At 36.2% G+C, this 51695-nt stretch carries 41 protein-coding genes and 6 tRNA genes; 43 read left to right on the forward strand and 4 right to left on the reverse strand.

The window, feature by feature from the left end:
- Nucleotides 1–119 precede the first annotated feature (119 nt).
- The 18 genes from C8C76_RS10000 to C8C76_RS10085 all read left to right on the forward strand — a co-directional run bounded on the left by C8C76_RS10000 (nt 120) and on the right by C8C76_RS10085 (nt 14762).
- Nucleotides 120–2375 (forward strand): N-acetylmuramoyl-L-alanine amidase family protein, encoded by a 2256-nt coding sequence (locus C8C76_RS10000; RefSeq protein WP_108141233.1) that lies wholly within the window; start codon nt 120–122, stop codon nt 2373–2375.
- A gap of 1 nt (nt 2376) precedes the next feature.
- Nucleotides 2377–2916 carry a GerMN domain-containing protein gene (locus C8C76_RS10005; protein WP_108141235.1) on the forward strand — a complete coding sequence of 180 codons (540 nt, stop codon included), beginning with the start codon at nt 2377–2379 and terminating at the stop codon, nt 2914–2916.
- 24 nt (nt 2917–2940) lie between these two features.
- Nucleotides 2941–3792, forward strand: a complete 852-nt coding sequence (murI, locus tag C8C76_RS10010) for a glutamate racemase (protein ID WP_108141237.1) — start codon at nt 2941–2943, stop codon at nt 3790–3792.
- On the forward strand, nt 3792–4511 hold the full coding sequence (gene rph, locus C8C76_RS10015) for a ribonuclease PH (protein WP_108141239.1): 720 nt from the start codon (nt 3792–3794) through the stop codon (nt 4509–4511). Before murI ends, rph begins: the two co-directional genes overlap by 1 nt.
- A gap of 1 nt (nt 4512) precedes the next feature.
- Nucleotides 4513–5112, forward strand: coding sequence for an XTP/dITP diphosphatase (locus C8C76_RS10020; RefSeq protein WP_108141240.1), 600 nt, complete (start codon nt 4513–4515; stop codon nt 5110–5112).
- 139 nt (nt 5113–5251) lie between these two features.
- Nucleotides 5252–5328 (forward strand) — tRNA-Pro (locus tag C8C76_RS10025).
- 24 nt (nt 5329–5352) lie between these two features.
- Nucleotides 5353–5429: transfer RNA gene (locus tag C8C76_RS10030), tRNA-Gly, on the forward strand.
- A 6-nt stretch (nt 5430–5435) separates the two neighbouring features.
- Nucleotides 5436–5513: transfer RNA gene (locus C8C76_RS10035), tRNA-Arg, on the forward strand.
- A gap of 23 nt (nt 5514–5536) precedes the next feature.
- Nucleotides 5537–5613 (forward strand) — tRNA-His (locus C8C76_RS10040).
- Between the two features lie 227 nt (nt 5614–5840).
- Complete coding sequence (locus tag C8C76_RS10045; protein ID WP_108141242.1) at nt 5841–6479, forward strand: TetR/AcrR family transcriptional regulator; 639 nt, start codon at nt 5841–5843, stop codon at nt 6477–6479.
- A 64-nt stretch (nt 6480–6543) separates the two neighbouring features.
- A complete protein-coding gene (locus C8C76_RS10050; RefSeq protein ID WP_108141244.1) occupies nt 6544–6963 on the forward strand; it encodes a YkvA family protein in 420 nt (139 codons plus the stop codon).
- Nucleotides 6964–7184: 221 nt separating this feature from the next.
- Nucleotides 7185–7270, forward strand: a tRNA-Leu gene (locus C8C76_RS10055).
- 114 nt (nt 7271–7384) lie between these two features.
- Nucleotides 7385–8665: a trigger factor gene (tig, locus tag C8C76_RS10060; RefSeq protein ID WP_108141246.1), complete on the forward strand. Its 1281-nt coding sequence runs from the start codon at nt 7385–7387 to the stop codon at nt 8663–8665.
- A gap of 126 nt (nt 8666–8791) precedes the next feature.
- Nucleotides 8792–9388: an ATP-dependent Clp endopeptidase proteolytic subunit ClpP gene (gene clpP, locus C8C76_RS10065; RefSeq protein WP_108141248.1), complete on the forward strand. Its 597-nt coding sequence runs from the start codon at nt 8792–8794 to the stop codon at nt 9386–9388.
- Between the two features lie 21 nt (nt 9389–9409).
- Nucleotides 9410–10681 carry an ATP-dependent Clp protease ATP-binding subunit ClpX gene (gene clpX, locus C8C76_RS10070; protein ID WP_108141250.1) on the forward strand — a complete coding sequence of 424 codons (1272 nt, stop codon included), beginning with the start codon at nt 9410–9412 and terminating at the stop codon, nt 10679–10681.
- A 211-nt stretch (nt 10682–10892) separates the two neighbouring features.
- Nucleotides 10893–13244 carry an endopeptidase La gene (lon, locus tag C8C76_RS10075; RefSeq protein ID WP_108141252.1) on the forward strand — a complete coding sequence of 784 codons (2352 nt, stop codon included), beginning with the start codon at nt 10893–10895 and terminating at the stop codon, nt 13242–13244.
- A complete protein-coding gene (gene yihA / locus C8C76_RS10080) occupies nt 13231–13833 on the forward strand; it encodes a ribosome biogenesis GTP-binding protein YihA/YsxC (RefSeq protein WP_108141254.1) in 603 nt (200 codons plus the stop codon). Before lon ends, yihA begins: the two co-directional genes overlap by 14 nt.
- A 2-nt stretch (nt 13834–13835) precedes the next feature.
- Nucleotides 13836–14762 (forward strand): class I SAM-dependent DNA methyltransferase, encoded by a 927-nt coding sequence (locus C8C76_RS10085; RefSeq protein ID WP_108141263.1) that lies wholly within the window; start codon nt 13836–13838, stop codon nt 14760–14762.
- Nucleotides 14763–14885: 123 nt separating this feature from the next.
- Here the strand turns inward: C8C76_RS10085 and C8C76_RS10090 are convergent, their stop codons facing one another.
- Nucleotides 14886–16664 (reverse strand): FAD-dependent oxidoreductase, encoded by a 1779-nt coding sequence (locus tag C8C76_RS10090; RefSeq protein WP_108141265.1) that lies wholly within the window; start codon nt 16662–16664, stop codon nt 14886–14888.
- Nucleotides 16665–16976: 312 nt separating this feature from the next.
- Between C8C76_RS10090 and C8C76_RS10095 the strand changes: the two genes are divergently transcribed.
- The 3 genes from C8C76_RS10095 to C8C76_RS10105 all read left to right on the forward strand — a co-directional run bounded on the left by C8C76_RS10095 (nt 16977) and on the right by C8C76_RS10105 (nt 19116).
- Nucleotides 16977–18026 (forward strand): FAD:protein FMN transferase, encoded by a 1050-nt coding sequence (locus C8C76_RS10095; protein ID WP_258222474.1) that lies wholly within the window; start codon nt 16977–16979, stop codon nt 18024–18026.
- Entirely contained in the window at nt 18007–18975 is a 969-nt protein-coding gene (locus C8C76_RS10100) for a polyprenyl synthetase family protein (RefSeq protein ID WP_258222475.1), read from the forward strand. The genes C8C76_RS10095 and C8C76_RS10100 overlap by 20 nt, the downstream gene beginning before the upstream one ends.
- A gap of 64 nt (nt 18976–19039) precedes the next feature.
- Nucleotides 19040–19116 (forward strand) — tRNA-Arg (locus C8C76_RS10105).
- Between the two features lie 189 nt (nt 19117–19305).
- Here C8C76_RS10105 and C8C76_RS10110 read toward each other — a convergent pair.
- Nucleotides 19306–20385: a type I restriction endonuclease gene (locus tag C8C76_RS10110; RefSeq protein ID WP_108141271.1), complete on the reverse strand. Its 1080-nt coding sequence runs from the start codon at nt 20383–20385 to the stop codon at nt 19306–19308.
- Between the two features lie 279 nt (nt 20386–20664).
- On the opposite strand from C8C76_RS10110, the gene C8C76_RS10115 reads away from it, so the two are divergent.
- The 9 genes from C8C76_RS10115 (at nt 20665) to C8C76_RS10155 (ending at nt 33705) form a co-directional block, all read left to right on the forward strand.
- The gene (locus C8C76_RS10115) at nt 20665–21672 is read left to right on the forward strand and encodes a LacI family DNA-binding transcriptional regulator (protein ID WP_108141273.1); all 1008 of its coding nucleotides are present in this window, start codon (nt 20665–20667) and stop codon (nt 21670–21672) included.
- A gap of 133 nt (nt 21673–21805) precedes the next feature.
- Nucleotides 21806–23734, forward strand: a complete 1929-nt coding sequence (locus C8C76_RS10120) for a sucrose-specific PTS transporter subunit IIBC (RefSeq protein WP_108141275.1) — start codon at nt 21806–21808, stop codon at nt 23732–23734.
- A 10-nt stretch (nt 23735–23744) separates the two neighbouring features.
- Nucleotides 23745–25217 carry a glycoside hydrolase family 32 protein gene (locus C8C76_RS10125; RefSeq protein ID WP_108141277.1) on the forward strand — a complete coding sequence of 491 codons (1473 nt, stop codon included), beginning with the start codon at nt 23745–23747 and terminating at the stop codon, nt 25215–25217.
- Between the two features lie 192 nt (nt 25218–25409).
- Nucleotides 25410–26930 (forward strand): sensor histidine kinase, encoded by a 1521-nt coding sequence (locus C8C76_RS10130; RefSeq protein ID WP_108141279.1) that lies wholly within the window; start codon nt 25410–25412, stop codon nt 26928–26930.
- Nucleotides 26931–26966: 36 nt separating this feature from the next.
- Nucleotides 26967–28463, forward strand: a complete 1497-nt coding sequence (locus tag C8C76_RS10135) for a response regulator transcription factor (RefSeq protein WP_108141281.1) — start codon at nt 26967–26969, stop codon at nt 28461–28463.
- A gap of 129 nt (nt 28464–28592) precedes the next feature.
- Nucleotides 28593–29576, forward strand: coding sequence for a TRAP transporter substrate-binding protein (locus tag C8C76_RS10140; RefSeq protein ID WP_108141283.1), 984 nt, complete (start codon nt 28593–28595; stop codon nt 29574–29576).
- 106 nt (nt 29577–29682) lie between these two features.
- Nucleotides 29683–30231, forward strand: coding sequence for a TRAP transporter small permease (locus tag C8C76_RS10145; protein ID WP_108141285.1), 549 nt, complete (start codon nt 29683–29685; stop codon nt 30229–30231).
- Complete coding sequence (locus tag C8C76_RS10150) at nt 30232–31521, forward strand: TRAP transporter large permease (protein WP_108141287.1); 1290 nt, start codon at nt 30232–30234, stop codon at nt 31519–31521. It begins immediately after the preceding gene.
- Nucleotides 31522–31755: 234 nt separating this feature from the next.
- Nucleotides 31756–33705: a glycoside hydrolase family 127 protein gene (locus C8C76_RS10155; protein WP_108141289.1), complete on the forward strand. Its 1950-nt coding sequence runs from the start codon at nt 31756–31758 to the stop codon at nt 33703–33705.
- 163 nt (nt 33706–33868) lie between these two features.
- Here C8C76_RS10155 and C8C76_RS10160 read toward each other — a convergent pair whose 3' ends face one another.
- Nucleotides 33869–34864, reverse strand: a complete 996-nt coding sequence (locus C8C76_RS10160) for an SDR family oxidoreductase (protein WP_108141291.1) — start codon at nt 34862–34864, stop codon at nt 33869–33871.
- A gap of 240 nt (nt 34865–35104) precedes the next feature.
- Between C8C76_RS10160 and C8C76_RS10165 the strand changes: the two genes are divergently transcribed.
- From C8C76_RS10165 to C8C76_RS10225, 13 genes are all read left to right on the forward strand, one after another.
- Nucleotides 35105–35440 carry a cupin domain-containing protein gene (locus tag C8C76_RS10165; RefSeq protein WP_219909381.1) on the forward strand — a complete coding sequence of 112 codons (336 nt, stop codon included), beginning with the start codon at nt 35105–35107 and terminating at the stop codon, nt 35438–35440.
- 151 nt (nt 35441–35591) lie between these two features.
- The gene (locus C8C76_RS10170; RefSeq protein ID WP_146161860.1) at nt 35592–36758 is read left to right on the forward strand and encodes an ROK family transcriptional regulator; all 1167 of its coding nucleotides are present in this window, start codon (nt 35592–35594) and stop codon (nt 36756–36758) included.
- Between the two features lie 55 nt (nt 36759–36813).
- Nucleotides 36814–38307, forward strand: coding sequence for a xylulokinase (xylB, locus tag C8C76_RS10175; protein ID WP_108141295.1), 1494 nt, complete (start codon nt 36814–36816; stop codon nt 38305–38307).
- A 175-nt stretch (nt 38308–38482) separates the two neighbouring features.
- Nucleotides 38483–38752, forward strand: a complete 270-nt coding sequence (locus C8C76_RS10180) for an ACT domain-containing protein (protein WP_108141297.1) — start codon at nt 38483–38485, stop codon at nt 38750–38752.
- Nucleotides 38753–38810: 58 nt separating this feature from the next.
- The gene (locus tag C8C76_RS10185) at nt 38811–40169 is read left to right on the forward strand and encodes a PFL family protein (RefSeq protein ID WP_108141299.1); all 1359 of its coding nucleotides are present in this window, start codon (nt 38811–38813) and stop codon (nt 40167–40169) included.
- 202 nt (nt 40170–40371) lie between these two features.
- Nucleotides 40372–41448 carry a GntR family transcriptional regulator gene (locus C8C76_RS10190; protein ID WP_108141301.1) on the forward strand — a complete coding sequence of 359 codons (1077 nt, stop codon included), beginning with the start codon at nt 40372–40374 and terminating at the stop codon, nt 41446–41448.
- 10 nt (nt 41449–41458) lie between these two features.
- On the forward strand, nt 41459–42961 hold the full coding sequence (locus C8C76_RS10195) for a sugar ABC transporter ATP-binding protein (protein ID WP_108141303.1): 1503 nt from the start codon (nt 41459–41461) through the stop codon (nt 42959–42961).
- Between the two features lie 22 nt (nt 42962–42983).
- On the forward strand, nt 42984–43952 hold the full coding sequence (locus C8C76_RS10200; RefSeq protein ID WP_108141305.1) for an ABC transporter permease: 969 nt from the start codon (nt 42984–42986) through the stop codon (nt 43950–43952).
- Nucleotides 43953–44017: 65 nt separating this feature from the next.
- Complete coding sequence (locus C8C76_RS10205) at nt 44018–45010, forward strand: substrate-binding domain-containing protein (protein WP_219909382.1); 993 nt, start codon at nt 44018–44020, stop codon at nt 45008–45010.
- Between the two features lie 168 nt (nt 45011–45178).
- A complete protein-coding gene (gene araA, locus C8C76_RS10210) occupies nt 45179–46675 on the forward strand; it encodes an L-arabinose isomerase (protein WP_108141309.1) in 1497 nt (498 codons plus the stop codon).
- 216 nt (nt 46676–46891) lie between these two features.
- Complete coding sequence (gene araD, locus C8C76_RS10215; protein ID WP_108141311.1) at nt 46892–47581, forward strand: L-ribulose-5-phosphate 4-epimerase; 690 nt, start codon at nt 46892–46894, stop codon at nt 47579–47581.
- Nucleotides 47582–47607: 26 nt separating this feature from the next.
- Nucleotides 47608–49209 (forward strand): xylulokinase, encoded by a 1602-nt coding sequence (locus C8C76_RS10220; RefSeq protein ID WP_108141313.1) that lies wholly within the window; start codon nt 47608–47610, stop codon nt 49207–49209.
- A gap of 161 nt (nt 49210–49370) precedes the next feature.
- Complete coding sequence (locus C8C76_RS10225; protein WP_108141315.1) at nt 49371–50699, forward strand: sn-glycerol-1-phosphate dehydrogenase; 1329 nt, start codon at nt 49371–49373, stop codon at nt 50697–50699.
- A gap of 456 nt (nt 50700–51155) precedes the next feature.
- Here C8C76_RS10225 and C8C76_RS10230 read toward each other — a convergent pair.
- Nucleotides 51156–51695 (reverse strand): RNA-guided endonuclease InsQ/TnpB family protein (locus tag C8C76_RS10230; RefSeq protein ID WP_146161861.1); only part of this gene is annotated, 540 nt, incomplete at its 5' end.

The raw sequence follows: 51695 nt of genomic DNA on the forward strand, positions 1-51695 counted from the left end.
AAAGGATAAGGTAGTGACTGAATATTCTGTAGATAGTATATGTTCTCAATAACTTAAATTTGACAATGCTTAAATATTTTTATGCAATGCTAGTGATTTAGAAGTAAGGAGGGGTTTCCTTGTCAGTTTCCAGAAAATATGGCACTGCAATTTTAATAATAATTTTATTTATATTAACACTAAGCAGTAGAGCTGCAGCTCAAAATACAATCTATTTTAATGGTAATGATATTACTTCGGAAATAAAAACAGTAAAGCGTGAAGGTGAGCTGCTGATTAAAGCAAGGGACCTGGCGGAATTACTGGATGCAGATTTAACCTGGAGACCTGCTTTAAAATCACTGGAGATGGAGTCTCAGGATGTTACAATTAAAATTATGGCTCAGAGCCGATATATTCAGATCGGGAATGACGCCTTAAGGACAGAAGCCGGTCTGCAGCTTGTTGATAATCAGGCTTATATTCCACTGGCAAAATCGATAGAAGCTTTTGGTTATCTGCTTGAATATCAGCGAGACAAAGAAGAGTTATATATCTTTCAGCCAGAGACTACCATTAATAATGTATCCTGGCAGGAAGATGGGAATCAGCTTCAGATCAAAATGGATGAGATAACCCCGTATAGAATTTTACATAGTGAAGATGGCAGTGAAATTACTATCGAAATTGATAAAGCAGAAATTGACCAGGAATTTAGTGATAATATTTCAAACAACAATTACTATTTAAGGGTTGTTAATGTTCCTGATAAGGCTTTATTGCGGCTGGTTATTAAAAGTAGAACTCCTATCCCTTTCCAGATAGATGGAGGAGTTTATGAACATGAGGACTCACTGGTACTCAGTTTCCTACCTCAGCTTAAAGATATCCGAATTAATGAAGATAATATTTTAAGTGTTGAGGCGACTGGAGAAATGCCTGATGCCCGGACCAAATATATTTCTGAAAGCAAAAAAATGATTATAGATATTCCTTCAGTAGTTATCGGTAACTTTGATCTGGATATTGAAGAACATCCCCTGATTAAGGATATCATGGTAAAGCAGCATGATCTTGACCCGGTGATTTTAAGAATTGAAGCTACAATGGCAAATGGTGACATTTTTAAACCGATCAAAAGAGAAAAAAATAATCTACTGACATTTAAACCGGGACAGCGCTCGGAAATTACAGATCTTCAATATGCTGATGGAAGTTTTAGTTTCAGCTCTTCTTCAGCTCTGAATCCGGAACTATTTTTACTGGAAAGCCCACCTAGACTGGTAATGAATCTTTATCATGTTGACCGTGGTAGTGGAATTAGGGATAAAATAGAGGTCAATAATTCTTTAATAAAAAATCTGAGAACTGCAAGATTTGATGAGCAGACAGTTAGAATTGTTGCTGATCTGGAAGAGCTTACTGGTTATGAATGGGTTGAAGAACAGAAAGACGGGCTCTATCAGTACACAATTAACTTAAAAAATAAATTTAAAGAAATTGAAACTGAGGATAATGAAGATTATCAGTATCTGAATATTTTAATGAATGGCAGAGCTGAATATGAGGTTAAGAAATTTAATTATCCTCACCGAATTGTTGTTGATTTTAAAAATACCTTAAATAATTTAGATAAATTTGATTCGATTGCTAAAAGTTCTTTAATCAAAAATATTAGAAGCAGTAATTATCAGCTAGAAGGAGAGGAAGTCACCAGGCTTGTATTTGAATTGAATGATTATTACAGCCATCAGGTTGAGACATATCAGGATCAGCACGGAATAAAAATTGCTCTGGCTAAGCACTATTTAAATCAGGAGATGGAAGAAAAACGAGAATTCGAACGGCGGCTGATAGTAGTTGATGCAGGTCATGGAGGTTTTGACCCGGGAGCAATAGGAGCTACAGGTTTAAAAGAGAAGGTTCCTAATCTGGCAATTGCTAGAGAAATTGCCAGACAGCTGACAGAAAAAAATCACGAAGTGCTTTTAACCAGAAATTCAGATCAGTTCCATTCCTTACAGCAGAGAGTAAAGTTTGCCAATGCAAGTAATGCAGACTTATTTATAAGTATTCACGCCAACTCATTTAATAACCCACAAACAGGTGGTGTAGAAACATATTATAATCAAAATGAGGATAATCAGAATAGATTTCTGGCAGAAAAAATACACGATAAGCTCGGTCGGGGTCTCAGTATTTATGATCGTGGAATTAAAGAAAGCAACTTTTATGTTATCAAATATACTAAAATGCCTTCTGCTCTGGTTGAAGTAGCCTTTTTGAGTAATCTCAAGGAGGAGAAGATGCTTCAAACAAGAGATTTTCAGAAACAGGCAGCATCACTTATTACAGAAGGAATCCTTGATTATCTTGAAGAGAATGGAGGAAGATAATATGGCTGCCAATAAGACTATCTTAAGTCCTGCTCAAAAAAGAAAGCTGCTGCTTGTTTTAAGGCTGTTACTGCTGACAGCAGCAGTGCTCTATCTTCTTTTTCTATTTTATAATAATTTCTCTGCCGATAATAAGCTTACAGTTTATTTTTCAACTGAAGATGCCAATTATCTGCGGCTGGAAGAAAGAGAAATTGACCAGGACAAAGATTTGTATCTGCAGATATTTGAAGAACTTAAAGCTGGCCCGGAAAGCAGTGAACTGGGGGCAACAATTCCTGACGGCAGTCAGCTGCTTGAATATGAGATAGAAGGTGAACTGATTGTCTTAAATTTCAATCGGGCTTTAAAGGATAACCACTGGGGTGGAAGTACTGGAGAATTACTTACTGTTTATTCAATTGTAAATTCTTATACTGCTCTGGAGCAAATTCAGAATGTCAGGATATTGATTGAAGGGGAAGAAGTTGAAAGTCTGGTTGGTCATCTTGACTTAAGCCAGCCCTTGATGTACAATCAAAAACTAACTGAGGGTAGTTAATTAAATAATTAGGAGTTGGTTTTGTTGGAGGACTCAAATAGAGCAATTGGGCTGCTGGATTCAGGTGTTGGAGGCCTGACAGTTGCTCGCGAGATTTTTAAACTGCTGCCAGAAGAAGATATTATTTACTATGGTGATACTCTGCATCTTCCTTATGGACCAAAGGATTTAAATTTAGTCAGGGAATATGTAGAAAAAATAATAAACTATTTGATCACCGAAAAAAATGTCAAAGCGGTTGTTATTGCCTGCAATACAGCTACTTCTGCAGCTCTGGACTATGTTCAAAATAAATTTGATATACCAATTTTTGGAATGATAAAAAGTGCTGCTGCTAAAGCAGTAAAAATCAGCAGCAGTCAAAAAATTGCAGTTATCGGCACAGAAGGAACAGTAAACAGTCGTGCCTATCAGGAGGCAATATTGAAGTTGAACAGTGAGGCTGGTCTCTTCGCTGAGGCCTGCCCGGAATTTGTTGATCTGGTAGAAGAAGGCAAATTTGACGGTCCTGAAGTCAAAAAAACTGCCAAAAAATATCTGCAGCCGCTCAAAGAAGCTGAAGTTGATTCTTTGATTTTGGGCTGTACCCATTTTCCTTATCTAAGTCCAGTTTTGGCAGAGATAATGGGAGCTGAGGTAACTTTAATTAACCCTGCCCATGAGATGGCGGTTGAGGTTAAGGAAACTCTAAATAAAATAGGCCTATTAAAGAATAAAGCTGCAGCTGAGGCTGAGCATAAGTTTATTGTGAGTGATCAGAGCAGAATTTCTAGAAGGTTTCTGGAACATGGACGCAGATTTTTAGGCCTGGAAGTATTAGAATTTAAAGAAGAAAATATTTTTAGTCAAGAATTCAATTGGGAGGAAATTATATAATGCGTAATGATGGAAGAAAAGTAAATCAATTAAGAGAAGTTGAAATTACCAGAAACTATACCAAATATGCCGAAGGTTCTGTTTTAGTAGAAACCGGTGATACTATGGTCTTATGTAATGTATCTATTGAAGACAGTGTTCCCTACTTTTTAAGAGGTCAGAATAAAGGCTGGTTAACTGCTGAATATTCTTTACTGCCCAGAGCTACCCAGGATAGAAATATTAGAGAAGCTGCCAAAAGGAAATTAAGCGGCAGAACTCAGGAGATTCAGCGTCTGATTGGCAGGAGCTTAAGAGCAATTATCGATCTTGATAAAATGGGAGAGCGCACAATCTGGGTAGACTGTGATGTCCTGCAGGCTGATGGTGGAACCAGAACTGCTTCAATTACCGGTGCCTATGTTGCTCTGGTAGATGCAGTTAATTTTATGCTTGCTGAAGGTAAGCTGGAGGAAAATCCTTTAAATGGATATATGGCGGCCACAAGTGTAGGTATAGTTGATGGAACACCAATGCTGGACCTCTGCTACGAAGAGGATTTTAAGGCTCAGGTAGATATGAATATTGCAATGACAGAAGCAGGAGAAATAATTGAGATCCAGGGAACAGCCGAAGAACATCCTTTCAGCAGAGATGAGCTTGATCAGCTCTATGATCTGGCAGAAAAGGGGATTTTAGAACTAATAGAAGAACAAAAGCTGGCTCTGGTAGGTGAATAGTATGGAGAAAATTATTATTGGCAGCGGTAACCAGCACAAGATAGAAGAAATCAAGGCCTTCTTTGCTGATCTTAACTTTGATTTTGAAGGTCTTGACCCGGAACTTGATCTGCCGGAGGTTGTAGAAGATGGCAAAACTTACAGAGAGAATGCCCTAAAAAAGGCAAGGCAGAGGGCAGAAGAACTAAACCAGATTGTACTTGCTGATGATTCAGGTCTTTCTGTAGACTATCTGGATGGAGCCCCCGGAATATATTCGGCTCGTTTTGGGGGAGAAGATTTGGATGATCAGCAGAAGTACTTAAAGATACTAAAGCTTTTAAAAGGACAGCCAGAGTCCAAAAGAAAGGCAGCCTTTATTTCAGTGATCGCTCTGGTAGATCCTTTTAGAAAGATTGAAATTACTGCAGAAGGTCGATGTGAAGGTATTATTGCCGAAGAGCCTGCCGGTGAAAATGGTTTTGGCTATGACCCTATCTTTTATCTACCTGAATATGGCCTGACTATGGCCCAGATTAGCCAGGCAGAAAAGAATAAAATCAGCCATCGAGGCCGGGCATTAAAGAAAATGAAAACCAAACTAAAAGAGAGCTACAACTAAAAAATAGAAGTATTAACTATTTAATCTGTCCTAAAGGTTGATAAATGCCGTTTTTCTCTTTGACCGAAAGCGGCATTTACTATATACTATTAATTGTCGTCGCGAAAAAAGTTATTAATTTTTGCGGCACAAAACACGTCGGAGCGTGGCGCAGTTTGGTAGCGCACCTGCTTTGGGAGCAGGGGGTCGAAGGTTCAAATCCTTTCGCTCCGACCATTTTAAATTATAGCAAATTTTTAAGCGGGAGTAGCTCAGTTGGCTAGAGCATCAGCCTTCCAAGCTGAGGGTCGCGAGTTCGAGTCTCGTTTCCCGCTCCATTTTATGCGCCCGTAGCTCAGCCCGGATAGAGCAACGGACTTCTAATCCGTAGGCCACAGGTTCGAATCCTGTCGGGCGCGCCATTTTAAAATTAAAACCAAATATGGTGGATGTAGCTCAGTTGGCTAGAGCGCGGGATTGTGGCTCCCGAGGCCGTGGGTTCAAGCCCCATCATCCACCCCATTTAAACACCTTTAACGGTGTCTTTTTTTATGCCTAATTTTAGCAGGACTAAATTATTTGATTGATTTTTTCTGCCCTTTATTAATTTATCTTATTAATAATCTTGACTAATAACTTTTATAAAGGATATAATTAAGATAAATGATTTAATTTGTAGAAAACTTGTGCTATAATGAAATCACTCTGTCTTGACTTTAAGTCAAAAAAATAAGTGGGGGTTAATAAGAGTGGCAAAACAAACAAAAAAATCGCTTCAGAGGCGTAATACAATATTAAATGAAGCTGAAAAACTATTTATTGAAGAAGGCTTCGAAAAGACAACTGTTAAAGATATTGCAGCTCGAGCAGGAGTAGCAAAGGGTACGTTTTATTATTATTTTGATACTAAGGAAGATATTATTTCATCTCTTTTAGAAAAAAGGTACAGAAAAACCGAAAAAAAAGCAAGACATGTATTAGAAAACAAAGAAATGTCTTCTCTGGAAAAATTAGAAAAGGTTATTTTACGCTTGATATTTAGCAGAAGGGGTAACTTTAAAGTTTATGAATTCTTTAAAATTGATGAAAATGCTAAATTTATGAAAGAAAGAAACAAAGAATTCTGGAATAAATTTATGCCTATTTTTACTGCTATAGTAAAAGAAGGTGTGGAAAGAGGAGAGTTTGAAACTGATTATCCGGAAGAAGTTACAGAGATTTTATTTATGGGAATAGATAATTTTCTGCATCGACATTATGCTAAGTTTACAACTGAAGAAATGTATATCGATAAATTTGCAGCTGTAGAGGAGTTATTAAACAGATCTTTAAATGTTAAAGGAAGAAAAGTGGACCTATCACTAATGAAACCTGATAATTCCCAGTGAATAATTTAGAGTACTAAAGAGGTAAGTAATCAGACTAAGATAATCAATAACAGGTGGTGAAAATATGAAAAAAGATTTTAATAACAATGAACTGCTTGCTTTTCTGGGCCGTTTGACCAATAAATGGGGTACCGGACATGAAAGTGTAAGCAGAATTCTCGATCGAAGTCGTGAATTTATTGAAGCGAAAAATTATAAACTACCTTTTATAGATAAAGTTACAGAACTGCTGGAAATGCTGAGTGAGTATTCAAAGGGTAATTTTGAACTTAATGAGGCTGCAGTAGGCTGGATAGTTGCAACCCTGGCCTATCTCATTTTGCCAACAGATCTTATACCTGATTTTTTACCTGGGATTGGTTTTACAGATGATGCAGCTGCTTTTATTCTTGCCTTCAGACAGCTTTCTCAGGAACTCGAGCATTTTCGCAGGTGGAAAGAGCTGGAATCAGAAACAATAGAGATAGAAATCGAAAAAGATTAAATTAATTTTAAAATTCACTGGAAATTTCCTCAGATTTATTATATAATTGAAAAGATGAAAATTTTGCTGCAGGGATTTAGATTTCAATAATTATTAAATTTTGAAATTTAGCTGATAATTTTTAAAAAATCCTTGACAAGAGCAAAAAGCTGTGCTAACATTATATGTGCTTTTTGTGAAAAAGAAAAAAAGAAGTTTTCACTCACAGCATTATTTACTATGCGAAAGTGGCGGAATTGGCAGACGCGCTAGATTTAGGATCTAGTGGGCAATCCCCGTGTGGGTTCGAGTCCCACCTTTCGCACCATTTAATAATTCTGTCATTGACCCCCGATATTGGCCCGGTGCCAGATCGGGGATTATTAACATATAGAGAGTTTTTTTAAAAGTTTTATTTAAATATCAGTTAGGAGGAATATTAATGGAAGTAAAAAAAGAAGTACTGGAAGGTAATAAAGTTAAACTGGAAGTTGAAATAGAAAGTGATCAGGTAGATGAGGCTCTTGAGCAGGCTTATCGTCAGGTAGTTAAAGATATAGAGATTCCTGGTTTTAGAAAGGGTAAAGCTCCCCGCAAAATTATTGAACAGAGATTTGGGGAAGAAGTTCTGCATAAAGATGCACTTGATATTCTGATTCCTCAGGGATACAGTGAAGCTGTAGAGGAAGCAGATATTGAACCGATTGCTCAACCTGATATAGAAGATTTTTATATCTCTAAGGGAGAGGCTGCTACTTTCACTGCAATAGTAGAGGTTAAACCTGAAGTTGAACTTGGTGATTATAAAGGTTTAGGTATTGAAAAAGAAGATACTGATGTAAAAGATGAAGAAATTGCTCAGCGTCTGGAAAAAATGCAGGATGAACACAGCCAGCTAACTACTGCAGAGCGTGAAGAACTGCAGGAAGGCGATTTTGCAATTATTGACTTTACCGGTTATGTAGATGGGGAAGAATTCCCTGGTGGTTCTGCAGAAGAATACAGTTTAGAAATTGGCTCCGGAAGCTTTATTCCAGGATTTGAAGAACAGTTAGTTGGAATGAAGGTTGGAGAAGAAAAATCTGTAGAAGTAACATTCCCGGAAGATTATCATGCAGATGATCTTGCTGGAGCAGATGCTTCCTTTGATGTACTCCTTAAAGAAATTAAAGTTAAGCAGAGACCGGAATTAGATGATGACTTTGCTAAAGAAGCAAGTGATTACGAAACAATGGAAGAATTAAGAGTTAGCATTGAAGAAGAATTAGCTGAGCAGAAGGAAAATTCAGCTGAAAATAACTTTAGAGAAGAATTAATTAAAAAAGCAAGTGAAAACGCTGAAGTTAATATGACTGATACTCTTGTAGATGAGCAGCTTGATCAAATGTTCCAGCGTTTATCTCAGTCTATTTCCCAGCAGGGTATGGATGTAGAAGACTACCTGGGCTATATGGGTATGGACGAAGAAGGCTGGAGAGAACAGAATAAAGAAACAGCTTCTGAGAGAGCAAAAGAACTGTTAGTTCTGGAAGCTATTGCTGATGTAGAAGATATTGAAGTTACAGATGAAGAGATCGAAGATGAGGTAAATGAGATTGCAGAAATGCATGAACAGGATCCAGAACAAATTAAAGCTATTCTGCAGATGCAGGGACAGCTTTCTCAGCTCAAAGAAGATATCAGAAGACAAAAAACTATTGATTTCTTAATCGATAATAATTAAATTTTGATTAGAATGTTAAACAATAACTGTTTTTCATTAGCTATTTAGATATAATTATATACAGGTATCAGGTACAAAAATATTTTCGGATACCAGGTACCAAAAAATAAAGGGAGGTTTTAAACGATGAGCCTTATTCCAATGGTAGTTGAACAGACTAATCGTGGGGAAAGATCTTATGATATTTATTCCCGACTTTTAAAGGATAGAATTGTATTTTTGGGTTCACCAGTAACAGATGATGTAGCAAATACTGTTATTGCACAGCTGCTCTTTTTAGAAGCAGATAATCCAGATAAAGATATCTATTTATATATAAACAGTCCGGGCGGCTCAGTAACTGCTGCTCTGGCGATGTATGATACAATGCAGTATATTAAACCTGATGTTGTAACAATTGGTATGGGACAGGCTGCAAGTGCTGGTGCCCTGCTGCTTGCTGCTGGTGCAGAAGGAAAGCGTTATGCTCTTCCTTATGCAAGAGTTATGATTCATCAGCCAGCCGGTGGAGCACAGGGAAAAGCAACTGATGCTGAAATCCATATTAAAGAATTAATGAGAATTAGAGAATTGCTGAACAATATTCTCAGCAAACACACAGGTAAAAGTGCAGAACAAATTGGTAAGGATGTCGAAAAGGATAATTTCATGACTGCAGAAGAAGCTGTAGATTATGGATTGATTGATGAGGTAATTACCCGTAACGAATTAAAGGAAAAGTAATTTAGCCCGAGAGGTGATATAATGTTCAAATTTGGCGATCATGATCACGAAGATGGGGAACTAAAGTGTTCCTTTTGTGGTAAAAGCCAGGATCAGGTAAAGAAACTTGTTGCCGGTCCAGGAGTCTATATCTGTGATGAATGTATAGAGCTCTGTAATGAAATTGTAGAAGAAGAATTAGACGAGGAATTGGAACTTGAATTTGAAAGTGTTCCAAAGCCCAAACAGATAAAAGAATATTTAGATCAATATGTAATAGGTCAGGAAAGAGCCAAGAAATCTTTATCAGTAGCTGTCTATAATCATTATAAACGTGTCAACTCCAATATGATGGTTGACGATGTTGAATTACAGAAGAGTAATATAATGATGGTTGGACCTACTGGCTGTGGTAAGACACTGATGGCTCAAACTCTTGCTAAAATAATAGATGTACCAATTGCAATAACTGATGCTACATCTTTAACAGAGGCCGGGTATGTAGGAGAAGATGTCGAAAACATTCTGCTCAAGCTTATTCAGGCTGCTGATTATGATGTAGAAAAAGCTGAAAAGGGTATTATCTATGTTGATGAAATTGATAAAATAGCTCGTAAATCAGAAAACACATCGATTACTAGAGATGTTTCCGGTGAAGGAGTTCAGCAGGCCCTGCTTAAAATCATAGAGGGTACTGTTGCCAGTGTGCCACCACAGGGTGGGCGCAAACATCCTCATCAGGAATTTATTCAGATAGATACAACCAATATTCTCTTTATTGCTGGTGGAGCTTTTGATGGTCTGGAGAAATTGATTGACTCCCGCATCAGCGAAAAGGTAATGGGTTTTGGTGCTGATATCAAGACCAAAGAAGAGGATAAAAATATTGGAGATACTCTAAAGCATATTCAGCCTCAGGATTTACTGCACTATGGTTTAATCCCTGAATTTATTGGTAGAATGCCTGTTCAGGTAACTTTAGATCAGCTTGAGGCAGAAGATATGGTGCGGATTATGAAGGAACCGCGCAATGCTTTAGTAAAACAGTATGAGAAGTTCTTTGCAATGGATGATATAGAGCTTGAGTTTACAGATGGAGCTTTAAAATCAATTGCTGCTAAGGCTTTAGAGCGTGATACAGGAGCTCGCGGCTTAAGATCAGTTGTAGAAAATGCTGTTTTAGATATTATGTATGATCTGCCTTCAAGACCAGAAATCAAAAAGTGTATTATTACTAAAGAAGTTATAGAAGAAGATGCTGATCCAATTCTGGAGATTGAGGATGAGAGTCTGGAAGAGGAAGAAAGCGCTTAACAGCTAAAAGATTAAATAAAGTAAACGCTTTAATATTCTTAAGCTGTGAGAGATGATCTAGAGATAATATTACTCCTGATGAGTGAGTGGTATTATCTCTTTCGTTTTTTTGAATGATTTTGGAGGGGAAAGCTAAAGAATCCAGAATTATTAAAGTAGATGAATTTATTAGAAGCAAGTTTTTAAATATAATTGATAGAGGTGAAAATAAATGTCTGAAGAAAATGAAATTAAAGAAGTTATGGAACTACCTCTACTTGCATCACGGGGTGTAATTGTTTTTCCACATATGGTAATTCCTTTACTGGTAGGCAGAGATAAATCTGTGGCTGCCCTTGAGGAAGCAATGATGGAAGAAAAGAAAATTATTATTGCCGCTCAGAAGGATGAAACAGTAGAGAAGCCTGAAATAGATGATATTTACCAGTTTGGTACAATTGCTGAGGTAAAACAGCTGGTTAAGCTCCCAAATGGAATGATTAAAGTAGTAGTAGAAGGTTTGGATAGAGCTGAAGTTATTGATTATCTTGACACAGAAGAATATTTTCTGGTAGAAGCAGAAAGTCGACCGGAAGAAAAGGTTGAAGTAACTACTGATGTTAAAGCTTTAATGAGAACTGTAGTTAAAGAGTTTGAAAAATATATTAAATATAATCGCAATCTGCCGGCTGAAACAATTATGTCAGCCAGTAATATTGAAGAACCCGGCCGCCTGGCTGATGTGATTTCTTCTCAGGTTGAATTGAAATATCAGCAGCTCCAGGAATTGCTGGAGGCAACAGATATTATTCAGCGGCTGGAAAAAATGCTGAGCCTGCTGCAGGATGAAATTGAAGTTTTAAAAATTGAGCAGGATATTAATAAAAGAGTCAAAAAGAAAGTTGAAAAAAATCAAAAAGAATATTATTTAAGAGAAAAAATGAAGGTTATTCAGGATGAACTTGACGAAGATAAAAGCTCAACTGATGAAATAGAAGAGTATTATGAAAAACTGGAAGAGGCCGATTTGCCGGAAAATGTGGCTGAAAAAGTGGAGGAAGAGATTGAAAAGCTGGATCGAACACCAAATATGTCACCAGAGGCCACAGTTATTCGTAATTACTTAGACTGTGTTTTAGATCTTCCCTGGAATAAAGAAAAAGAAGAAGAAATTGATATCAAAAATTCAGAGGAGATTTTGGAAACAGACCACTACGGTTTAAAAGATGTTAAAGAAAGAATTTTAGAATATCTGGCAGTCCGCAAGATGGCTCCGGCTAAAAAGAGTCCAATTTTATGTCTGGTAGGTGCTCCCGGTGTTGGTAAAACCTCACTTGGACGTTCAATCGCCAGAGCATTGGACAGAGATTTTGTCCGCCTATCCTTAGGTGGAGTTAGAGATGAGGCAGAAATTAGAGGTCACCGCCGGACCTATATTGGTTCTCGTCCAGGTAGAATAATTAATGCGATGCGTGATGCCGGCAGCAAAAATCCAGTTTTTCTGCTGGATGAAGTTGATAAGATGAGTTCAGATTTTAGAGGAGACCCAGCATCCGCTCTGCTTGAAGTTCTAGACCCAGAGCAGAACAAGGAATTTGGAGACCATTATCTGGAAGTACCATTTGATCTTTCTCAGGTTTTATTTGTGACAACAGCCAATGTGGCTCACACTATTCCAGCACCACTTCTGGACAGAATGGAATTAATTGAGATTCCCGGCTATACAGAAGATGAGAAATTAAAGATTGCAGAAGGTCATCTGCTGCCTAAAATTTATGAGGATCACGGTTTAGAAGAAGATCAGATTAATATTTCTTCAAATGCTATCTTAAAGGTAATTAGAGAATATACCAGAGAAGCAGGAGTAAGAAATCTGGAGCGTAAACTGGCTGCTGTTGCCCGCAAGGTAGCGAAAGAGTTTGTGGAAGGTAGAGATCACAAAGCTCTGGTTGCAGTCAACAGTGTAGAAAAATATCTGGGACTGGCAGATTATGAGCATCAGGAAAGTGATCTGGAAGATAGGGTTGGAGTAGCTACCGGTCTTGCCTATAATCAGGCAGGTGGAGATATTCTTGATATCGAGGTAGCTGTTGTTCCCGGCAAGGGAGAATTAACCCTAACAGGTTCTTTAGGTGATGTAATGAAAGAGTCTGCCCAGGCAGCCTTAAGTTATGTCCGCTCCAAGCAGAATGAATTAAATCTGACTGATGGTTTTTATAAGAAATATGATATCCATATTCACGTTCCTCAGGGTGCAGTTCCTAAAGATGGACCATCTGCAGGAATTACAATTGCAATTGCTCTTGCTTCAGCTCTAACAGGGCGTAAAGTTCGCGGTGATTATGCAATGACTGGAGAAATTTCTTTAAGAGGTAGAGTGCTGCCGATCGGTGGTTTAAAAACAAAAATACTGGCCGGCCGCAGAGCAGGAATTAATAACTTTATTTTACCTAAGAAAAATGAGAATAAATTTAAAGAAATTGAAAAAGAAATTACCCGAGGTTTAAATGTAACTTTTGTTTCCCATATGGATGAGGTAATGGATATCCTGTTATTAGAGGATGAGAATCATGCAGATCAGTAATGCTGAATTTTATAAAAGTGTCTATAAATATGAAGACTGCCCCAGGCTACAGCAGCCTGAGGTAGCCTTTAGCGGCCGCTCAAATGTTGGTAAATCATCATTAATCAACAGAATTACCAGGCAGAAAAAGCTGGCCAGGACAAGTAATACTCCGGGTAGAACTCAATCTCTAAATTACTTTAATATTGATGATAAGTTTTACCTGGTTGATTTACCCGGCTATGGTTTTGCAAATGTGCCGCAGAAAGTCAAAGATGACTGGGCAGAGTTAATTGACACCTATTTAAACTATCGCGAAAACTTAATCGGAGTTGTTCAGATTATCGACTGCCGCCACAAACCAACTAAAGATGATAAAATGATGGTCGAATGGCTGCAGGCCAGTGGTTTAAGTTATTTAATTGCTGCCACCAAGGTAGATAAAATATCTAACAATAAAAAATTTAAACAGAAAAAACTAATTTATAAAGAATTAAATTTAACAGATGAAGATAATTTTACTTTCTTTTCTGCCCAGACTGGAGAAGGAAGCAGAGAAGTTTATGAATATCTTGATTTTTTAATGCAGCTGGCAAAAGATAGGGGCTAAAAATGGAGCAGAGTTATACCACATATTTTGCTGAAATTTACGATGATGTAATGAAAAATGTTCCTTATAATTACTGGTTCCGTTATTTAGGGGATTTACTAAAATATTATCAGCACCAGCCCGAGTCAGCACTGGAGCTTGCTTCCGGCACTTCAAATATGACTCTAAAATTAATTGAGCTGCAGTCACTGAATAGAATCACGGCTCTCGATTTATCTTCAGCAATGCTTTCTAAAGCTGCTGAAAAGTTGGAGGCTGAACTTTATAACTCGCAAAAATTTAGTGACTTTAAGGCCCAAAATAATAACTCATCCTATCAGCTGCAGCAAAATAAGAGAAATTTAACCGTTAACTTTAAAGCTCAAAACATGACTGATTTTAATTTCAAGGATAAATTTGATTTGATTGTTTCCTTCTTTGACAGCCTTAATTATCTGACTGATATTGATCAACTGCAGGGCTGTTTTGAAAGTGCTGCTCGATCTTTAAATAATGATGGCTTGTTCATCTTCGATATGAATTCAGTTGGCAGAATTAATACTATTGAAGAAAAATCATTTGTGATTGAGGGAGATAGTTATGAATGCTTCTGGGAGGATATTGTAAAGGCTAAAGAGAATTTATGGCAGGTGAAATTAAAAATCTGTCCGGATAATGACCAGCTTCCCTGTTTTGAAGAGACTCACAGTGAGCGGGGATATAAAATTGAAACTATTTTAAGACTGCTTAAAAATAGTGGTTTTAAAGCTGTAGATGTCTACAATGCTTTTAGCTTTGCTGTGGGCAAAAATCATTCGGATCGTCTTTATTTTGCAGCTGCTTTAGACGAAAAGAGGCTGCAGCAGAATCAGGGCAAGCTTAAAAAATTATTTTATGGAGCCAGAAATAGAATAGATTATTTTTTAGTTAGCTTAAAATATTTGTTTTAGAATTATTTATTAAGAAAAACTGCTGCTAAAAACAAATAAAAGATAAAAAAAGCAGGAGCTTTAACTTAGCTCCTGCTTTTTTCTTATTTAATTTAGCTTATCAAGAATAAATTAATCGTTAATTTACTTTTTAACTACTTTCTGCAGATCTTGATCTTTATCTTTTGGTCTACTCCAGATTTTACTCTTCAGCCAGGGCAGAACATAATAATCCAGGCCAAAGGAGCGTCCGGAACCGATTAAAGCAATTGAAGCAAAGAAGAACCAGAATAGGGGACTAAAGTGTCCGGGCCAGTCACTGGACCAGTGTGCATACTGACCGGCCAGTAAAAAGTTAACTGAAAATCCAGCCGAACCTAAGGCACCCAGACTTGCAAATAAACCAAAGATTAAAGAGAGCCCGATTCCGATCATACTTAAAGTTACAACAGTCTGGAAGAAGAGAGGAAACTTAAAGATTATAGCCTCGTTTAACCAGACATACCAGCCGACAGCATAGTCGCCAATCGGTGATGATGAAGCTCCAGAAACCAGATAATCTCCACTTTGCAGCCAGCCATCTCTTACTTTAGTATAACCTTCATACAGCCACACGATTCCAACAAAAACACGTAAAAGAACCAGCCAGAGTGATCTGGAAGTCTCACTGACAAAACCAAATAGACTTGGCAGTAATCCTTTGTGAGAAGCCTGTTCTTTCATATAATCAGTAATTAAACTGTAAGTTTCTTTTAATCCACCAATTTCAAAGCGGTAGAACATGTTAACAGAATGTTTCATAAACATAGCTGGAATTCCCGTTAAAGATAAGCCCATTACTTCAGCTACTGCATAGCTGCTTCCAACTGAAACCATTACTCCGTGTAAATTAGCTTCAAGTTCTTCTTTGGAGCCACCTTTAATATCAGCTATAATATTTTTAGCTGCACATTCACCTGTCTGCTGTGCAGATTCCACTAAAGCAGGTAAAATCTGATCATTATTCCAGGGAGCTGCTGCATTATCACCAATAGCATAGACATTAGAATAACTTTCTGTCTGCAGATATTTATTAACTTTAATTCTATTTGCCCGACTTGTAGCCAGACCAGAATTTGCAGCAAAGTCAGCTGCCTCTACACCACAGGTCCAGATGATGGTTCGAGCTTTGACTTCTAAGCCATCATTTAAAATTAATTTATTTTCTTCTATTTTATCAACAAACTCACCTGTCTTAACATTAACTCCCTTCTTTCTCATATAATTACTTGCTTTTTTAACCAGTTCATCACTGAGATTTGGAAGTATTTGATCAAGACCTTCAAAGTTATAAATTTCTATTTCATCCCGCGGGATATTATATTCTTTACTGTATTCATCAAGCCATTCAATTAATTCACCAACCATTTCGACACCGGTAAAACCTCCACCGGCAACTGCAAATGAAAGCAGTTCCTTTCTTTCAGCCTGATCATCTGTCATTCGTGCTTCCTGTAGACACTTTTCAACATGTCTTCTGATAGATTTAGAGTCATCCATTGACCAGAGAGTAAAGGCATGTTCTTCAACACCTTCAACTCCACAGGAGATTGGCTTACTGCCGGCTCCCATAATCAAATAATCATAGCTGTACTGGTGATCATCAGAACTTAAAATCTGATTATCGAAATCGATATCGTTGATCTCGTCCTGAACTATATTCACCCGAGTTGATGAGAAGATTCTTTCTAAATCAATTTCAAGAGCATCTTCTTCAATCCTCTTACCTGCCACCTCATGTAATTCTGTTAACAGGGTATGATACGAATTCCTGTCAATGAGAGTAATTGTAGAGTCAGGATGTTTTTTTAACTTTTTATGGAGAGTTTGGGCAGCAGCTACTCCACCATATCCTGCTCCAAGTACTATAATGTTATTACTCAATTTTTTACCTCCTTTAATATTTGTATTTCTTTAATTTTATTAGAGTAATTTTTTCATGACCAGTTTTATTAAGATTTAATATATAATTTCACATGGATTATTAAAAAAAGTCATGAGTTATTTTTATCACATTATAATTATAGCATAATGAAAATAAATTGCAAATTTCTTAGTGGATTACTCAGAATAATTATTTGCAAAGTTAAGCATTTATGATAAAATGTAAGTGGTTTACCCGGGATTAGTCTTTATTATCTTGTGTAAAAATTAACTTTATTATAGAATAACTATTAATAAATGGGATGTGATACTTTGTTCAAACACAAAAAAATAATTTTTTTAACTATACTTGCAGTATCTTTAATATTCTTAACAGCCTGTGGAAATAATGGAGAAGACATTCCCCAGGCAGAAGATAATGTATTTTTGATGGATACTCTGGTCCAGATGCGGGCCCATGGAGAAAATGCAGAAGTTGCTGTTGAAGAAAGTATGAAAAGAATCAGAGAAATTGAAAATTTGATGAGTAAAACCATAGAAACAAGTGATATTTATCAACTGAACAATAATCCAGAAACTGAAATTGAAATTGATAAAGAAAGTAAAAAGGTATTAGAGAAGGCACTGGAATATGCAGAATTAACTGCTGGAGATTTTGACCCAACAATTGGAGCTCTGGTTGAACTCTGGGGGATTGGAACAGAAAATGCTGCTGTCCCTGAGGAGTCTGAGATCAAAGAAGCTTTAGCCAATACAGGTTATGAACATTTAAGATTAAATGATAATTCAGCAGAGTTAACAAAGGCTGGAGTAAAAATTGATCTGGGCGGTATTGCCAAAGGTTATGCTGCTGAAGAAGTGAAAAAAGTTGTCCAGGAATACGAGATAGAGCATGCCTTTGTAAATCTGGGTGGAAATGTACTTGTTATCGGTAACAAAGTTGATGGCTCACCCTGGAAGATTGGAATCCAGGATCCAAGAGAGGGTAGAGGAAATGTAATGGCAATTGTTGATGCTGTTGATAAGACAATTGTTACTTCCGGCAACTATGAGAGATATTTTGAAGAAGATGGTAAACTTTATCATCATATTTTAGATCCAAAAACTGGATATCCGGCAGAAAATAATCTGCTCAGTGTAAGTATAATAAGTGAAAATTCCTTTGATGCTGATGCTCTTTCTACAGCTATTTATGTGATGGGACTGGAGCGTGGAATGAAATTTATTGAGAATCTGGAAGATGTTGATGTTATGTTTATAACAGAAGAGTTGGAAGTTTATCTATCTTCGGGTTTGAAAGAGATTGTAGAGATAAATGATTCAGATTTTAATGTAATTGAAGGTGAGAAATTTGCTGATTGAAGATAAGCTTTATCAGAAAATTTGTTCTAAATTAAATGAAAATATTTTAGAAATTACAAGTTCAAAACGACCAATAATTAACCAGGCTGTTGAAGATCTGATTAGTGGTGGAGGAAAAAAGATGAGGCCATTTTTGATGTTTTTAGCAGCTTCATTTGGAGATTATGATAAAGAAAAAATGCTGCAGTTGGGAAGTGGAATTGAGCTGCTCCACATGGCCTCACTGGTCCATGATGATATTATTGATAATGCAGAACTCAGGCGGGGAAATGAAACTGCTCAGCGTAAATTCGGAAAAAAAGAAGCAGTTTTTATTGGAGATTTTTTGCTTTCCCGAACTTTTGATATCTTTTTTGAATATCTGGATAAAAAAACCTTAAGAAAAATGAATAAAAATGTTCGACTTCTATGTGAAGGAGAAATTGAACAGTCTGAAAAGCGTTTTGATCTTCAGATTGGGATTAGCGATTATTACAGAAGGATTCGTCATAAGACAGCTCTGCTTTTTGCATTAAGCAGTTATTTAGGTGCTTATACAAGTGGGATTAGAGGTAAAAAACTTAATTTGTTATATAAAGTAGGCTTAGAAATAGGTATGGCTTTTCAGATTCAGGATGATCTATTAGATTTTGAAGGTGATGAGGCAGCTACCGGAAAGATACTGGCTCAGGATTTAAAAGAGGGAGTAATTACTCTACCGGTAATTTTACTGCTTAATAAGGATAAATACAAAACCAAATATGCTGAATATAATAAAATTCAACTTGATGACAGGATTATTAAAGAAATTATTTTCGATGTAAAAAATTCTGGGGTTCTGGATGAAAGTAGAGAAATTTTACTTGAATTTATCAACAGAGTCCATAAATATCTGGATCAGTTACCGGATAACAAAGCAAAAAAGAAATTGAAAAAGCTTTTAGCAGCTCAGGTTGAGCGCAAATTTTAAGTTTAAATCTTCATTATATTACTTGATATTTTAAATATTAAATTATAAAATATAAATAGCTTTTGGGGTTATAGCTCAGCTGGATAGAGCAACAGATTCCTAATCTGTAGGCCGGCGGTTCAAATCCGCCTAACCCCACCATTTATTTTAAATTACCCAAGGTAACTAGACCAGCCATTAAACCGGCTGGTCTTTTTTGATTAATATCTAGTAAAATGTTTTTAATCTCTATTTTAATCTACTTTAACAATCTTAATTTCCCAATCTCCCATAGCATTAACTTGTAAATAAAAACTTCCAGTCTTAGGCTGTAATAAGAACCTTATTTTGTTAATTCTCTAGTTTTTCAAATATCTGTTTAAATCTATTTTTAAATTTATATAAATCATTAACTGAATCAATATATTCTTTTTCTTCATCTTCTCGGTGGCCTTTATCATTATATACTGGAAACTCGATATAATAGTTAGTGTAATTAAAATATAATCTACAAATCCACTTTCTAGTATTATCATCAAGTAAAACACTGAAATAATTTAGTGTATCTTTATATGTTATTCTTTCAGGATCTGTGAATTCGGAAAAAATTGATTTAATAGTGTAATATCCAGATAGTTCTTCCTCAGTAGTTTCATAAACTGGTGCATCATTAATTTCTTCAATTGCTTCTGCTACTTCTTCAGCCTCTTGTTCCTCTTTAGTATCTAAGGCACTTTCTAATTTTTCTCTTACCATACTATTTATAATTTGTGAGATTGATTTTTTAATAATATCCTGAAATTTATCCTTTACATTTTGAGTTTTTCTTCCTTCATAAACTTCACTCAAAACATATGTAACAAAATTTTCATCAGGATCTTCAAATTGGGAAGTAATTAATCTTTTTATAGCATTTGAGTACTTAAGTATTTCTGCAGTAGATAGGATATTATCAATATTAAAAGCATCTTTATAGAACTTTTTTAGTTCAGAAATTTCCTGTTCCTTCAGGTTAGTCATATCTATTTCTAGAAATGGTTTGCGATCCATTTTATTTTCAACTTCCAGATCAGTATAAAACTTATAAGTTACACCATTTGTTAAGATACCTATTTTTGCATTAGTAACTGTAAAATATCTGGTTAATTGTTCATTATGTGGGTCAAGTTTATCATTATTACACCATTTTGCTTCAATTAGCATTTGAGTCTGGCCGTCTATAACAATTGCATAATCGACTTTTTCACCTTTTTTGTTTCCAACATCAGCAGTAAATTCAGGTACAAACTCAATTGGGTTACGAGTGTCATAACCAAGCAGATCAAAGAAAGGCATAATAAAAGCATTCTTTGCTGCTTCTTCACTATTGATTTGATCACTTATTTCAGTGATTTTATCCGATAATTCAAATAACCCATCTGTTAAATCCATTTTGTTTCCCCCTTTAATAATTTTCTCATTATTCCGAATATTTTTACCAAAAAATAATTTTACCAACTTTCCCTATATTTAATGATACTACAAAAAGTGTATAAAATAAACAATTTATTTAAAAAAATATATTTTTAGAGATAATATTAATTTTTGTCTTAAATTAAAAAGTTTAATCATTCCAAAGTAACTTGACAACAATTATTAGATTATGTATAATCGCATTATAGTTTTTGGAATCGTTCCCAAAAATATTGTATAATGAAGGGAGGCTAAATAATGACACTTACAATCAAAGAGATTGCTAAACTGGCAGGAGTATCAAAATCAACGGTCTCAAGGGTAATTAATGATTCTGAGCATGTCAGTGACCGGGCAAGAAAAAAAGTGAAAGAGGTTATTCAGGAAACTGGCTATGTTCCTAACTCTCTGGCAAAAAATTTAAAAAGAAATAAAACTGATACGATTGGTGTTGTTCTTCCCAAAATAAATACAAGCACTTTTTCCTCAGCAGTAGAGGGAATCAGCAATATAATGTACCAGAAGGGCTATAATTTATTGCTGACAAATACAAAATTAAATATTAAAGATGAAATAACATATTTAAAGCTTTTAAAAGAAAAAAGAGTTAGAGGAATTATATTTTTTGCAACTGAAATTACAGAGGAGCATATTGAAGTTTTGAAGAAAATTGAGATTCCTGTAATTATTGTTGGCCAGGACAGCAGTGAACTTTTAGATTATCCCTGTCTAATTCAGGATGATTTTAATGCTGCAGCTTCAATTGTCGATTATTTAGTCAACGCGGGGCATAAAAAAATTGCTTATATTGGAGTAAAAGAAAGTGATGTAGCTGTAGGAAAACTTAGAAAAAAAGCTTATCTTAAGGTTTTAGCAGAAAATAAGTTGGAGATAAAAAAATCCTACCTGTATCAGGGAGACTTTAGTATCCAATCTGGCTACAGAGGAATGAAAAACATTTTAGAAAAGGCTGAGGAAACTCCAACAGCAGTATTTGCAGTTACTGACCGTCTGGCTCTCGGAGCAATTAAGTTTCTTAAAGATAAGGGTTTTCAGGTTCCAGCAGATATTTCTGTAGTAGGAATTGGTAATTCAGATATTAGTCCCTGGGTAGTTCCAGAAATAACAACTATTAATTATGATCATCTTAAAACTGGAGAAAGAGCTGCTGAAATTTTATTGGATTGTCTGGATGGCGGAATACATAAGACAAAAGAAGTTATGGATTATCAGATTATAGAGAGAAATAGTGTGAGGAAAATTTAGTCTAGAAATTTATTAGAAGCAACAGTAACTTTATATTTTTATTTACTTTTGGAATCGTTCCCAAAAGAACTTTATTTATTTTTGGAACCGTTACCATAATAAAAATTTATTAATTAATTCAAGGAGGATCAAGATGGATTATAAAAAGGTTGCAGAAGAAGTAATTGAAGCAATAGGTGGTAAGGATAATGTTGATAGTGCTGCTCACTGTGCGACAAGATTAAGGCTGGTTTTAAAAGATGAAGATTTGAGTGACAAAAGTGCTGTAGAAAATATCGACGGGGTTAAGGGTGCTTTTGTTAACTCAGGTCAGTTTCAGATAATTATTGGGCAGGGGTCAGTAAATAAAGTTTACGCTGAGTTTATAAAAATTGCTAATATTTCTGAGGCGAGTAAGGGTGAGGTTAAGCGAGCGGCAATGAAAAACCTCAATCCCGCCCAGCGTTTTGCCAGAACACTATCAAATATTTTTGTGCCAATAATTCCAGCAATTGTTGCCAGTGGTCTGCTGATGGGTTTACTGGGTATGATGACTACATATGGCTGGGTTGATTCGGATAGCGGTTTAATTACTTTATTAGATATGTTCTCTAATGCTGCATTTGTATTTTTACCTGTTATCGTTGCTTTTAGTGCAGCCAAAGAATTTAATGCAAATCCTTATCTGGCATCAGTGCTGGGGGCAATAATGATTCACCCGGCTCTGCAGAATGCCTGGACTTTAGGAGAGGGAATTGAACAGTCAATTGAAGTCTTTGGAATGCAGGTGGGAATGGTCGGTTACCAGGGTACAGTACTACCAATTTTAGTAGCTGTCTGGTTTTTAGGATATGTTGAGAGGTCATTTAGAAAAATTGTTCCTGACGCACTGGATATTATTTTAACACCATTTTTAACAATTCTAACTACTGGATTTATATCCTTAGTAGGAATTGGACCGATTATGAGATTGATTGGAGATGGAATTTCAGCAAGTCTGCAGGGAATTTATGAGACAACAGGTATTTTAGCCGGTCTAATTTTTGGTGGATTATATTCTACCATTGTAATCAGTGGGGTTCACCACAGTTTCCATGCTATTGAAGCTGGCCTGATTTCCGAAGTGGGAATTAACTTGTTTTTACCTATCTGGGCGATGGCAAATACAGCTCAGGGTGGAGCGGCACTGGCCGTTTATTTTATGACAAATAAACCTAAAATGAAGGCAATTGCACTTCCTGCTGCTACCTCCTGTCTGCTGGGAATTACAGAGGCGGCTATCTTTGGTGTTAATTTAAGGCTCGTTAAACCATTTATCGCAGCTGCTCTTGGTGGTTCAATCGGTGGAGCTTATGTTGTCTTTACCAATGTGGGGATGACTGCCTTAGGTTTAACAGCTCTTCCAGGAATGAGTATTGTTGAATCAGGATCACTGCTTAATTATATTATCGGGATGCTTTTAGCCTTTGGTGGAGCCTTTATTTTCACCTGGATTATTGGTTTTGAAGAAGAGCCTGCTGCTGAGGCTGTAGTAGAAGATAATAATCTGGACATTGAAACTGCAGAAAAAGTTGAGGAAGCAGATAGTAAAACGGGTGCTGTTCAAAACTCTAAAAATAAAGAAAAGAAAAATGAAAAGTTAGTATCTCCGATTCAGGGAGAAGTAGTTGAGTTAACAGAGGTACCGGATCCAACCTTTGCCCAAAAAATTCTGGGAGAGGGAATAGCTTTTAAACCAGAAAAAGGAGAAGTTCGAGCTCCAGTTGAAGCAGAAGTGGTAAACTTATTTGATACAAAGCATGCTGTCGGTTTGAAAACAAAATCAGGAGTAGAAATCTTAATTCATATTGGACTGGATACAGTCCAGATGGGTGGAGAAGGTTTTGAAGCCTTTATTAAAGAAGGGGATACAGTAAAAGCAGGAGATAAGTTAATTTCAGTTGATTTAGAACTGGTGGAAGAAAAGGCTGAATCAATTATAACTCCGATGGTAATTACAAATACTGCTGATTTTCCCGAAATTTCTAGTCTGGCAGCAGGTCAGATTGATTTTGGAGATGAAGTTTTAGAAATCAAAGTTTAGGTGATTGCAGATGAAAAGTGAAGATCAATTAATTAAAAAAGCCGAGCAGGCTGTAAGATCAAAAAAAGAAAAAGTAGAAAGCGATTATTATCGTTTAAATTATCATATAATGCCGCCCGCCGGTTTACTGAATGATCCCAATGGATTTATTCAATTTGATGGGGACTACCATCTTTTCTATCAGTTTTATCCCTTTGATACCAGTCACGGAGCAAAATTCTGGGCCCATTTAAAAAGCAAGAATCTGGTGGACTGGCAGGAGCTTCCACTGGCTCTTGCTCCAGCTCAGAGTTACGAAAGCCACGGTTGTTATTCAGGGAGTGCTGTTGATAACCAGGGAACCCTGACTTTAATCTATACCGGCAATGTCAAAGATGAGAATAACAGAAGAGAAACTTATCAGTGTCTGGCAGTAAGTAAAGATGGAATTAATTTTGATAAACTGGGGCCAGTAATTGAAAATCAGCCAGTCGGTTATACCAGACATTTTCGAGACCCCAAGGTCTGGAAAAAAGATGATGACTGGTATCTGGTTATCGGAACTCAAAATACCGAAAATAAAGGAAGAATACTACTTTTTAGCTCTAAAGATTTAAAAGACTGGCAGCTGCTCGGTGAGATTGCAGATAGTAAAATTAATGGTTTAAATGATATATATATGTGGGAGTGTCCTGATTTATTTACCCTAATGGGAAAAGAAGTTTTAATTGGCTCTCCCCAGGGAATAAAAGCAGCTGGGGATTTATATAATAATATTTACCAGAGCGGCTATTTTGTTGGCAGTTTAAATTATCAGACTGGAGAGTTTGATCAGCAAGATTTTGCTGAATTAGATCGAGGTTTTGATTTTTATGCAGCTCAGACAACTGTTGACAAAAAGGGTAGACGAATTTTGATTGCCTGGATGGGAGTCCCGGATCAGCCGGAAAACTATCCCGAACGAGCAAACGGCTGGGTTCATACAATGACACTGCCGAGAGTTTTAGAGCTCAATCAGGATCATAAGTTAATTCAAAAGCCAGCAGCTGAATTGAAAAAACTGCGGAAAGAAGAAGTTAGTTATCATAATTTAAAGTTGAAAAACGAAAAAATAGAGTTAGATTCTATTAGCGGCGATTCTCTGGAATTAATTGTCAGCTTTAATGATTTGAATGCAAGCAGCTTTGGAGTTGAGTTAAGAGCTTCCGAGGACAACAGCCAGAAAACTGTAATAACTTATAACAGTAAAAATGAAAAGTTAACTTTTGATAAAAGGAAATCCGGCCAGGGAGAAGCTGGAATCAGAAGCTGTGCTTTAAAAAATAATGGAGATCTAAAACTGCATTTTTTCATTGACACTTCTTCGATAGAATTATTTGTAAATGACGGCGTGGAGGTTTTCAGCAGTCGAGTTTATCCTGATCCAGCGAGTAAGAAAATTAATTTTTTCGCTAAAAATGGTTCAGTAAAGATTAAAGAGCTGAGAAAGTGGAAGCTTAGTTAATCTTAATTAAAGCTTTCTATAGTTAGATTTAATAAGGTAAATATTTTATTTTTAAAAGAGTTTGGTCTAAATGGCTGAACTCTTTTTTCTTTAAGCATATTTGATTTAAGTAAATTATACTTTGACACTCAGGTAATTAAAGTAGTATTATAATGTTAGCCTGGCTTAAATATTATTTTGTCAGCAGTGGAGGTGTTAATTATATTTTCCAGACTTATTGATTTTATCAAAAAACCAAAAAGATCGATTAGAAGCAGAATAATAAGTATTTTTATAATTATTATTATCATTTTAAATATAGTATTTTTTCTTTCTTTTATCAGAAGAGATAGAGAAATAGAAATTTATCAGGAGAATGTAGATGTAAATTTTGAGCTTAATCAGCTTTCATTGAAAATCACGGAAAATTCCCGCCATTTTGATCTATTTTTTCAGGAGCGGACTGAAGAAAATAGAGAGCTGTATCAGAATTCCCGCAGCGAAATAACAGAGTTGATGCAGGAAATTGAAGCAGAGATCAGGCGTGATCAAAAAAGCAGGACTTTTTATAGAAATCTAAGTAATATGCTTGATTATCACGATCAGCTGGCTGCAGAATTATTTAACAGCAGTGTTTTTAACCAGACTACCTATCAGAAGCTGACTGATATTGATACCCTGTATTCGTATATGAACAGCCATACTCAAAATCTGATTAATTCTTATCTTGCTTATCACAGCAGCAACTATGTAAACCTGCTGGTTGATACTCAAAACCGGTCTAAAACAATATATGCAGTAGTTATTTTAATCAGCATTGCAGTTTTTATATTTGCAGTTTTGATGTCAAACAGTATTTTAAAGACTATAGAAAAATTGTCTTCTTCTGCTCGCTACCTCTCACTGGGGCACTGGGAGATTGAGGATATAGAAGAGATCAATTACCGGGAGTTAAATATTTTAGGCCAGACATTTAACCTGATGAAAAAGAATATCAGAAACTATATTCAGGAACTTAAAGAAAAATCGGAACTTGAAAATAAACTTAATCAGGAAAAAATGGAGAACATCGAAAAAGAGAGGCTTTTAAAAGAATCACAGCTTTTAAATCTGCAGATGCAGATGGATCCTCATTTTTTATTTAATACTTTAAATACTGTTTCCAGAACAGCGATGTTTGAGAATGCTGCGGAAACTCAAAACTTAATCATTGCTATTTCTAAAATCATGCGCTATAACCTTGATCATAAGGGGAAAATGGTGGAGTTGAAAAAGGAGATTGAAGTATTAAAAGCTTATCTTACTATTCAGGAGACCCGTTTTAAAGAACAGATGGATTTTGAGATTATTACAGAAGGGAATCTGGATCAGATTGAAATTCCGCCAATGATTATTCAGCCGATTGTAGAAAATTCAATTATCCACGGGCTGGCTGATACTGATTCAGAAGGAAGAGTAATTATTGAAATTAAAAGATTTTCAAATAAAGTAGAAATCAGAGTTAGAGACAATGGAATTGGTATCGAAAGTGAAAAGCTAAATAAAATTTTAACTGAGCAGCCTCAAAATAAAGAAAAAGATGAAAGAGAAAGTCTTGGCATTTTAAATGTTATTAAAAGACTGAAACTTCATTATGGAAAAAATCTATTAAAAATCAATTCGAAAGTTAAACAGGGTACAGAAGTCATTATTGAAATTCCAATAAAAAAAGAAAAAGAAGACAGTAAAAAATAAAGCTTAATTTATTTTAGTTTGTCAGGGGAGGAAAAAATGATAAAGGTATTGATAGCAGAAGATGAACATTTAGAGAGAAAAGCGATAAAGTTTTTTATAAATAAACTCTATCAGGATGAGTTAGAAATTGCTGCTGAAGTCAGTAATGGAGAAGAAGCTGTATTTCAGGCTTTAGAAAATAATGTTGATCTGGTCTTGATGGATATAAAAATGCCGAAACTAAATGGGCTGGAGGCGGCAGAAAAATTAAAAGAAAAAGTCCCGGGAACTGAAATTATCATTCTGACTGCTCACAGTGAATTTGATTACGCACAAAAATCAATTAAAATTGGAGTCAGCGACTATCTCGTTAAGCCATATGTTGAAGCAGATTTTAAAGAAGTAGTTGATACTGCTCTTGCTAAAATTAAAACTCAGAAAAAGAAGAATGAAAAAGAAAGAGCACTGCTGGAGAAAATTAAGAATATCTCGCCTGTCTTAGAAAAAGAAATTATTTTAAATATAATTTATAATACAGAATCTTCCTTAAAAAGTTTTCTAAAACACACCAGACTGCTGGGGATTGAAGCTGAAAAATTTATTTTCATAACTTTTAATTATGACGAACAGCAAAAAATAGACACTGAGCTGTATAATTTTATTCGAGACCAGCTTAAAGGCTGCTTTGATAATATAATATCTTATAATGGTTTAATTAACAGTATATTTTTAGTTATAGATGATCAACTTCCGGAAAAAATTAATTCAGCAGAATATAAAAAAATAGAAGCTGCAGTTAAAAATAGAGAAAAGAATATTTTAGTTAAAAAAAGCAGTATTTCTTCTGATTTTAAAATTATTAGTGATATCTACAATCAGACAAAGGAAAAAGCTGCTGATGCACAATTTTCAATTAATACTTACCCCTATCAGAGTGAGAAGAAGGTTTTTGCCAAAATAATTGATAAAAATTATGAGCAGGCTAAAAAGGAATTTAATAAAATTTATAATTACTTAGTTCAGGAAGAAAAAAATAACCTGAGTCGAATTAAGTCCTTTTTGCGGAGATTTTTAATCTTTTTAAACCGACGCTTAATGGAATATTATAATCAGCAGCAGCCTTTTTTAGAGATGCAGACTTTAGAAAATGAAATTGAACTGATTAATAATCTGGAAGGTTTAAAAATATATTTTGAACAGATTATAGAAAATCTAATTGATGATCTCTGCAATAATGCCAAAGAACAAAAAGTAGAAATTATTGAAACTGTTAAAGATTATATAGATCAAAATTATAAAGATGATATAAGTCTGGAAGATGTGGCTGAGTATATTTCCTTCAGCAAATATTATCTGAGCAAATTATTTAAAGAGGTTGAGGGGATTAATTATAAAGATTATTTAATCAAAGTCAGAATGGAAGAAGCAAAAAAGCGCTTAAAAAATGGAGATAAAATTAAAGTTGTTGCCTGTGAGGTTGGGTATTCAGACCGTAACTATTTTAGCCGGGCCTTTAAAAAATATACCGGAATTTCACCTGGAAAGTTTCAATAAGCAGTTATTTAGCTTCAATTTTCTGAAAACAAACAAAGAAATGAATAAGATAACAACTTAGTCTATAGTTTTTAGCTTTTTCTCCTGATACAATAAATTTAGAAAATAAATTAAGGGGGAAGAAAAATTATGAAAAAAGTTTTAGTTTTAGTTCTAGCTAGTCTTTTAATTTTCTCATTTGCCGTTTCAGCTCAGGAGATGACCCTGCGTCTGGCAGACAATCAGCCTGAAGGTTATCCTACTGTGGTTGGAGCAAAAGAATTTGCCCGTCTGGTAGAAGAAAGAACTGATGGTAGAATCGAGATTGAAGTTTATCCTGGTGGAGTTCTAGGTGATGAGAGTTCTACAATCGAACAGGTTCAGTTTGGTGCAATTGATTTTGTTAGAACCTCTATTACTCCAATGGCAAACTTTGAGCCAGCAATGAATGTTTTATCTCTTCCATATCTCTATCCCAGTGAAGAATACATGTTCCAGGTATTATTCAGTGAGGTAGGAGAGGGAGTATTAGATGGTCTTAAAGAAGCAGGTATTGTTGGATTAACCTGGTATGACTCTGGTGCTCGCAGTTTCTACACTGCAGATACTAAAGTTACAAGCCCTGAAGACTTAGAAGGTTTAAGAATTAGAGTTCAGGAAAGTCAGTTAATGATGGATATGGTAGAAGCACTTGGTGCATCTCCTACTCCAATCGCCTGGGGTGAGGTTTACAGTGCTCTGCAGACTGGTGTTGTAGATGCTGGTGAGAACAACTATCCTGGCTGGTACTATAACAGTCACCACGAAGTAGCTCCATACTTTGTTGAAGACGCACATAACCGTATTCCTGAGTTAATTATTATGAGTAAAATCACCTGGGATAAGTTAAGTGCAGAAGATCAGGAAATTATCAAGCAAGCTGCTGTAGATTCTACTGAAGTACAGCGTGAAGCCTGGGATAAGCGTACTGAAGAAGCTAAGAAGTTAGCTGTTGAAGAAGGCGCAACAATTACTACTTTAAATGCTGAACAAAAGCAGGCTTTCCAGGACAAAGTAAAAGGTCTGTATCCTAAGTACAGTGAAGGATATGAAGATCTCTTAGATAGTATTTTAAACTTTGAAATGGAAGAATAAGTTAAGATTTAAATAACTTATGCATGCATTTTATTAAGTTAGATAATAGTTGTAAATAAAGGTGGAAGGAGATTCTCCTTCCACCCCTTAAAAAAGGGTGAATTTTATGGGAGAAAAAAAGGAAAACCAAAGTTTTTTAACTAAAATTTTAGATATTTCTGAGAATTTGATTAGCTATCTGGCTATGGTTTTTTTAGTGGCAATGATAGTGATTGTTAGTACAACTGTATTTACCAGATATTTATTTAATTTTACTTTTCGCTGGTCAGATGAGGTTGCACTGCTAATGATGATCTGGTTTGGTTTTCTGGGAATGGCTCTTGGGGTGAAAAACTCTGTTCACTTAAGTATTGAATTTTTTATGAGTCTTATTCCAGATAATTATCAAAAGATTGTATATAAGATTGAAGATTTATTGGTAGGTATTTTTGGTTCTTTTATGTTAAAATATGGCTGGGATTTATATAATGCAACTAAAACTACAGTTTTACCGGCCACACAGTGGACAAGAGGTCTTTTATTTATTATGTTTCCACTTTCTGGTATCTTAATTATAATTTATTCTACAGCAAAGTTTTTTGGAGTTTTACGGGAAGAACACCTGACAATTCAAAGTGAAACAGAAAAAAAGAAAAAAGCAGAGGGGGAAAACTAGATGGATCCGGCAGTATTAATATTATTAGGTTCTTTTTTATTCATGTTATTTATTCGTATCCCCATTGCTTTTAGTCTGGGTCTTTCAACAATGTTTACAGCATTTTATGTTGGACTACCGCCAATGGTGGTAATGCAGCAGATGGTAAAAGGGATCAATTCTTTTTCTCTGATGGCTATTCCATTTTTTATTATTGCAGGAGAGATTATGGGTCAGGGAGGAATTTCTGATAGATTGATAAAATTTTCTAATGTAATTATCGGCTGGATGCGCGGTGGTCTGGCAATGGTAAATATTTTAGCGAGTATGTTTTTTGGTGGAATTTCAGGTTCTTCTGTAGCAGATGTTTCATCTATTGGTTCAATTATGATTCCAATGATGGAGAAAAAAGGATTTGATAAAGATTATTCAATCAATGTAACAATCACTTCTTCAGTACAGGGAATTATTATTCCCCCCAGCCATAATATGATTATTTATTCACTGGCTGCAGGTGGAGGAATTTCAGTTGCAAAATTATTCCTGGGAGGTATAGTTCCGGGAGTACTTTTAGGAATTGCGCTGATGATTTTAAGTTATGCGATAGCAGTTAAACGGGATTATCCGCGAGAAGAAAAAGTTTCTTTTAAAGAAGCTCTGCGGATAACCAGAGATAGTATTCTTGGATTACTGACAGCTGTGATTATTATCGGTGGAGTAACTACTGGTGTTTTTACAGCAACTGAATCAGCAGCTATTGCTGCCGTCTATGCTTTTATAATTACATTCTTTGTTTATCGAGATATACCTATTTCAAAGTTTGTTGATATTTTAAGAAGTTCACTCAGTACTTTAGCCATGGTTGTAGCGATTATTGCAACCTCAAGTGCCTTTGCCTGGATGATGTCTTACCTGCAGGTACCGGCTATGATTACAGATGCACTCCTGGATTTATCTAATAATCCAATTATTATTATGCTATTAGTTAACCTAATTTTACTATTCCTTGGTACAATTATGGATATGGCTCCACTGATCTTAATTGCAACCCCAATTTTATTGCCGGTTGTAAGAAGTATTGGAATGGATCCAATTACCTTTGGTGTTGTGATGATGCTTAACCTTGGAGTAGGATTATTAACTCCACCAGTTGGCTCAACCTTATTTGTTGGCTGTTCAATTGGTAATGCTCCAATAGAAAAAATCGCAAAATCACTGATGCCATTTTATGCAGTACTTATAATTATGGTATTACTATTATCCTTTGTCCCTGCTTTAACTCTCTGGCTGCCTAACTTTTTAATGGGCTAAGCCAAAAAGGATAATATTTAGATAAAGTAATACAAAAATATTAGATGATACTAAAAGCAAATATCTCCTTATTAAATTTATATTTGCGAAAAAAGACACTCCCTATCCCTGGAGTGTCTTTTTTTTAGACTTTTATTTAGCTATAACTAAAATAGTTTGACAGTTACTAAATAAAAATGATAAGCTTAATTTAAATTAATAATAATCAGATAATTAAAAAAGGGGCATTTAAAAATGAAAAAGCACTTAAAAAAAGTAGATTTGAAAAATGTAAAATTAAATGCTGGGTTATTAGCACAAAAAAATAAACTTGTTCGAAAAGAGGTTATTCCTTATCAGTGGCAGGCTTTAAATGATGAACTTCCAGATACAGAACCAAGTCATGCTGTAGAAAACTTCAAAATTGCTGCCGGTAGATCTGAAGGAGAGTTTCAGGGGATGGTTTTTCAGGATAGTGATGTAGCTAAATGGCTTGAGGCAGTAGCCTATCAGTTAACAGTTAATTCTGATCCTGAATTGGAAAAAAGAGCAGATGAGGTTATTGATCTGATTGGAGAGGCTCAGCAGGAAGATGGTTATTTAAATACATATTTTATTGTAAAAGAGCCGGAGATGAAGTGGAAAAACCTGGCTGAATGTCATGAACTTTACTGTGCCGGGCATTTAATTGAAGCTGCAGTAGCCTATTATAAGGCCACAGGTAAAGATAAGTTTTTAAATATCATGCAGAAAAATGCTGATTTAATCGAGAGTAAATTTGGTCCGGAGGCTGATAAATTAAAGGGCTATCCCGGTCATCAGGAAATTGAGCTGGCATTAATCAAACTATATGAAGTAAGTGGTAAAGAAAAATACAGAGATCTGGCAAAGTTTTTTATTGACCAGCGGGGAAAAGATCCTTTCTATTTTGATCAGGAATGGGAAGAGAGAGGAAAAATAGATCACTGGGATGATTTCCATCAAAATGTTAAAAGAGATTACTATCAGGCTCATGCTCCGGTGAGAGAGCAGAAAGCAGCAGCCGGTCATGCAGTGAGAGCACTATATATGTACAGCGGCATGGCAGATGTGGCTAGAGTTACGGGGGATCAGTCTTTAATTGGCGCCTGTAAGCAGCTCTGGGACAATACTACCAGTAAGCAAATTTATATAACAGGAGGGACCGGGTCCAGTGTTCAGGGAGAATCATTTACTTTTGACTATGATCTGCCCAATGATACAGCTTATACAGAAACCTGTGCAGCAGTAGCCCTGGTATTTTTTGCTCAGCGCATGCTTCATTTAGAGAAAAAAGGAGAATATGCAGATATAATGGAAAAAGCTTTATATAATGGGGCTTTAAGCGGAATGTCTCAAAATGGTAAGCGCTTCTTTTATGTAAATCCACTGGAAGTGCAGCCGGAAGTCTGTGAGCAGAGAGAAGATCACAAACATGTAAAACCAACGAGGCAAAAATGGTTTGGCTGTGCCTGCTGCCCTCCAAATCTAGCTCGTCTGCTTGCTTCAATCGGCAGCTATATCTATTCTCAGAATGAGGAACAGTTATTTGTTAATCTTTATGCTGATAATCAGTCTGAATTTGAGTTTAAAGGTCAAAATGTTGAAGTCAGCCAAAAAACTAATTATCCCTGGGATGAAGAAATTGAAATTAAGCTTAAGGCAGAAAAAGAGGTAGAATTTGAGCTTGCTCTAAGAATTCCCGGCTGGTGCAGAAAAGCTGCCCTGCAGCTAAATGGTAAAAATATTGATTTAACAGAAATAATTGAAGCTGGTTATGCAAAAATTAAAAGAAAGTGGCAGAAGGACAGGATAAAATTAATTTTAAAAATGCCGGTGGAAAAGATCTATGCCAATCCAGAAGTTAGAGAGGATATTGGTAAAGTTTCTCTGCAGCGCGGGCCAATTGTCTATGCCTTAGAAGAAATTGATAATGGCAAGAATTTGCCGGCAGTCTATCTTGCTGATGATGCAGAATTAAAGGCAGAATATAAAGAAGATCTGCTGGGAGGGGTAACTGTAGTTAAAGGAAGTGCCTATAAGCTCGATAAAGATAGTTTTGGCAGCAGTCTTTACAGTACTCAAAAACCTGAATTTAAACAAATTGAGATTCAGGCTGTTCCCTATTATACCTGGGATAATCGAGAAAGTGGAGAAATGCTGGTCTGGCTGAATCGGAAAATCTAGTTAAAAATTGATGTGAATAATAACTAAACTCCCTCTGCTCAGCTTAAGTGCTGAAAAGAGGGAGTTTTAATTTAATAGTATTATTTTTTAGAGAAATTCTTTTCGAGCAAATTCTTTGCCAGTATCAGAGAGAAAAACCTTATCAATTAATTTTTAAGCATGATTAGCTTCCGTTTTCAGCAATTATTTGGTCCATTAATTTATTCCAATCTTCATCAATCTGCTTTTCTTCCGGATGATTGTCATACCAGTTAATTGATTTTTTTACTCCTTCAGCAAAAGAAACAGTGGCTTTAAATTCAGGCACAAAACGCTTGATTTTGGAGTTATCAAAAACAACACTTACTGCTTTATCCCCAAGCAGAGAACCTCTGAAACGCTGGTCATATTCTGCAATTTTCTCAGATGCTACATGGACAAGGTCAAGTTTTTCTACACCTGCTGCTCTGGCAATTGCTCTAAATATCTGATCCCAGTTTAATGTCTCATCTGAAGTAATCTGGAAAGCATGGCCCAGAGTCCTCATATTTCCGAGCAGGGGAACAAAAGCTCTGGCAAAATCACTATTGTGGGTCATTGTCCAGAGAGAGCTGCCGTCTCCATGGACCAGAATCTTCTTGCCGCGTCTCATTCTATCCACCAGTGACCAGGGAGCCTGATGGCTGTTAAGCGCTGCTGGAATTGAAGTTTTACCATAAGTATGAGAGGGTCTGATGATTGTAATTGGAAAATCATTTTTTCTGTATTCTGCCATCAAAAGGTTTTCACAGGCTATTTTATTTTGCGAATATTCCCAGTAAGGATTTGCCAGCGGAGTTGATTCGTCAATTAAATAACTTGTCTGCGGTTTCTGATAGGCAGAGGCTGAACTGATAAAAATATACTGATCTGTTTTACCTCTAAAAATTTCAATATCATTTCTAACATGTTCGGGCGTAAAAGCAACCCAGTCAACTACAGCATCAAAATCATAGCCTTTAAGTTTTTCCTTCGCCTCTTCGGGATTTCTAATATTTCCTTCAATAATTTTAGCCTCAGCTGGAGCCAGGTGATTGCTGTTACCCCGGTTAAAAAGATATAAATCTATTCCTTTTTTTACAGCCAGTTCTGATACAGCCTGACTAATAGTACCTGTACCGCCAATAAATAATACTTTCATTTATAATACACTCCCTTTTTAGATTAATGTCATTAATAATATTTTATTTCTCTTATTTAATATATTCACTATCAGATATTTTTCTCCTTTAAATCAAATTGATTTTGTGAAAAAATTTAAGACTTAAAATAATTCTGGCAAAAGTATGCTAAAAGATTGCTTTAAAATTAATTTTATGAGAAAATATTGTATAGATAATAAGAGTAATTACTATATTATATCAAGTGAGGAGAGAGAAGAGTGGAAAAAATTATTGTTAAAAATAGTGAAATTGAATTTGAAGAACTGGAAGCAAAGGTAAAAAGAAAGATTTTAAGTCGCGGAGGGACAATGATGGCAGTTGAGGTTCACTTTAAAAAAGGAGGAGTCGGTAAGAAACACAGCCATGACCAGCATGAACAGATTTGTTATATTCTAAAAGGTGAGTTTGAAGTAGAGGTTGGTGGAGAAACCAGTACCCTAAAAGCGGGAGATAGTTTTTATGCAGGGAAAAATATTGAACATGGGGTTAAGGCGCTTACAGATGCAGTAATTTTGGATGTGTTTACACCTCAGAGAGAAGATTTTTTGGCATAAGTTTTTGCTTAATATTGAAATACACAAATATTTTAAAGATTTTTTCACAAAAAAGCAGGAATATTATTGAGAAGCGAGAATATATAATACAGAAGATAATTTAAGGCTTAAATTAAAACTTAAATTAATAAGGAGATAAGGATTGATAATTATGAACAAACAGCGTGTAGGAAATTCAACTTTTATCCACAATTTAAATCAGGGTTCAATATTTAAAATTATTCACCGCCACGGGCCTATAACCCGGAAAGAACTGGCAGAGAATACAAGTTACAGTGCTGCGACAATTACCAATCATGTCAAAAAATTAATTGAAGAGGAATATGTAATTGAAACTGAAAAGGGGAGCTCAAACGGTGGGCGGAAACCTGTCTATATTAAAGTTAATCCCCAAAAAGGTTATATGTTATCTTTAAATATTGGAGTTAATCACAGTCAGCTGTACTTATTTGATCTGGCCTTTGAAATTTTAGAGGGGAAAAATATTGATATAGACCATGAGCAGGATGCCGAGTTTAATCTTTTGAAAATTAAAGCTGAGATTGAAAAGTTGCTGGAAAAGCATCAGATTAAGCGCGAAAAAATTCTGGGACTTGGAGTTGGTGTGCCGGCTTTAATTAACCGTGAGCATAACAGTCTGGAATTTGCTCCTAATCTGGGCTGGCATGATCTTGAGATTCCAAAGTTTTACTCTCAATATTTCGATTTTCCCGTGCTGCTGGAAAATGAAGCTAAAGCGGCTGTAATTGGGGAAAAAGAATTTATTTATCCGGATATTGAGAATCTGGTTTTTGTTTCAATCAATGAAGGTATCGGCTGTGGAATTCTGCTTGACGGTAAGCTTTATACAGGCGCCAGCGGCAACGCAGGTGAGTTTGGTCATTTAATCATTGATAGTGATGGTCCAAAATGTCACTGTGGGAATGACGGCTGCTGGGAGACTCTGGCTTCTGAGTCCTTTCTGCGCGATGAGGTTAACCGATATTTAAAGAAGGATTTAAGCATCGATCAGATCTATGAGCTGGATTTTGAAAAAGATGAAAAATTAAGAAGTATAATCGAAAGAAGCGGCTGTAATATTGGTATTGGACTGGTTAATATAATTAACAGTTTAAGTCCCGAGCATATTGTTATTGGTGGCGGGATTATCAGAGCTGAGGGTTATTTAATGGACAACATCAATAAAATAGTTGATCAGAAATCTTTAAATATTTCACGTGAGTTTGTTGATCTTAAGTTTACTGAGCTGGAAGGACTGGCAACTATTTATGGTCTGGCAGCCCAGATATTCAATCTCAGTGTAGAAATTGTGACATAATTTTGGTTATAATTTAAGCTGTTATGACTAATAAATTTGATGAGGAGGATTTATTTTGCAGTATACTTTAGGTTTAGATATTGGTACAAGTGCAGTTAAGGCACTTTTAATGGATCAAAACGGAGAGATAGTGGCAGAAAATAGTGAGGGTTATCCACTTACAACTCCCCAGTCTGGCTGGGCAGAGCAGAATCCGGAAGACTGGTGGCAGGCAAGTCAGAAGGTCATCAAAGATTTGATTGCAGAAAATGAGATTGACAGTTCAAAAATTGAGGCATTAAGTTTTTCCGGTCAAATGCATTCTTCCGTCTTTTTGGATGAAAATATGGAAGTTATTAGACCGGCAATTTTATGGAGTGATACCAGAACTTCAGCTGAATGTGAGGAAATTTATGAGCGAGTTGGCGGAATTAAAGAGTTAGCTAATTTAGTTTCCAATCCGGCCCTGGAAGGCTTTACAGCCCCCAAAATTTTGTGGCTCAGAAACAATGAGCCGGAAAACTTTGAGAAATTAGAAAAAGTATTATTACCCAAAGATTACATAAGATATAAGCTTAGCGGAGAGCTGGGAATGGATCTATCTGATGCTGCTGGGACCTTACTCTGTGATGTAAAAGCAGAAGACTGGTCAGCAGACGTAATGGAAAAATTAGATCTGAAGCCGTCAATTATGCCTCCTGTCTTAAAATCAGTTGATATAGTGGGACCTGTAACTGCAGAAGCAGCAGAAAAAACAGGTTTAGCGACTTCAACAAAAATAGTGGCTGGAGGAGCAGATAATGCCTGTGGTTCAGTTGGGAGCGGAATTATCAAGTCCGGTCGAGTAATGGCAAGTCTTGGTTCATCGGGAGTTGTAGTTGCTCAGACCGACCAGGCTGAAGCAGATCCTGAAGGAAGAATTCACCTCTTTAATCATGCAGTTCCGGGAAGTTACTATATGATGGGAGTAGTACTTTCAGCAGGAATGTCATTTAAGTGGCTGAAAGAAGAAATGTTTAATGATGAACTTGATTTTGAAACTTTAAATAAAGAAGCAGCAGCTGTACCAGCCGGAAGTGAAGGCTTAACTTTCTTACCCTATTTATATGGTGAGCGGACTCCCCATGCTGATGCAGATGCCAGAGGAGTATTCTTCGGCATTTCCGGAAAACATAAAAGAGGCCACTTTATCCGCAGTGTAATGGAGGGTGTCAGTTTTGCTTTGAGAGACTCTTTAGAATTAATTAAAGCCCGCGGTGTTGAAGTTAATGAGATACGTCTAATTGGTGGAGGAGCCAAAAGTGAACTCTGGCAGCAGATTACAGCAGATATCTTTGGTGAAACAATCAGCCTTTTAAATATTGAGCAGGGACCTGCCTTTGGGGCAGCAATTATTGCTGGAGTTGGGGCTGGAGTCTTTTCTGACTTCGAATCAATAGTAGAGGAACTGGTTGATGTAGTCAAAACTGTAGATCCGATAGCTGAGAATGTTGAAAAGTATAATAAAAACTATGAGATTTATCAGAATCTTTATGGAGATTTAAAAGAGAGATTTAAAGACTTAAAATAATCTATATTCTAAAAATATAAACAATAGGAGTTCTTGAGGCCGTCGGTGATTATGCCGGCGGTTTTTGTTGTAAAGAATTAAAATAAATGATAAGATTAGTGATAAGAATTATAATCTATTAAATCAGAGCAGTAGAGTTATGAGTATTTATTCTAGAAGAGAAAGGAAGATTTTTGTGAAAGCTATTATTAGTGTAATTGGTGTTGATCAGATTGGGATTATTGCTGAGGTAAGTACACTGCTGGCTGAAAAAAAGGTGAATATCCTTGATATCAGTCAGACAATACTGGATGATTATTTTACAATGACCATGCTGGTGGAGCTTGATTCTCTGGAAATTCCTTTAGAGGAATTAAAAAAAGAGTTAAAGCAGAAGGGCGAAAAGTTGGGAGTCTCAATTAAATTACAGCATGAAGATATTTTCCGCTCCATGCACAGAATTTAATTATAGGCTGGTTTTTGAGTAATAATTTTAGTTTTTGAGTTTGAGAGGAAGTGAGTTAATGTTAAATACATACGAGATTATGGAAACAATCAGAATGCTGGAAGAGGAAAAACTGGATATCAGAACAGTGACTATGGGAATTTCTCTAAGTGACTGTGCAGATAGTGATGGTGCCAAAGCAAGAGAAAATATTTATAATAAAATTGTTAAATATGCGGGTGATTTAGTTAAGACCGCAGAAGAGATTGAGTTAAAATACGATATACCGATCATTAATAAGAGAATTTCGGTTACTCCCATATCGCTTGTTGCAGCTGCTTCTGAAGATTTAGACTACATAGAATTTGCTAAAACACTGGACAGGGCAGCTAAAGAAGTAGGAGTTGACTTTATTGGCGGCTTTTCAGCGCTGGTTCATAAGGGAATGACAGAAGCTGATAAGAAACTGATCAAATCAATTCCGGAAGCTCTGGCCCAGACAGAAAGGGTCTGTTCTTCAGTTAATATTGGTACGACTAGAGCCGGTCTAAATATGGATGCAGTTGCTGAGATGGGTGAAGTAGTAAAAAAATGTGCTGATCTGACTGCTGATAATGGTGGTGTTGCAGCCAGTAAGCTGGTTGTTTTTGCCAATGCACCGGAGGATAATCCCTTTATGGCAGGTGCCTTCCACGGAGTTGGTGAAGGTGAATGTATGATTAATGTAGGTATTTCTGGTCCGGGAGCTGTCAAGGCAGCCTTAACTAAGGTTAAAGGAGAGCCCTTTGATGTAGTTGCTGAAACTATTAAAAAGACTGCTTTTAAGATTACCCGGATGGGCCAGCTGGTGGCCAAAGAAGCTTCTGAGATGCTCGGAGTTACAGCAGGTATTGTTGATCTTTCGCTGGCTCCAACCCCGGCAGTTGGCGACAGTGTTGCTAGAATCTTAGAAGAAATGGGAGTTGAAGTTGCTGGTGCTCATGGAACAACCGCTGCCCTTGCTCTTTTAAATGATGCAGTTAAAAAAGGTGGGGTAATGGCATCTTCTCATGTCGGCGGTTTAAGTGGAGCTTTTATACCTGTTAGTGAAGATGCTGGGATGATAGAAGCTGTAGAAAAAGGGGCATTAAGTTTGGAAAAATTAGAAGCAATGACTGCAGTCTGTTCGGTAGGACTTGATATGATAGCTGTTCCCGGTAAAACTACTGCAGATACAATTTCGGCAATTATTGCTGATGAAGCTGCAATTGGAATGGTAAACCACAAGACAACAGCTGTTAGGGTAATTCCAGTTCCCGGTAAAGATGTGGGAGAGGAAGTTGTATACGGGGGTTTATTTGGTCGAGCTCCAATTATGAAAGTAAGTGATTATTCAAGTTCCGACTTTATTGCCAGAGGTGGCCGAATTCCGGCACCACTGCAGAGCCTTAAAAACTAAGGTATTTATTTTATATAATTGAAGATTATTGAGACAGTATTGCTCTGAATTATGCGGAGTTGTACTGTCTTTTTTTATTTTCTTTTAAATTTCAGAAAATATTATAAAATTTAAAATTATCCTTGATTTTCAAAACAGATTGTTGTACAATATAACCAACAAGTTAACATACAACTTGTTTAAAAGTGGGGAGAGTTGTTGTATGAAAAAAGCAAAGTATCAGCAAATTATAGATTATTATAAAGATTATATAAAACATCATGAGTTAAGTGATGGTGATTTACTGCCCTCAGAATCTGATGTGGCAGAAGAATTTAATTTCAGCAGGGATACTGTGCGCCGCGCTCTAAAAGAGCTGGAAAAGGAAAAAGTTGTTTCCCGAGAAAGAGGAAAGGGGACATTTTTTAAGGACGAACAAAATACAGTTAAAGAAAAACGAATTGCAGTTATTACTACATATCTTTCCAATTATATTTTTCCCAATATTATCTCCGGGATTGAAGAGGTTGTCAGTTCAAAGCACTATACTCTAAATCTGGCCAATACAGATAATGATCCCAATAAAGAACGAAAACACTTAAGAAAAGTTATAGATAATCAAGTTGATGGTTTGATAATTGAGCCAACAAAAAGTGCAGTCGACACCCACAACATGGATTTATATCAGGAACTTAAAGAAAAAAATATTCCTTTTGTAATGCTAAATGCCTATTATAGAGAACTTGATCCATCCTATGCCATAGTCAATGATTATAAGGGTGGCTATAAGGCAACTCAATATTTGCTTCAGCTGGGCCATACAAACATTGCTGGTATTTTTAAAGAAGATGATCTGCAGGGGATATTTAGACTTAAGGGTTTTAAAAAAGCACTCTCAGATTATGATCTTGACCCAGAAGCCGCAGATATTGGAACTTATATAACTAGCCAGATATCATCTTATCCCTATCACTGTATGGATAAAATGTTATCTCACCAAAATCAGCCGACAGCAGTTGTCTGTTATAATGATGAAATTGCAGTAGATGTTGTCAAGGCAATTATTGATAATGGTTTAAAAGTACCAGAAGATATTTCCGTTGTTTCTTTTGATGATTCCATTCTGGCTACAGCAACAAATGTTAGGCTTACCTCAGTTAGACATCCTAAAGAAGAACTGGGCAGACATGCAGCCAGATTATTATTTAATATGATAGAAATTGGAATTGAAAAACCCAGATTTTTATATGATCCAGAACTGGTAGTTAGAGATTCATGTAAAGAGTTAAGAAGGAGGTAGTTAAATCCAAATGAGCAAACTTTTAGAAATGAGAGGAATCAGCAAGTCTTTTTATGGAACTCAGGCTCTAAAAGATGTAAATATTCAGATTGAGCCGGGAGAAATTCAGGCAGTTTGTGGTGAAAATGGTGCTGGTAAATCAACACTAATGAATATAATGACAGGAATTTTACAGCCAAATGAAGGAGAAATTATATTTGAAGGTGAAAAATTAAGTAATTTGGATCCCCGTACTGCCCAGGAAAAAGGTATAAGTATTGTTCATCAGGAGCTCAGTCTCTGTCCGGAAGTTAGTGTTGCAGAAAATATTTTTATGGGCCGGGTTCCGGAAAAGAGAAAAGGGATGGTAAACTTTAAGCAGATGCGTCAGGAAGCTGATAAAGTATTGAAGAGGTTGAATCTTGATATAGATGTCAGGCAGCCGCTGGGTAAACTCGGTATTTCAGAGCAGCAGATGGTTGAAATAGCAAAGGCTCTATCCATTAATGCTAAAATTTTGATTCTTGATGAGCCAACATCTTCTCTAACAGAATCTGAGTCACAAATCTTATTTGATAATTTAATGAGATTAAAAGAAGAGGGTATAGCAATCTTTTTCATTAGTCACCGACTTAAAGAAATTTTTAAAATTTGTGATAGTTTTACTGTTTTAAGAGATGGTGTTCATGTTGGAGACGGACGAGTAGAAGATGTTGATCCAGATGATATTGTGCGGATGATGGTTGGCAGAGAACTTGATCAGGCCTATCCCGACAGAACAACTGAAGTTGGTCAAAATATCCTTTCTGTTGAAAACATAAGCCGCAAAGATGAATTTGAAAACATAAGTTTTAGAGTTAACGAAAAAGAAATAGTTGGTTTATTTGGTTTGATTGGTGCTGGTAGATCAGAGGCGATGCAGACTGTTTTTGGTATCAATCAGCCCGACAGTGGTAGGATTACACTTTTTGGTAAGGATATAACAGCCAATAATACCAGAGAAAATATAGATCAGGGTTTAATTTATATTACTGAAGATAGAAAAGAACAGGGACTATTTTTAGATATGGATTTAAATGCAAATGTTGTGGCTGCTGATTTAGAACAGGTTTCGCAAAATTCTTTAATCAAAAAGAAAAAAGTTAAAGCTATTGGAGAAAAATTTGTAGAGATTATGAATACAAAATATGCCAGCCTTGACCAGCCAGTTAAAAGTTTGAGTGGAGGTAACCAGCAGAAAGTTTTACTTGCCAAATGGTTGGCTGTTGATCCCAGAGTTTTAATTTTAGATGAGCCAACTAGAGGAATCGATGTTGGGGCTAAATTTGAAATCCATACAGCTTTAAGAGAGTTATCAAATAATGGACATGCAGTAATGTTTATTTCCTCTGAGTTACCCGAAATTTTAGGTTTAAGTGACCGGATTTTAGTAATGCACCAGGGGAAACTGGTTGGGGAACTTGATGCAGATACAGCAACCGAAGAAGAAGTTATGATGTATGCTTCTGGCAGAAAAAATGATTTTAAAAATTAATAAAATGGAGGGGTAAAAGGGAATGGAAAATACACAGAATTCTAGTATTCTAAAAAAGTTATTTGGATTACGAGAAGCTTCATTAGCACTGATAATAATAGCATTTGCAGCCTTATTGAGCTTTATGGCTCCAGGATTCTTAAGTACTTATAATATTAATACTACTTTAATTGGTTTATCGATGGATGGAATCCTGGCTGTAGGTATGACATTAGTTTTAGTTGTTGGTGGAATTGATCTTTCAGTTGGATCAGTTATGGCTTTTGCTAATGTGCTTGCTGGTATGACAATGGTTACTCTGGGTTTGAATATCTGGTTATCAGTATTTATTTCGATTGCTTTATCAGTTGCTATTGGTTTTAGTATTTCGCAATTTATTACAAAAATAAAATTGAGCCCATTTATTACAACTTTGAGTATGATGTCTATCGGCCGGGGTTTAGCCTATATTATCACTAAAGGTTCTCCGGTTAGCATTGGAGAGATTTCTCAAACCTTTGACTTTATCGGTGGTGGAAAGACCTTTGGTATTCCCAACCCGGGTTTGATTTTGATTCTTTTAGTTATTGTAATGGATTTTTTAATGAGAAATTCTAAAACTTTTAGAAAAATTTACTATGTTGGTTCCAATGAGGAAGCAGCAAAGTTTTCCGGTATTAATGTAAATAAAACAAAAATTATGGTCTATATTTTATGTTCTTCTTTAGCTGGTTTTGCTGGGATATTAAATCTGGCTCGTTTTGGAGTTGCTACTCCTACTGTAGGTACTGGAGCTGAGCTGCGTGCTATTGCAGGAGCTGTAATTGGTGGTGCCAGTCTTACCGGTGGAGAAGGAACTGTACTGGGAGCATTTTTAGGAATTATACTTGTGGCTTTAGTAAATAATGCGCTGGTTCTGCTTGGTGTTTCCGTTTACTGGCAGCAGCTGGTAGTAGGTTTAGTACTTCTAAGTGCTGTAATTATTGATATGAAAGTACATGGAAGTAAATAATTAATTTTGATTATTTAGATGTATTATTACATCTTAAATAAAATAAAAAGATGGAGGGGTTTAGTTTGAAAAAATTATTAGTTCTAGTTATGGTTTTTGCTTTAACACTGAGTTTTGTTGGTATGGCAGCTGCACAGGAAGGTTCACCACTGCAGGGTAGTGCTGAAGATGAGTATGTGATGGTTACATTTGTTTCTGGTATTGAATACTGGAAGCCAGCTTACAGAGGTATGGAAGAAGCTGCAGCAAATCTGGGAGTTTCAAGCCGCTACACTGGTGCCACTGATTATGATATTAATCAGCAGGTAACAGTTTTAGAACAGGTTATATCTCAGCAGCCTGCTGGAATTCTTTTAACTGCAATTAACCCTGACGCTCTTGCTGGTCCAATTAATAGAGCTATGGAAGCCGGCATTCCGGTAGTAACTTTTGATGCTGACTCACCTAATTCTGATCGTTATTCTTTCTTAGCTACTTCAAACTATGAAGCTGGTGTAAAAGCAGCAAATTATTTAGCAGAACTGAATAATGAGGAAGGTAATCTTGGCCTAATCACTATTCCCGGTCAGTTAAATCATGAAGAAAGAGCTCGTGGTTTCCAGGAAACAATAGCCAATGATTATCCTAATATGGAAGTTGTTTCAGTTCAGGATGGTCAATCTGATCAGGCTGCTTCTGCTAGAGCAATGGGTTCAATGATTCAGGCTAATCCTGATTTAGTAGGAGTATTCACCACTGAAGCTTCCACTGGTGTAGGTGCAGCAACAGCAGTTGAAGAAGCAGATATGGTAGAAAATATTGATATAGTTAGTTTTGATACTGATCCTGGTACACTTGACTTTGTGGAAGCTGGAGTTATTGACGCAACACTTGCTCAGGGTACCTGGAATATGGGTTACTGGGGACAGATGTTCCTGTATCACTTAAGTGAAGGTCTTTTAAACCCAATTGAAAACGGAAACTGGGAAGAAGCAGGAATTAATCCTCTACCAGATTATGTTGATACTGGTGTAAACTTAGTAACTGAAGAAAATGTTGAATTCTACATGGCTGACTAAATAAACAATACGGGGAGAGGTTTGCAGCTTCTCCCTATTAATTAAATTTTTGAAGGCTAATTAATAATTGAAAATTTAATTAATACAAAATTTTTTAGCTTTACTTTTAATTATAAATAAAATACTTTAGAGTTAATAAAAAACTATAAAGTAATAAGGAGGAAAAAAATGAAAAATATTTTTGAAAAACAGGAATTGTGGTTTGTAACAGGAAGCCAGCATCTATATGGTGACGAGGTTTTAAAAGATGTAGCAGAAAACAGCAAAAAAATAGCCGAAGGTCTTTCAGCGGCCAAGGAAATTCCGGTAGAAATTAGATTTAAAAATGTGGTAACAACTGCAGAAGAAATTAGAAAAGTTGTTTTAGAAGCCAATAATAATGACAGCTGTATTGGAATTATTACCTGGATGCATACCTTTTCACCGGCTAAAATGTGGATTGCCGGTCTAAAAGCTATGCAGAAACCATTACTGCATCTGCATACTCAGTTTAACCGTGATATTCCCTGGGATGAGATTGACATGAACTTTATGAATACAAACCAGGCTGCTCACGGTGGTCGCGAATACGGATTTATGGTCAGCAGAATGGATAAAAATCGCAAAGTTGTAGCAGGACACTGGCAGGACGAGGAAGTTCAGCGCCGAATTGGTGTCTGGACCAGAGCTGCAGCTGCCTGGGCGGATTCACAGGGAGCCAAATTTGTAAGATTCGGTGACAACATGCGTAATGTTGCAGTAACTGAAGGTGATAAGGTTGAAGCTCAGATGAAATTTGGTTATGAAGTTCACTATTATGGTATTGGTGATCTGGTTGAATATATTGAAGCTGTTGATTCGGCAGAAATTGCTGAGCTGATTGAAGTCTATAAACAGGAATATAATGTGCAGAAAGATCTGCTTGAAGGTGAAGGCAAAGAATCTTTAAAAGAGTCAGCCAGAATTGAAATTGGTCTGCGCAAGTTTTTAGAAGACGGAGATTTTAAAGGCTTTACGACTAACTTTGAAGATCTACACGGTATGAAACAGCTTCCCGGTCTGGCAGTTCAGCGCCTGATGAAGGATGGATATGGCTTTGGTGGTGAAGGTGACTGGAAGACTGCTGCTTTAGTCAGAGCAATGAAGGTAATGGGTTATGGTCTGGAAGGTGGAACTTCCTTTATGGAATTCTACACCTATCACCTTGATCCAAAAGACACTAAAGTTCTGGGTGCACATATGCTAGAAATCTGTGAAAGCATTGCTGATGGAAAGGCTAATTTAGAAATGCATCCTTTAGGAATTGGCGGCAAAGAAGATCCAGCCAGACTTGTTTTTGATGTAGCTTCCGGCCCGGCTGTTAATGCAACAATAACTGATATGGGTAATAGATTCAGAATGATTGTTAATGAAATTGAAGTTGAGGCACCTGAGTATGAAATGCCTGAACTGCCTGTAGCCAGAGTCTTCTGGAAACCAGAGCCATCACTTAGAGAAGCAGTTGAATCCTGGATTTATGCAGGTGGGGCACATCATACAGGTTTTTCAAAGGCGGTTACCACTGAGCATTTAAGAGACTTTGCCGAAATAGCAGATATCGAACTGCTGACAATAGATGCTGAGACTAAAGTAAATGAATTCAAAAAGGAACTTAAGTGGAATGACATTTACTATAAATTAAAGTAAACAAAATTAATTTGATTAAAGTTATATTAACTGAGCAGTAAATATCTTAAATAAAGATATTTAAATAGATTTCTCATTAATAATTCTCTCCATATAAACGCTTTTTGACAGTAATATGAAGTACCCCCTTTTGAGCTGTTAAAAGTCGTTTATATGGTGGAATTAAATCTTGAATTACAGTTTTGGAGAATTTTGAAAGATTCTGGAGGGAGAAAAATGCTAGAAAAACTTAAAAAAGAAGTTTTAGAGGCCAATCTGGAATTACCTAAAAGAGGCTTAGTAACATATACCTGGGGTAATGTCAGCGGAATAGATCGAGAAAAGGGCTTATTTGTAATTAAACCAAGTGGAGTTGAATATGCTGAAATGACAGCAGATGATATGGTTGTTGTTGATCTTGATGGGAATAAGGTAGAAGGTGAATTAAAGCCATCTTCAGATACTGCAACCCATCTTTATTTATATAATCATTTTAAAGAAATTGGTGGGATTGTGCACACTCATTCCAGCTGGGCAACAAGCTGGGCTCAGGCAGGTAAAGGAATTCCGGCTTTTGGTACAACTCATGCCGATTATTTTTATGGAGAAATACCCTGCACCCGAAAAATGACAGCTGCAGAAATTGAAGGAGAATATGAAAGAGATACAGGTAAAGTGATAGTTGAGAGATTTGAAGGAATTGATCCAACTCAGAGGCCTGGAGTTCTGGTCAACAATCACGGTCCCTTCAGCTGGGGAACTGATGCAGCTAATGCAGTTCACAATGCTGTTGTAATGGAAGAAGTTGCTAAAATGGCTTACCGGGCTGTCAATTTAAATCCAGCCTTACAGCAGATTGATCAGGTATTACTGGATAAGCATTTTTTAAGAAAGCACGGTAAAAATGCCTATTATGGTCAGGAATAACGATATTTTTAGATGGAGGTTAAATAATGACTACAGCTAATCAGAAAGCTATAGAAAATGGAAATACAGTTTTAGGTATCGAATTTGGTTCGACCAGAATCAAGGCTGTGCTTTTAAATGGAGATAATAATCAAATCATTGCCTCCGGCAGCCACAGCTGGGAAAACAGCTATGAAGATGGAATCTGGACTTACAGTCTGGATGATATCTGGACAGGTCTGCAGGCGAGCTATAAAGATCTGGCTCAAAATGTGGAAGCAGAGTACGGAGTAAAAATAAAAAATATCGCCTCGATAGGTTTCAGTGCCATGATGCACGGCTATATGCCTTTTGATAAAGAAGGAGAGCTTTTAGTTCCTTTTAGAACCTGGCGTAATAATATAACAGAAGAGGCAAGCAGAAAATTAACTGAAGAATTTAATCATCCAATTCCTCAGCGCTGGAGTATTGCCCATTTATATCACGCAATTTTGAATAAAGAAGAACATATTTCAGAGATTGATTTTTTAACAACCTTAGAAGGTTTTATTCACTGGAAACTATCAGGGGAAAAGGTAATAGGAATTGGAGAAGCATCAGGTATGTTCCCTGTTGATGTGAAAACAAATAGTTATAATCGAAAGATGCTGGATAAATTTAGTGACTTAATTTCTGACTATAATCTTCCCTGGGAAATCAATGAAATTTTACCAAAACCACTGCTGGCAGGCGAAGAAGCTGGTAAATTAACTGCGGCAGGAGCAAAAATGCTGGATCCAACAGGAACACTTGAAGCAGGAAGCTTGATCTGCCCACCAGAGGGAGATGCTGAAACCGGAATGGTTGCAACAAATAGTGTTGCTCCCCGAACCGGTAATGTATCTGCAGGAACTTCGGTTTTTGCAATGGTTGTTTTAGAAGATGAATTATCCAAACCACATCCGGAATTAGATCTGGTAATGACCCCAACCGGCAAATTAGTGGCAATGGCTCATTCCAACAACTGCTCATCCAACCTGGATAAATGGATCAATATTTTTCAGGAAGCAGTTGAATCTTTAGGTTTTGAAGTAGATAAAAATACACTTTATGAAACTCTCTACAACAAAGCTCTGGAGGGGGATAAAGACTGTGGCGGCCTTCTAGCCTATGGTTATTTATCCGGAGAGCATATAACGGGTTTTGAAGAAGGAAGACCTCTATTGACAATGGAAGCTGACAGTAATTTTAATCTGGCTAACTTTATGCGGGTTAATTTACAGAGTGCTCTGGGGGCAATGAAAATGGGAATGGATATTCTCTTAAAAGAAGAAAATGTTAAGCTTGATAAGATGCTCGGACACGGTGGTCTCTTTAAAACCGAAGGAGTGGCTCAGAAGTTTATGGCAGCAGCAGTAAATGCTCCAGTTTCAGTAATGGAAACTGCTGGTGAAGGTGGAGCCTGGGGAATAGCACTACTTGCATCCTATCACTTAAATAAAGAAGAAGGACAGAGTCTGGAAGAATTCCTCAATCAGAATATTTTTACCGATCAGAATGAAAAGGTAATTAAGCCTGATCCGGATGATGTTAAGGGCTTTGAAGAATTCATGCAGCGCTATAAAGCCGGTCTGCCGATTGAAAGAGCAGCAGTAGAAAACCTGGATTAGCCTATAATCAATACCCTTTTAATTAACCTCAACTTAATTTGGTTGGGGTTAATTTATTTAGAATGCAGGAAAAACAACATTAACGGTTAAGTATTAAAATAAGATAATTTAAGTCTTAAAAAAACTTTTTGATTTGTAAATATTAGGAGGTTAAGTTCAAAATGGATATTCAAAAAATTTCAGGTAAAAAATGTTCCTGTGGCAGAGTCCACCAGATCCCCATTAAAGATGTGCTAATTGAAGAAAATGCTTTAGATCAGGCAGCTGAATTACTTAAAAAGACTACTAATCAGCGGAAAATATATTTAACTGTTGATCAAAACACTAAAAAGGCAGCTGGAGCTGAGTTGAAAGAGAAGTTATTAAAGGCAGACTTTGAGGTAGTAGAAATCTTACTTAAAGAAAGAAAAGGTAATGATCATTTAGTTCCAGAGCCAGGAGCTTTGTATAAAATCATCGAAAATATTGAGCATGACGGCTATGTACTGGCCTGCGGCTCAGGTTCAATAAACGATTTAACAGCCTATGCTGCTCACAAAATGCAGCTTCCTTATTCAATTGTTGCTACCGCTCCTTCAATGGACGGTTATGCATCTTCGGTGTCTTCAATAACAGTTGATGGAGTTAAGCAGACCTATAATACAACTCCACCAGAATTGATTATTGCTGATTTGAATATTTTAAAAGCTGCTCCCTGGAAATTAATTCAGTCAGGTCTGGGTGATCTGCTGGGTAAGGTTTCTTCACTACTTGAATGGAAACTCGGGGTTGCGATTTTTGATGAGTATTTCTGCCAGGAAGCTTTTGAGATGGTAGAAAGTCTTTTAAATGATCTCTTCAATAATTCCGAAAAAATTATTGCCCGCGAAAAAGAAGGAATTGAGATTCTAACTAAGGGTTTAATCTATTCCGGAATTTCGATGATGATGGTCGGCAGTTCACGACCTGCTTCGGGAACCGAGCACCATATTTCTCACTTTTTTGATATGTATGCCGGGATCTTTGGTGAGCATGTTCCTACCCACGGGATTAAGGTGGGAACAGCTGCCTTAATTAGCAGTGATTATTATTTAAAATTACTGGAAACTGATTTTTCTCAGTTTGAAATTACTCACAACCGAAAAGCAAGAGAAAAAGAAATTAAAGCAGCCTATCTCGATAAAGCTGATGGTATTTTAGAACTGCTGGATCAGCGCTGGGAGCATGATTTGATTACAAAAGATGACTTATTAGCTGCTGAAGCTGAGATTAAAAACAATATTCAGAAATTTAAGGAGTATCTTTTAGGTGTGGAAACTATCTTAGAAGATTTCGGTTTTTTTGAAAGAGAAGATGTCAAAAATTTAAATCGCGAATGGCTCAAAACAGCAGTAAATCACTGTTTTGAAATCCGCTTCCGCTATACGATTTCAACCCTTTTAAGACAGGTGGGGCTGCTTGATAAGTGGGGAGAAGAAGGAATAGCTAAACTGGAAGAAAAGTTAGCTTAAACAAAAATAAGATTATTTAATTGAGTGCTGGAATTAAATATTTCAGCACTTTTATTAGTTTAAAACTAAAAAATATTGTAGTAAGGAGTTAAAATATTGTAGTAGAAGTTGACATCCTCCCCGCCCGTTCCTATTGTTACGAACGAGGATTCCTTCCTTAAAGAAACTTTCACCGAAACTCTCTTTTGTATTATGCAATGATAGTTTCGGTACTAGGCCATTGAGGCCGTCACGAGGTTGTCGAATGATTAGAAGGCAGTCTATTTCTAGTAGCCCAATTTGTCTTCGACTTCAGGCTGTGCCATCAGCCCTCCTGAGATAGCCGACTATACATTTCACTAACTCTCCTTTTTATAACGCATTGTTGAGTTAGTATGAAGGGCATCGAGCCCTCCTCATTAGTATAATCCTAACATTATGCTAATATAGGCACTCAGGCACTTAGACTATTACCATCTAAGCAGATTGTTGCTCTAAATATTTATTAGCTATATTACGACTTGCATTTAAATCAGAGTGGATATGATTACCACACTCGCAAGAGTATAGATTAGCTTTGCGGTTAGATTTTTTAATTTTGTTGCATTTAGAACAACTCTGGGAGGTATATTTAGGATTTATATATTCTACCTTAATCCCAGCTAATTCAGCTTTATATTGAATAAATTGTTGAAGTTGATAGAAAATCCAGCTGTGGATGTTTCTATCTGCTCTATTAATACTCTTAGCAGTATTTCGGATATTTTCTAGATTCTCCATAATTATAGTTCCAACTTGCTCCTGCACAGCAAGATTAATAAGCTGGCGGCTAATTTTATGGTTTAAATCAGTCATCCATCTCTGCTCTTTATCATTAATATTTTTAATAGCTTTAACTTTTTTAGATTGACCCAGTTTTCTTCTTAACATACGATACTTTTTGCGGATAAAACCTGCCTGTTTACCATTGTGGAATTGGCGATTAATTTCTTTGCCTTGAGGATTTTTAACACTGGC

Origin of the sequence: Halanaerobium saccharolyticum, from assembly GCF_003053565.1 — a bacterium.
In the GTDB taxonomy this organism is placed as follows: Bacteria; Bacillota; Halanaerobiia; order Halanaerobiales; family Halanaerobiaceae; genus Halanaerobium; species Halanaerobium saccharolyticum_B.

Excerpts from the sequence above, each read along its gene's own strand:
- C8C76_RS10005 (WP_108141235.1), top strand. The coding sequence starts at position 2,377 with ATGGCTGCCAATAAGACTATCTTAAGTCCTGCTCAAAAAAGAAAGCTG.
- rph (WP_108141239.1), top strand. The coding sequence starts at position 3,792 with ATGCGTAATGATGGAAGAAAAGTAAATCAATTAAGAGAAGTTGAAATT.
- C8C76_RS10020 (WP_108141240.1), top strand. The coding sequence starts at position 4,513 with ATGGAGAAAATTATTATTGGCAGCGGTAACCAGCACAAGATAGAAGAA.
- C8C76_RS10050 (WP_108141244.1), top strand. The coding sequence starts at position 6,544 with ATGAAAAAAGATTTTAATAACAATGAACTGCTTGCTTTTCTGGGCCGT.
- tig (WP_108141246.1), top strand. The coding sequence starts at position 7,385 with ATGGAAGTAAAAAAAGAAGTACTGGAAGGTAATAAAGTTAAACTGGAA.
- clpP (WP_108141248.1), top strand. The coding sequence starts at position 8,792 with ATGAGCCTTATTCCAATGGTAGTTGAACAGACTAATCGTGGGGAAAGA.
- clpX (WP_108141250.1), top strand. The coding sequence starts at position 9,410 with ATGTTCAAATTTGGCGATCATGATCACGAAGATGGGGAACTAAAGTGT.
- lon (WP_108141252.1), top strand. The coding sequence starts at position 10,893 with ATGTCTGAAGAAAATGAAATTAAAGAAGTTATGGAACTACCTCTACTT.
- yihA (WP_108141254.1), top strand. The coding sequence starts at position 13,231 with ATGCAGATCAGTAATGCTGAATTTTATAAAAGTGTCTATAAATATGAA.
- C8C76_RS10085 (WP_108141263.1), top strand. The coding sequence starts at position 13,836 with ATGGAGCAGAGTTATACCACATATTTTGCTGAAATTTACGATGATGTA.
- C8C76_RS10110 (WP_108141271.1), bottom strand. The coding sequence starts at position 20,385 with ATGGATTTAACAGATGGGTTATTTGAATTATCGGATAAAATCACTGAA.
- C8C76_RS10115 (WP_108141273.1), top strand. The coding sequence starts at position 20,665 with ATGACACTTACAATCAAAGAGATTGCTAAACTGGCAGGAGTATCAAAA.
- C8C76_RS10120 (WP_108141275.1), top strand. The coding sequence starts at position 21,806 with ATGGATTATAAAAAGGTTGCAGAAGAAGTAATTGAAGCAATAGGTGGT.
- C8C76_RS10125 (WP_108141277.1), top strand. The coding sequence starts at position 23,745 with ATGAAAAGTGAAGATCAATTAATTAAAAAAGCCGAGCAGGCTGTAAGA.
- C8C76_RS10135 (WP_108141281.1), top strand. The coding sequence starts at position 26,967 with ATGATAAAGGTATTGATAGCAGAAGATGAACATTTAGAGAGAAAAGCG.
- C8C76_RS10140 (WP_108141283.1), top strand. The coding sequence starts at position 28,593 with ATGAAAAAAGTTTTAGTTTTAGTTCTAGCTAGTCTTTTAATTTTCTCA.
- C8C76_RS10145 (WP_108141285.1), top strand. The coding sequence starts at position 29,683 with ATGGGAGAAAAAAAGGAAAACCAAAGTTTTTTAACTAAAATTTTAGAT.
- C8C76_RS10150 (WP_108141287.1), top strand. The coding sequence starts at position 30,232 with ATGGATCCGGCAGTATTAATATTATTAGGTTCTTTTTTATTCATGTTA.
- C8C76_RS10155 (WP_108141289.1), top strand. The coding sequence starts at position 31,756 with ATGAAAAAGCACTTAAAAAAAGTAGATTTGAAAAATGTAAAATTAAAT.
- C8C76_RS10160 (WP_108141291.1), bottom strand. The coding sequence starts at position 34,864 with ATGAAAGTATTATTTATTGGCGGTACAGGTACTATTAGTCAGGCTGTA.
- C8C76_RS10170 (WP_146161860.1), top strand. The coding sequence starts at position 35,592 with ATGAACAAACAGCGTGTAGGAAATTCAACTTTTATCCACAATTTAAAT.
- C8C76_RS10185 (WP_108141299.1), top strand. The coding sequence starts at position 38,811 with ATGTTAAATACATACGAGATTATGGAAACAATCAGAATGCTGGAAGAG.
- C8C76_RS10190 (WP_108141301.1), top strand. The coding sequence starts at position 40,372 with ATGAAAAAAGCAAAGTATCAGCAAATTATAGATTATTATAAAGATTAT.
- C8C76_RS10195 (WP_108141303.1), top strand. The coding sequence starts at position 41,459 with ATGAGCAAACTTTTAGAAATGAGAGGAATCAGCAAGTCTTTTTATGGA.
- C8C76_RS10200 (WP_108141305.1), top strand. The coding sequence starts at position 42,984 with ATGGAAAATACACAGAATTCTAGTATTCTAAAAAAGTTATTTGGATTA.
- araA (WP_108141309.1), top strand. The coding sequence starts at position 45,179 with ATGAAAAATATTTTTGAAAAACAGGAATTGTGGTTTGTAACAGGAAGC.
- araD (WP_108141311.1), top strand. The coding sequence starts at position 46,892 with ATGCTAGAAAAACTTAAAAAAGAAGTTTTAGAGGCCAATCTGGAATTA.
- C8C76_RS10220 (WP_108141313.1), top strand. The coding sequence starts at position 47,608 with ATGACTACAGCTAATCAGAAAGCTATAGAAAATGGAAATACAGTTTTA.
- C8C76_RS10225 (WP_108141315.1), top strand. The coding sequence starts at position 49,371 with ATGGATATTCAAAAAATTTCAGGTAAAAAATGTTCCTGTGGCAGAGTC.